Annotated in this window: 55 protein-coding genes and 1 pseudogene (2 of these 56 running past the window's edge); 46 read left to right on the top strand and 10 right to left on the bottom strand. The window is 70.3% G+C overall.

Annotation, left to right across the window (positions count from 1 at the left end; genetic code table 11):
• The 3 genes in view from FYX01_RS14730 to FYX01_RS14720 are tightly spaced (at most 35 nt apart) and all read left to right on the top strand, a layout consistent with a single transcriptional unit that may run on beyond the window.
• Positions 1–407, top strand: the 3' portion of a protein-coding gene (locus FYX01_RS14730; protein ID WP_150241651.1) for a branched-chain amino acid ABC transporter permease. Its footprint begins 445 nt before the window's first position; the window shows 407 of its 852 coding nt (coding positions 446–852); its start codon lies off the left edge, out of view; it ends in the stop codon at positions 405–407.
• Positions 408–410: 3 nt separating this feature from the next.
• Positions 411–1,493 (top strand): branched-chain amino acid ABC transporter permease, encoded by a 1,083-nt coding sequence (locus tag FYX01_RS14725; RefSeq protein WP_150241649.1) that lies wholly within the window; start codon positions 411–413, stop codon positions 1,491–1,493.
• Between the two features lie 35 nt (positions 1,494–1,528).
• Positions 1,529–2,854 carry an ABC transporter substrate-binding protein gene (locus tag FYX01_RS14720; RefSeq protein WP_150241646.1) on the top strand — a complete coding sequence of 442 codons (1,326 nt, stop codon included), beginning with the start codon at positions 1,529–1,531 and terminating at the stop codon, positions 2,852–2,854.
• Between the two features lie 480 nt (positions 2,855–3,334).
• On the opposite strand, the gene FYX01_RS14715 is transcribed toward FYX01_RS14720, so the two are convergent.
• Complete coding sequence (locus tag FYX01_RS14715; protein ID WP_150241644.1) at positions 3,335–4,267, bottom strand: alpha/beta hydrolase family protein; 933 nt, start codon at positions 4,265–4,267, stop codon at positions 3,335–3,337.
• 365 nt (positions 4,268–4,632) lie between these two features.
• Between FYX01_RS14715 and FYX01_RS14710 the strand changes: the two genes are divergently transcribed.
• A complete protein-coding gene (locus FYX01_RS14710) occupies positions 4,633–5,046 on the top strand; it encodes a ChaB family protein (RefSeq protein WP_150241642.1) in 414 nt (137 codons plus the stop codon).
• A 127-nt stretch (positions 5,047–5,173) separates the two neighbouring features.
• Here the strand turns inward: FYX01_RS14710 and FYX01_RS14705 are convergent, their stop codons facing one another.
• Positions 5,174–6,034, bottom strand: coding sequence for an SDR family oxidoreductase (locus tag FYX01_RS14705; RefSeq protein ID WP_150241640.1), 861 nt, complete (start codon positions 6,032–6,034; stop codon positions 5,174–5,176).
• Positions 6,035–6,268: 234 nt separating this feature from the next.
• On the opposite strand from FYX01_RS14705, the gene FYX01_RS14700 reads away from it, so the two are divergent.
• Together FYX01_RS14700 and FYX01_RS14695 are read left to right on the top strand one after the other, a co-directional pair.
• Positions 6,269–8,359 (top strand): catalase, encoded by a 2,091-nt coding sequence (locus FYX01_RS14700; protein ID WP_150241638.1) that lies wholly within the window; start codon positions 6,269–6,271, stop codon positions 8,357–8,359.
• Positions 8,360–8,378: 19 nt separating this feature from the next.
• Entirely contained in the window at positions 8,379–9,350 is a 972-nt protein-coding gene (locus FYX01_RS14695) for a TIGR03557 family F420-dependent LLM class oxidoreductase (RefSeq protein WP_150241635.1), read from the top strand.
• On the opposite strand, the gene FYX01_RS14690 is transcribed toward FYX01_RS14695, so the two are convergent.
• Positions 9,347–10,699: a cytochrome P450 family protein gene (locus tag FYX01_RS14690; protein WP_150241632.1), complete on the bottom strand. Its 1,353-nt coding sequence runs from the start codon at positions 10,697–10,699 to the stop codon at positions 9,347–9,349. The genes FYX01_RS14695 and FYX01_RS14690 overlap by 4 nt on opposite strands.
• A 522-nt stretch (positions 10,700–11,221) precedes the next feature.
• Here FYX01_RS14690 and FYX01_RS14685 point away from each other — a divergent pair.
• The 10 genes from FYX01_RS14685 to FYX01_RS14640 all read left to right on the top strand — a co-directional run bounded on the left by FYX01_RS14685 (position 11,222) and on the right by FYX01_RS14640 (position 24,120).
• Complete coding sequence (locus tag FYX01_RS14685; protein WP_150241910.1) at positions 11,222–12,466, top strand: SWIM zinc finger family protein; 1,245 nt, start codon at positions 11,222–11,224, stop codon at positions 12,464–12,466.
• Positions 12,463–14,007 carry a DUF5691 domain-containing protein gene (locus tag FYX01_RS14680; protein ID WP_150241629.1) on the top strand — a complete coding sequence of 515 codons (1,545 nt, stop codon included), beginning with the start codon at positions 12,463–12,465 and terminating at the stop codon, positions 14,005–14,007. The genes FYX01_RS14685 and FYX01_RS14680 overlap by 4 nt, the downstream gene beginning before the upstream one ends.
• A complete protein-coding gene (locus tag FYX01_RS14675; protein WP_150241627.1) occupies positions 14,004–15,119 on the top strand; it encodes an ATP-binding protein in 1,116 nt (371 codons plus the stop codon). The genes FYX01_RS14680 and FYX01_RS14675 overlap by 4 nt, the downstream gene beginning before the upstream one ends.
• Entirely contained in the window at positions 15,119–17,518 is a 2,400-nt protein-coding gene (locus FYX01_RS14670; protein WP_150241625.1) for a DUF5682 family protein, read from the top strand. The genes FYX01_RS14675 and FYX01_RS14670 overlap by 1 nt, the downstream gene beginning before the upstream one ends.
• On the top strand, positions 17,515–18,681 hold the full coding sequence (locus tag FYX01_RS14665; protein WP_150241623.1) for a VWA domain-containing protein: 1,167 nt from the start codon (positions 17,515–17,517) through the stop codon (positions 18,679–18,681). Before FYX01_RS14670 ends, FYX01_RS14665 begins: the two co-directional genes overlap by 4 nt.
• Positions 18,682–18,937: 256 nt before the next feature.
• Positions 18,938–20,353, top strand: a complete 1,416-nt coding sequence (locus tag FYX01_RS14660) for a DUF6177 family protein (protein ID WP_150241621.1) — start codon at positions 18,938–18,940, stop codon at positions 20,351–20,353.
• Positions 20,354–20,657: 304 nt separating this feature from the next.
• Positions 20,658–20,981, top strand: coding sequence for a cell envelope biogenesis protein TolA (locus tag FYX01_RS14655; RefSeq protein ID WP_150241619.1), 324 nt, complete (start codon positions 20,658–20,660; stop codon positions 20,979–20,981).
• Positions 20,978–21,313, top strand: coding sequence for a DUF6507 family protein (locus FYX01_RS14650; RefSeq protein ID WP_150241617.1), 336 nt, complete (start codon positions 20,978–20,980; stop codon positions 21,311–21,313). The genes FYX01_RS14655 and FYX01_RS14650 overlap by 4 nt, the downstream gene beginning before the upstream one ends.
• Before the next feature lie 49 nt (positions 21,314–21,362).
• Positions 21,363–23,777, top strand: a complete 2,415-nt coding sequence (locus FYX01_RS14645) for a CdiA C-terminal domain-containing protein (protein WP_150241615.1) — start codon at positions 21,363–21,365, stop codon at positions 23,775–23,777.
• Between the two features lie 13 nt (positions 23,778–23,790).
• On the top strand, positions 23,791–24,120 hold the full coding sequence (locus tag FYX01_RS14640; protein ID WP_150241613.1) for a hypothetical protein: 330 nt from the start codon (positions 23,791–23,793) through the stop codon (positions 24,118–24,120).
• A 574-nt stretch (positions 24,121–24,694) separates the two neighbouring features.
• On the opposite strand, the gene FYX01_RS14635 is transcribed toward FYX01_RS14640, so the two are convergent.
• Positions 24,695–25,057: a hypothetical protein gene (locus FYX01_RS14635; protein ID WP_150241611.1), complete on the bottom strand. Its 363-nt coding sequence runs from the start codon at positions 25,055–25,057 to the stop codon at positions 24,695–24,697.
• A 161-nt stretch (positions 25,058–25,218) separates the two neighbouring features.
• Here FYX01_RS14635 and FYX01_RS14630 point away from each other — a divergent pair, with 161 nt between their 5' ends.
• The 13 genes and pseudogenes from FYX01_RS14630 to FYX01_RS14580 all read left to right on the top strand — a co-directional run bounded on the left by FYX01_RS14630 (position 25,219) and on the right by FYX01_RS14580 (position 34,041).
• The gene (locus FYX01_RS14630) at positions 25,219–26,025 is read left to right on the top strand and encodes a transposase family protein (RefSeq protein WP_150241609.1); all 807 of its coding nucleotides are present in this window, start codon (positions 25,219–25,221) and stop codon (positions 26,023–26,025) included.
• A gap of 137 nt (positions 26,026–26,162) precedes the next feature.
• Positions 26,163–26,321 (top strand): annotated as a pseudogene (locus FYX01_RS27260) (pentapeptide repeat-containing protein); the annotation flags it as partial.
• Between the two features lie 60 nt (positions 26,322–26,381).
• Positions 26,382–26,630, top strand: a complete 249-nt coding sequence (locus FYX01_RS27175; protein WP_317846068.1) for a hypothetical protein — start codon at positions 26,382–26,384, stop codon at positions 26,628–26,630.
• Between the two features lie 142 nt (positions 26,631–26,772).
• Positions 26,773–27,411: a hypothetical protein gene (locus tag FYX01_RS14620; RefSeq protein WP_150241607.1), complete on the top strand. Its 639-nt coding sequence runs from the start codon at positions 26,773–26,775 to the stop codon at positions 27,409–27,411.
• Positions 27,412–27,658: 247 nt separating this feature from the next.
• The gene (locus FYX01_RS14615) at positions 27,659–28,324 is read left to right on the top strand and encodes a DUF433 domain-containing protein (RefSeq protein WP_150241605.1); all 666 of its coding nucleotides are present in this window, start codon (positions 27,659–27,661) and stop codon (positions 28,322–28,324) included.
• A 266-nt stretch (positions 28,325–28,590) separates the two neighbouring features.
• On the top strand, positions 28,591–28,791 hold the full coding sequence (locus tag FYX01_RS14610) for a hypothetical protein (RefSeq protein WP_150241603.1): 201 nt from the start codon (positions 28,591–28,593) through the stop codon (positions 28,789–28,791).
• Positions 28,775–29,320, top strand: coding sequence for a DUF6879 family protein (locus FYX01_RS14605; RefSeq protein ID WP_150241601.1), 546 nt, complete (start codon positions 28,775–28,777; stop codon positions 29,318–29,320). Before FYX01_RS14610 ends, FYX01_RS14605 begins: the two co-directional genes overlap by 17 nt.
• Entirely contained in the window at positions 29,320–30,159 is an 840-nt protein-coding gene (locus FYX01_RS14600; protein WP_150241599.1) for a helix-turn-helix domain-containing protein, read from the top strand. Before FYX01_RS14605 ends, FYX01_RS14600 begins: the two co-directional genes overlap by 1 nt.
• Before the next feature lie 147 nt (positions 30,160–30,306).
• Positions 30,307–30,423 (top strand): lasso RiPP family leader peptide-containing protein, encoded by a 117-nt coding sequence (locus FYX01_RS26180; RefSeq protein WP_190394331.1) that lies wholly within the window; start codon positions 30,307–30,309, stop codon positions 30,421–30,423.
• Between the two features lie 55 nt (positions 30,424–30,478).
• A complete protein-coding gene (locus FYX01_RS14595; protein WP_223830466.1) occupies positions 30,479–32,296 on the top strand; it encodes an albusnodin/ikarugamycin family macrolactam cyclase in 1,818 nt (605 codons plus the stop codon).
• The gene (locus FYX01_RS14590) at positions 32,293–32,568 is read left to right on the top strand and encodes a lasso peptide biosynthesis PqqD family chaperone (protein WP_150241595.1); all 276 of its coding nucleotides are present in this window, start codon (positions 32,293–32,295) and stop codon (positions 32,566–32,568) included. Before FYX01_RS14595 ends, FYX01_RS14590 begins: the two co-directional genes overlap by 4 nt.
• 8 nt (positions 32,569–32,576) lie before the next feature.
• Complete coding sequence (locus tag FYX01_RS14585) at positions 32,577–32,984, top strand: lasso peptide biosynthesis B2 protein (protein WP_223830465.1); 408 nt, start codon at positions 32,577–32,579, stop codon at positions 32,982–32,984.
• Between the two features lie 19 nt (positions 32,985–33,003).
• Positions 33,004–34,041, top strand: a complete 1,038-nt coding sequence (locus tag FYX01_RS14580) for a protein-L-isoaspartate O-methyltransferase family protein (protein WP_223830464.1) — start codon at positions 33,004–33,006, stop codon at positions 34,039–34,041.
• 214 nt (positions 34,042–34,255) lie between these two features.
• Here the strand turns inward: FYX01_RS14580 and FYX01_RS14575 are convergent, their stop codons facing one another.
• Both FYX01_RS14575 and FYX01_RS14570 read right to left on the bottom strand, forming a co-directional pair.
• A complete protein-coding gene (locus FYX01_RS14575; RefSeq protein WP_150241593.1) occupies positions 34,256–34,516 on the bottom strand; it encodes a DUF397 domain-containing protein in 261 nt (86 codons plus the stop codon).
• Between the two features lie 5 nt (positions 34,517–34,521).
• Positions 34,522–35,376 carry a helix-turn-helix domain-containing protein gene (locus FYX01_RS14570; protein WP_150241591.1) on the bottom strand — a complete coding sequence of 285 codons (855 nt, stop codon included), beginning with the start codon at positions 35,374–35,376 and terminating at the stop codon, positions 34,522–34,524.
• Positions 35,377–35,533: 157 nt separating this feature from the next.
• On the opposite strand from FYX01_RS14570, the gene FYX01_RS14565 reads away from it, so the two are divergent.
• The 9 genes from FYX01_RS14565 to FYX01_RS14525 all read left to right on the top strand — a co-directional run bounded on the left by FYX01_RS14565 (position 35,534) and on the right by FYX01_RS14525 (position 43,714).
• On the top strand, positions 35,534–35,836 hold the full coding sequence (locus tag FYX01_RS14565; RefSeq protein ID WP_150241589.1) for a hypothetical protein: 303 nt from the start codon (positions 35,534–35,536) through the stop codon (positions 35,834–35,836).
• Positions 35,837–36,177: 341 nt separating this feature from the next.
• Positions 36,178–36,762: an ATP-binding protein gene (locus tag FYX01_RS14560; RefSeq protein WP_150241587.1), complete on the top strand. Its 585-nt coding sequence runs from the start codon at positions 36,178–36,180 to the stop codon at positions 36,760–36,762.
• Positions 36,759–37,340 carry a hypothetical protein gene (locus FYX01_RS14555; protein WP_150241585.1) on the top strand — a complete coding sequence of 194 codons (582 nt, stop codon included), beginning with the start codon at positions 36,759–36,761 and terminating at the stop codon, positions 37,338–37,340. Before FYX01_RS14560 ends, FYX01_RS14555 begins: the two co-directional genes overlap by 4 nt.
• A gap of 476 nt (positions 37,341–37,816) precedes the next feature.
• Positions 37,817–39,214 (top strand): hypothetical protein, encoded by a 1,398-nt coding sequence (locus tag FYX01_RS14550; protein WP_150241583.1) that lies wholly within the window; start codon positions 37,817–37,819, stop codon positions 39,212–39,214.
• Positions 39,211–39,705, top strand: a complete 495-nt coding sequence (locus tag FYX01_RS14545) for a hypothetical protein (RefSeq protein WP_150241582.1) — start codon at positions 39,211–39,213, stop codon at positions 39,703–39,705. Before FYX01_RS14550 ends, FYX01_RS14545 begins: the two co-directional genes overlap by 4 nt.
• A 19-nt stretch (positions 39,706–39,724) precedes the next feature.
• The gene (locus tag FYX01_RS14540; protein WP_150241580.1) at positions 39,725–40,399 is read left to right on the top strand and encodes a vWA domain-containing protein; all 675 of its coding nucleotides are present in this window, start codon (positions 39,725–39,727) and stop codon (positions 40,397–40,399) included.
• 472 nt (positions 40,400–40,871) lie between these two features.
• Positions 40,872–41,876: a protein phosphatase 2C domain-containing protein gene (locus FYX01_RS14535; RefSeq protein WP_150241578.1), complete on the top strand. Its 1,005-nt coding sequence runs from the start codon at positions 40,872–40,874 to the stop codon at positions 41,874–41,876.
• 2 nt (positions 41,877–41,878) lie between these two features.
• A complete protein-coding gene (locus FYX01_RS14530; protein ID WP_150241576.1) occupies positions 41,879–42,862 on the top strand; it encodes a hypothetical protein in 984 nt (327 codons plus the stop codon).
• Positions 42,863–43,012: 150 nt separating this feature from the next.
• On the top strand, positions 43,013–43,714 hold the full coding sequence (locus FYX01_RS14525) for a Crp/Fnr family transcriptional regulator (protein ID WP_150241574.1): 702 nt from the start codon (positions 43,013–43,015) through the stop codon (positions 43,712–43,714).
• A gap of 6 nt (positions 43,715–43,720) precedes the next feature.
• On the opposite strand, the gene FYX01_RS14520 is transcribed toward FYX01_RS14525, so the two are convergent.
• The gene (locus FYX01_RS14520) at positions 43,721–44,182 is read right to left on the bottom strand and encodes a Pycsar system effector family protein (RefSeq protein WP_150241572.1); all 462 of its coding nucleotides are present in this window, start codon (positions 44,180–44,182) and stop codon (positions 43,721–43,723) included.
• Positions 44,183–44,382: 200 nt separating this feature from the next.
• Between FYX01_RS14520 and FYX01_RS14515 the strand changes: the two genes are divergently transcribed.
• The 4 genes from FYX01_RS14515 to FYX01_RS14500 are packed head-to-tail and all read left to right on the top strand — an operon-like array spanning position 44,383 to position 50,253.
• Complete coding sequence (locus tag FYX01_RS14515; RefSeq protein WP_150241570.1) at positions 44,383–45,171, top strand: hypothetical protein; 789 nt, start codon at positions 44,383–44,385, stop codon at positions 45,169–45,171.
• 9 nt (positions 45,172–45,180) lie between these two features.
• Positions 45,181–47,631: a hypothetical protein gene (locus tag FYX01_RS14510; protein ID WP_150241568.1), complete on the top strand. Its 2,451-nt coding sequence runs from the start codon at positions 45,181–45,183 to the stop codon at positions 47,629–47,631.
• The gene (locus FYX01_RS14505) at positions 47,628–48,881 is read left to right on the top strand and encodes a hypothetical protein (RefSeq protein WP_150241566.1); all 1,254 of its coding nucleotides are present in this window, start codon (positions 47,628–47,630) and stop codon (positions 48,879–48,881) included. Before FYX01_RS14510 ends, FYX01_RS14505 begins: the two co-directional genes overlap by 4 nt.
• Positions 48,871–50,253 (top strand): DUF4407 domain-containing protein, encoded by a 1,383-nt coding sequence (locus FYX01_RS14500; RefSeq protein WP_150241563.1) that lies wholly within the window; start codon positions 48,871–48,873, stop codon positions 50,251–50,253. The genes FYX01_RS14505 and FYX01_RS14500 overlap by 11 nt, the downstream gene beginning before the upstream one ends.
• A 194-nt stretch (positions 50,254–50,447) precedes the next feature.
• Here the strand turns inward: FYX01_RS14500 and FYX01_RS14495 are convergent, their stop codons facing one another.
• Together FYX01_RS14495 and FYX01_RS14490 are read right to left on the bottom strand one after the other, a co-directional pair.
• Entirely contained in the window at positions 50,448–50,816 is a 369-nt protein-coding gene (locus tag FYX01_RS14495) for a DUF3140 domain-containing protein (RefSeq protein ID WP_150241561.1), read from the bottom strand.
• A gap of 35 nt (positions 50,817–50,851) precedes the next feature.
• A complete protein-coding gene (locus FYX01_RS14490; protein ID WP_150241559.1) occupies positions 50,852–51,883 on the bottom strand; it encodes an SDR family oxidoreductase in 1,032 nt (343 codons plus the stop codon).
• Positions 51,884–52,062: 179 nt separating this feature from the next.
• Here FYX01_RS14490 and FYX01_RS14485 point away from each other — a divergent pair, with 179 nt between their 5' ends.
• Complete coding sequence (locus tag FYX01_RS14485) at positions 52,063–53,931, top strand: glycoside hydrolase family 15 protein (RefSeq protein ID WP_150241557.1); 1,869 nt, start codon at positions 52,063–52,065, stop codon at positions 53,929–53,931.
• The gene (locus tag FYX01_RS14480; RefSeq protein ID WP_150241555.1) at positions 53,924–54,451 is read left to right on the top strand and encodes a DUF1360 domain-containing protein; all 528 of its coding nucleotides are present in this window, start codon (positions 53,924–53,926) and stop codon (positions 54,449–54,451) included. The genes FYX01_RS14485 and FYX01_RS14480 overlap by 8 nt, the downstream gene beginning before the upstream one ends.
• Before the next feature lie 164 nt (positions 54,452–54,615).
• Here FYX01_RS14480 and FYX01_RS27255 read toward each other — a convergent pair whose 3' ends face one another.
• Positions 54,616–55,269 (bottom strand): hypothetical protein, encoded by a 654-nt coding sequence (locus FYX01_RS27255; RefSeq protein WP_394350468.1) that lies wholly within the window; start codon positions 55,267–55,269, stop codon positions 54,616–54,618.
• A gap of 100 nt (positions 55,270–55,369) precedes the next feature.
• Here FYX01_RS27255 and FYX01_RS14470 point away from each other — a divergent pair, with 100 nt between their 5' ends.
• Positions 55,370–56,173: an alpha/beta fold hydrolase gene (locus tag FYX01_RS14470; protein ID WP_317846067.1), complete on the top strand. Its 804-nt coding sequence runs from the start codon at positions 55,370–55,372 to the stop codon at positions 56,171–56,173.
• 99 nt (positions 56,174–56,272) lie between these two features.
• Positions 56,273–56,787, top strand: the start of a protein-coding gene (locus tag FYX01_RS14465) for an FUSC family protein (RefSeq protein ID WP_150241553.1). Its footprint extends 658 nt past the window's final position; 515 of the gene's 1,173 nt are visible here — the first part of the coding sequence; the start codon lies at positions 56,273–56,275; its stop codon lies off the right edge, out of view.

Raw genomic sequence — 56,787 nt, 5'->3', positions numbered from 1 at the left:
TCGCCCTGTACCGGTTCACCCCGCTGGGCCTGCGGATGCGCGCCGCCGCCTTCCACCCCGAGTCCGCCCGGCTCAGCGGTGTGAAGGTCGGCCTGATGCTCACCGCCGGGTGGGCGATCGCCTCCTTCATCGGCGCGCTGGCGGGCATGCTCGCCGGACCCCCGTTCATCTCCCCGAACGTCTTCGACGTCGTGTTCGTCTACGGCATCACCGCCGCGGTCATCGGTGGCCTGGACAACCCCTTCGGCGCCGTCCTCGGCGGGCTGTTCATCGGCCTCGGCATGTCCTACGTGTCCGGCTACGCCGGGCCCGAGCTGGCCACCCTCGCGGCCCTCGCCATCGTCGTCGTGGTCCTGAGCGTGCGCCCCGACGGCATCCTCTCCCGTCCGACCGCGCGAAAGGTGTAGCCGATGTCCTCACCCACCCGGCAGCGCGCGGAACGCGCCGCCACTCCCGCGAACCCGTCCGCCGCCCCCTCCGAGGGCCGCTGGCGCTCCCTGCCCTCACCGCTGCGCCACCTGCTGCTGGCAGCGCTCGGGCTCGCCGCCGTCACCGTCCTGCTGTTCGTCACCGGTGACCTCACCGCGCTGCGTGTGGCCGCCGTCGGCTACACCATGCTGGCCGTCGCCGGGTTGCAGCTGCTCGTCGGAGGCAGCGGCCAGGTCTCCCTCGGACACGGCGCGTTCATGATGATCGGCGCCTACACGATGGCGCTGCTCGTCCTGTACCAGCCCATGTTCCCCCTGTCCGTGAACATGCTGATCATCGTCGTGGTGGCCGTGGTCGCCGGGATCGCGGTCGGCGCCGCCACCGCGCGCCTGCACGGCCCCTACCTGGCGGGCGCCACCCTCATCCTCGCCGTCGGCCTGCCCGGGCTGACCCACCGCTACCACGACCTCCTCGGCGGCAGCAACGGCATCAACGTCCGCACCGCGGGTGCCCCGCCCCTCCTTCAGGGCCTGGTCACCGACAGCGAGTGGAAGGCCCTGGTCGTGTGGACCGTGGTGGTCGTCGGCCTCGCGGTGCTGGCCGTCGTCTCCACCGGACGCCTGGGCCGCCGCATGCGCGCCATCCGCGACGACGAGACCGCCGCCTCCATGGCCGGGATCCCCGTCGGCAAGACCAAGGTGGTCGCGTTCGTCATCGCCTCGGCGGCGGGCGGCCTCGCCGGCGGCCTCCAGGCCTACGTGCTCGGCACCGCCACCCCCAGCACCTTCACCCTCGCGCTGTCCCTGACCCTGCTCGCGGCCCTCGTCCTGGGCGGCATCGGCAGCCTGTGGGGCGCGCTGTGGGCCTCGATCGCCATCGTCTACCTGGAGATCTGGACCTCGGACCTGGCCGGTTCCCTGGGCCTGAGCCGCGACGCGGAGAACAACCTCCCCGTCGTGTTCTTCGGCGTGGTCCTCATCCTCGTCATGCGCTTCTGGCCACTGGGAATCCACGGTGCGCTACAGCGCCTGGCCCTCCGTATCAGACCCACCAAGTCCCGCTGAACCACTTCCGTCCCCTTAACAAGAGGAGAAACACCATGCGAAACCGCAGCGGCACCAAGACCGCCCTGGTGGCGGCCTTGGCCCTGACGATGCTCGCGACCGCGTGTGGCGGCGCGGGCGAGGTCACCGATGACGCCGAGGTCGACCTGAACGTCTCCACCGGCGTCACCGACGACTCCGTCATCATCGGCTCCCACCAGCCCCTGACGGGCCCGGCCGCCCCGGGATACATCGCGGTCTCCCAGGGGGCCCGCGCCGTGTTCGAGTACGTCAACGCCCAGGGCGGTGTGAACGGGCGCGAGATCGACTACCGGGTGGAGGACGACGCCTACGACCCCGCGCAGACGATCGACGTGACCCGGCAGCTCGTCCTGGAGGACGAGATCTTCGCGATGGTGGGCGGCCTGGGCACGCCCACCCACAGCGGTGTCCTGGACTACCTCAACGAACAGGGCGTGCCCGACGTCTTCCCGTCCTCGGGCGCGCTGGCGTGGAACGACCCCGAGGAGCACCCCCTCACCTACGGCTGGCAGACCGACTACACGAAGGAGGCGAAGATCCAGGGACAGTACATCTCCGAGAACCTCGCCGACCAGAATGTCGGTTACCTGTACCAGAACGACGACATCGGTGAGGACTCCCAGGCGGGGCTCGACCAGTACCTCGACGACGAGGTCGTGGCCCGAGAGCACTACGAGTCCGAGGCGCCCGACCTCAGCGCCCAGATCGCCGAGTTCGAGCGCTCCGACGCCGAGGTGATCGTGTGCTCCTGCATCCCGGCGTTCGTCGCGCTCGGCATGCTGGAGGCGGCACGCATCGGTTACGAGCCGCAGTGGGTGGTCTCCAGCATCGGCGGTGACACCGCGACGCTCCAGGGGCTGCTGTCCGAGTTCACGCAGGACACCGACGCCGAGGGCGTCCCCGCCGACGCCTTCCTCGACGGCATGCTCATCACGAGCTACATGCCGCGCGTGGAGGACCCGGACGACGAGTGGGCCCAGTTCTTCCTCGACGTGTACGAGGAGCACGGTGAGGGCGGAACGGTCACCAACACGCACGTCTTCGGCATGACCCAGGCCGTCATGTTCGCCCAGGCGCTCAAGTCGGCGGGCGAGGACCTCACCCGCCAGTCGCTGATCGACGCCCTGGAGTCCCAGGAGTGGCAGGGTCCCAGTCCCGTCCCCTTCTCCTCCAGCGACGGTGACCACGGCGGCCACCAGGGTGTGTACGTCGTCCAGTACCAGGAGGGCGGCAGCATCGAGATGATCCAGGACCCGCGTGTGACCGACCGCGAGGGCGGTGCCATCGAGGAGACCGACTTCCAGCCCCTCGGCCCCGACGAGCTGGACTTCCACGGCTGATCCGCGGCCGGCGCCTCCGCCACGGAGGCGCCGGCGCCGGACGGCTCGCCGTGATCCCCACGGCCGTTCCGGCGACTCCCGACCCTCGGCCCCGCGGGCTTCCCGCCCCGGGGCCGTTGGCGTGCCCGGGGTGTACCGGACCGGTGGCCGCCAGGGCTGTCAGGCTCACGACGGCGATGGTCCCGCCCCTGCCGGCACTGTCGGCGGTCGGGAGTGTCGGCAGGGGCGGGGACCATCCGGTGAAGGGCCCCGGCCGGCCCGCCAGCCCCTCCGCGAGCCCTGGCGTCCCTGGTGCCCTGGTGTCCTCCGGGAGGTGTCCGAAGGGGGCCGTGCGGTGCCCGCGCTCCACCGGTGCCCGGCCGGGGGCCCGGGGTCCCGGGCCCCCGGCGCACAGGGCGGCGGCCCGGAGGGGATCCCTCCGGGCCGCCGCGGTTCTCGGGTCCCGGTCCGCGCCGTCTCCGCGCGGACCGGGGCGCCGGATCAGGTGAGGTGCGGGCACGTGTCCCGGTAGTCGGAGAAGTCCGAGAGCCATCCGGTGCTGGGGGGCGGGCACAGGAACTGCTCGTAGCGCTCGTCCTCGTCGACGAAGCGCTTCAGCCAGGAGATGCTGTACTTGGCGATGGCCGTGTTGGACATGTTGGGCGCGAAGTGGCTCGCGCCGTCCAGCTCCATGTAGGCGCTCTCGAGGTTGCTGTCCAGGCTCTCGTAGAACGGGATGGAGTGCGAGCGCACCGAAGCGATGCTGTCGTTCTCGGCCCCGATGATCATCGTGGGGACCTCGACGTCGTCCCAGCTCTTCTGGGTGTGCCAGGGGGTCAGCGGGATCGCCGCGCGCAGCTCGGGCCGGTCCTCGGCGGCCGCGAGCGTACCTCCGCCGCCCATCGAGTGGCCCATCACGGCCATGCGGTCGCCGTCCACCCGGTTGGACACGTCGCTGTCGTCGGCCAGGTAGTCCAGGGCGGCCTCCAGCTGGCGGCCCCGGCTGTTGGGCTGGTCGTAGCGGGTATTGGTGTCGATGGTGAACACCACGAAGCCCTGCGAGGCGAGTCGGTGTCCCATCCACTCCATCGTGGACGAACTGGCGGTGTAGCCCGGCGCGATCACCACGCCGCCGAACGTCCCCTCACGGGTGGTGCTGGGGTAGAAGATCGTGCCACCGCCGAAGCCGCTCACCAGCGACGAGACGCTGTCGGTGTCGGTGTCGAAGTAGCCCCGGGTGGCGGTGACGCTCGACTCCGTCGGCGCGGGTCCGCGCTCGTAGGGGTTGGCGGCCTGGGCCGGAGCGACGACACCGCCGGTGACGCCCGCCACGAGCGTCAGGGTCAGTGCCGCCCGGGCGGCGATTCGGGACACGCGGGAACGAGGACTGCGGCGGATGCCGTCGGTCTCGGGGGAAAGGGGGTATGTTCGCACGCCTTTTTCCTTTTCTCGTGCAGCGGGAATCCGCGTACCTCGCGGTGGTCGCGGACCAGGGGGTTTCCCGTGGGGGGAAGCAGCCGGCCTACCTGGCATCGGGGGCCTCGGTACGTCGGCCGGCCTCAGGTGACCCGGACTCTCACTGGGAGAGGGAAAGGAACCGGGTACCGGAGATCAACCTCCCTTCGTTCGTGGTTTCACTATGGTGTCGCTTCGGTAAAAGTGCATCCGTGGAATCACCAGTAGTGACGGGTCGCAGCTTACGGTGATGATATGGGCCGGAACGGGGGTGATCCGGTGTTTTCGGTGACGTGTCCCCGGGCAGGCGGAGCATGTAGGCGCACGACGAGGGAGTGAGGACCATGCCCGGTGCCAGTGAACTTCCGTCGACCCTCCAGCGGTCTCCGGAGAAGGCCCAGCGCACCTGGATCAAGGCGCACGACTCGGCCGTGGAGGAGTACGGCGAGGGCGAGCGCGCACACCGCGTCGCCTTCGCGGCCGTCAAGCACGAGTTCGAGAAGCAGGGCGACCGCTGGGTGCCCAAACAGCGTTCGGGCCCCTCGGACGAGCAGGCGTCCAACCCCAAGGCGGGCCCCGGCCGGGGCAAGGACAAGGAGACCGCTGGGGGAGTGGACGCCAACGCCAGCAAGGAGCACCTCTACGAGCAGGCGAGGAAGCTCGGCGTCGAGGGGCGCTCGTCGATGAACAAGGGCCAGCTCGTGGAAGCGCTGCAGAAGGAGAACAACCGGCGCACCGCCAGGGCCCGTTCGTCCTGACCCACCGTTCCCGTCCGTCCTGTCCGGCCCCCTCCGCGCGCGTGGAGGGGGCCGGACCTCGTCCGGCGGAGCGGCGGGGGCGGAACGCACGGGTCCCGCCCCCACCGGATCCGGTTCCGTTCCGGGCTCAGCTCGACTGGATCTCCCCGCCGATCGGGGCCAGGGTCTCGCCGCTGTAGTACGACGACGTCCGGCCGCTGGCGAAGAACACGTACGAGGGCGCGATCTCGTCCGGGTCGGCGGCCCGGCCCATCGGCGCCTGCCCGCCGAACCCCTCGGTGCCCTTCTCCCCGAGTGTGGCGGGGATGAGCGGGGTCCACACCGGTCCGGGCGCCACACAGTTGACCCGGATGCCCCGGCCCATGAGCGTCTGCGCCAGTGAGGACGACAGGTTCATCACCGCGGCCTTGCTCGCCGCGTAGTCGATCAGCGACTTGTTGCCGCGCAGGCCGTTGACCGACCCGGTGATGACGATCGAGCCGCCCTCGGGGATGTGCTCCAGCGCCTCGCGGACGGTCCAGAACACTCCCATCACGTTGACGTCGAACGTGCGGCGCAGCTGTTCGGTGCTCAGCTCGGTGAAGTCGTTGACCGGCTTCTGGGTCCCGGCGTGCTCGACCAGGACGTCGATTCCGCCCAGCTCCTCGACCGCGCGCCGGACCAGGTGGGAGCAGAACGACTCGTCGGCCACGTCACCGCGCACGCTCACGGCCTTGCGTCCCTGCTCCCGGACCAGCTTCTCCGTGTGCCGGGCGTCGTCCTCCTCTTCCTCGCCGAGGTAGCCGAAGACCACGTCGGCCCCCTCCTTGGCGAAGGCCACGGAGACGGCACGGCCGATCCCGGAGTCTCCTCCCGTGATCAGCGCCCGCTTCCCCTTGAGCAGGCCGCGGCCCTCGTAGTCGCGCATCTCGTCCCTGGGCCGCGGTTCCATCGGCTCGGTCCGGCCCGGGTACGGCTGGCTCTGTGCCGGGAGTGGATTCTCGGGCATGGGCGTCTCCCCCTGTGTCTTCTCGGTCTCCTCGCGTGACCGCCCCTACCCGCTTCGCTTCCTCCGACTCGGGCCCGGCGCTATCGCGGAACCTTCCTTTGCCTGGTTCGGGAGGCGGTGAACGCCGCTCCAAAACGGGGTCAACCACGTTTGTCCGTGAACGGCGCCGGTCAGGGGGACGTGAGGTAGGGACCCCCCCGGAACGCAGAGCACGCCGAACCACGGAGGTTTGCCATGGCCGCGGAGGAACGCGACGCCAAGGACCGTCAGCTCGACGGGGACCGGGTCGACTCCGACCAGCCCCTGACCACCGACACCGGCGTCAAGGTGGGCCACACCGACAACTCGCTGCGCGCGGGCGCGCGGGGTCCCACACTGCTGGAGGACTTCCACGCCCGCGAGAAGATCACCCACTTCGACCACGAACGCATCCCCGAGCGGGTGGTGCACGCGCGCGGTGCGGGCGCCTACGGACGGTTCCGCCCCTACGAGGGACTCTCCGACCTGACCGCGGCGCACTTCCTGAGCAGCCCCGACGTCATCACACCGGTCTTCGTCCGCTTCTCCACGGTCGCCGGTTCGCGCGGCTCCGCCGACACGGTGCGCGACGTGCGCGGGTTCGCGACGAAGTTCTACACCGAGGAGGGCAACTACGACCTGGTCGGCAACAACATGCCCGTCTTCTTCATCCAGGACGGCATCAAGTTCCCCGACTTCGTGCACTCGGTCAAGCCCGAGCCCCACAACGAGATCCCGCAGGCCCAGTCCGCGCACGACACCCTGTGGGACTTCGTGGGCCTGCAGCCCGAGAGCACGCACATGATGATGTGGCTGATGTCGGACCGGGCGATCCCGCGCAGCTACCGGACCATGCAGGGCTTCGGCGTCCACACCTTCCGCTTCGTCAACGCCGAGGGGCACGGCACCTTCGTCAAGTTCCACTGGACGCCGCTCCTGGGCACGCACTCCCTGGTCTGGGACGAGGCGCAGCGCATCCAGGGCAAGGACCCCGACTACAACCGGCGCGACCTGTGGGACTCCATCGAGCGCGGCCAGTTCCCGGAGTGGGAGCTGGGCGTGCAGCTCGTACCGGAGGAGGACGAGCACAGGTTCGACTTCGACCTGCTGGACGCCACCAAGATCATCCCGGAGGAGGAGGTCCCGGTCCGTCCGGTCGGCAAGCTGACCCTGGACCGGAATCCGGACAACTTCTTCGCCGAGACCGAGCAGATCGCCTTCCACACCGCCAACGTGGTGCCGGGCATCGACTTCACCAACGACCCGCTGCTCCAGGCCCGCAACTTCTCCTACCTGGACACCCAGCTGCTGCGCCTCGGCGGCTCCAACTTCCAGCAGATCCCGGTCAACCGCCCGGTCGCGCCGGTGAGCAACAACCAGCGGGACGGCTTCGCCCAGCACCGCGTGCACCGGGGGACGACCTCCTACTTCCGCAACAGCCTGGGCGGCGGCTGCCCGGTCCTGGCCCACGGGGACGGCGTCCACCACCACTACACCGAGAAGGTGGAGGGCGACAAGATCCGGGTGCGCAGCGAGAGCTTCGCCGACCACTACTCGCAGGCCACGCTCTTCTACAACAGCCTCGCCGACTGGGAGCGCGAGCACCTGGTGGAGGCGTTCCGCTTCGAGCTGGGCAAGTGCGAGGAGCTGGAGGTGCGCCAGCGGGTGGTCGCCAACCTCAACCACGTGGACCACGGACTGTCCGTGCGGGTGGCGGAGGGGATCGGTGTCGAGCCCCCGGAGGAGGAGGCCGTACCCAACCACGGGCGCTCCTCGCCCGCCGTCAGCCAGCTCAGCACCACGTTCGGCTCCGTGGTCGGCCGCAAGGTGGCCGTCCTGGTCGCCGACGGGGTGGACGGGGCCGCCGTCGACGCGTTCCGTGAACCCCTGGTCGGGGCCGGAGCCGTGGTGGAACTCCTCGCGGCCACCGACGGCGCGGTCCGTACCGCCGAAGGGGGAGTGGTCACCGTGGACCGGGCCTACACCACCGTCTCCTCGGTGCTCTACGACGCGGTCGTGGTCCCCGGCGGACCGGACGCGGCCCGGACACTGGCCGGGGACGGGGTCGCGCGGCACTTCGTCCTGGAGGCGTACAAGCACCACAAGCCGGTGGCGGCTGTCGGCGCGGGAACCGAGCTGCTCGCGCCCCCGCTGCCGGACGAGGTCACCACGGCGGCGGGTACCGCCCGGACGGAGCTGGGCGTGGTCGTCTCGCCGGAGGCCGGAGAGGAGGGCGTCGCCGAGTTCACCCGGTTGCTCGGAGCACACCGCTACTGGGACCGGCCCACCGCGTCGGTGCCCGCGTGATGGAGGGGGGACGGACGTCATGAAGGTCGGTTTCAAGCTGTTCGCCGAGGGGTTCGGGCCCAGGGAGATCGTGGACCAGGCCGTCCGCGCCGAACAGGCTGGGTTCGACTTCGTGGAGATCAGCGACCACTTCCACCCGTGGCTGTTCAGCCACGGCCACTCCGGCTTCGTGTGGTCGATGCTCGCGGCCATCGCCGAGCGTACCGACCGGATCGAGCTGGCCACCGGGGTCACCTGTCCGATCCTGCGGGTGCACCCGGCGATCGTCGCGCAGGCCGCGGCCACCACCGCCATCCTCTCCGATGGGCGGTTCACCCTGGGGCTGGGCGCTGGTGAACGCCTCAACGAGCACGTGGTCGGCGAGGGGTGGCCCAACGCGACCAGGCGCCACGAGATGCTGCGTGAGGCGATCCAGATCATCCGCATGCTGTGGTCCGGCGGCTACCACTCCTACGACGGCAGGTACCTGACCCTGGAGGACGCCCAGGTGTTCGACCTGCCGGACGAACCGCCGCCGATCATCGTGGCAGCGGGCGGGGAGGAGGCCGCCCTGCTCGCCGCCGAGCTGGGCGACGGCATGTTCTGCACCGAGCCCAGCAAGGCGCTCGCCCGCGTCTACGGGGACACCGGGGGCACCGGTCCCCGCTACGCCGAGGTGCCCCTGGCCTGGGCGACCAACGAGGGCGACGCGCTGGACTCGGCGCGCGACATGTTCCGCTTCGCCCTGACCGGGTGGAAGGTGCAGTCCGAGCTGCCCAACCCGGTCAACTTCGAGGCGGCCAGCGCACTGATCAACAGGGACGCGATGCGCGACGTGTTCGGGTACGGGCCGGACCCGGACCGGCACCTGGAGGTGGTGCGCGAGTTCGCCTCCGCCGGGTTCGACCACCTGTGCCTGATCAACGCCGGACCCGACCCGGAGGGGTTCTTCGACTTCTTCGAGAGGGAGCTGTCCGGACCGATCCGGGACATGGGGGTGCCCGCGACCTAGGTACGCAGGCCGTGCCACCAGTTGAGGAGGCGTTCCAGCAGGTCGTCCTCGGGACCGTCGGCACCCTCGGGCCCCGGGGTTCCGTCGGCGCCCCCGGGCTCCGGGGCTTCCCCGGTCTCCGGGGCGGCGGGCCCGCCCGGAGCGAAGGTGATCGGCAGTTCGCGGAGCCCGCGCACGAACGGCGACGGCACCCAGCGCAGTTCCTCGGGCGCCACGGCCAGCCGCATCCCGACCAGCCGCTCCTGGAGCGCGGTGACGGCGATCGCGGCGATCATCCTGGACAGCTCGCGGGCCGGGCAGGCGTGCGGTCCGGCGCCGAACATCAGGTGGGCCCGGCGCCCGCTGGACACCCCGGTGTAGCCGTCGCGGTCGCACCGCACGGCCGGGTCGCGGTGGGCGGCGGCGAAGCCGATGAGCAGGGCGTCGCCCGCCCGGATCTCGGCGTTGCCGATGCGTGTGTCCTGCAGCGCGATCCTGGCGGGCAGGATCTGGCAGGGGGCGTCGGTCCACATCACGTGGTCGAGCAGTTCGTGGACCGGCAGGAGGGCGTCGGTGTGCGCCGTACGGATGTTGGCGTCGGTGAGCAGGGTGCGCATCGTGTTACCGATGAGGTGTGTGGTGGCCTGGTGGCTGGCGTTGTTGATGAGCGCGGCCTGGTGGGCGACCTCGTCGCCGCTCAGCCCGGCCGGGTGCTCCAGCATCCACGACACGAGGTCCGGCCCCGGGCGCTCGCGCTTGCGAGCGACCAGTTCGGAGAAGTACTGGTGGATGCGGCTGACGGCCTCCTCGCCGCGTCTGGCGTCCTCTCCCAGGACGGTGGCCGTGAGGTCGCCGAGCATGTACCCGTAGCTGTCGGGGAGCCCGTACAGGCTGTTGACCACGAGCACGGGCAACGGGTCGGCGTACTCGGAGACGAGGTCGGCGCTGCCGTCGGCGACGAAGGAGTCGACCAGTTCGTCGGCGATCCGGCGGACCGTGAGCGCGGTGGCGCTCATGTCCACCCTGGCCAGGCCGTCCACGATGGGCGAGCGCAGCCGGGCGTGCTCGGCGCCGTCGGCGTACAGGGCGTTGGGGCGCCAGGACAGGGTGGGCCGGGCGGAGGCGGGATCGACGCGGCTCGTGGCGACCTCGCTCCAGTGCCGGGTGTCGCGGGAGAACAGGTGCTGGTTCTGCAGGACGGCGAGGTTCTCGTGGTAGCCCAGCAGCAGCCAGGCCCGCACACCGGTCTCCAACTCCACCGGGGCGACGGGGCCGTGGTGTTCGCGCAGCGTGTCCCAGAGGCCGTCGCGGCCGGCGTCGGGGGTGGTGCCGTAGAGCCGGGTGATCTCGACGGGGCGGGCGTTCGTCATCGGGTGCGCGGTACCCGGGGGGCGGGAGCCGCTTCCCTCCCTTCGGGAAGATGTCGTGCTGGTGCGGCGGGAGGTGGGGAAGCGGGGCCGTGCTCGGAGGCGGGGCGGCGGACCGTCGGCGGTCCGGTGGGCGGACCGGCGTCCTGGTCGTGGCATTCTAGAAGTGCGGAAGCCATTTTTTCAACACGCCTGTGGAAATGTGCGCTTCTGGTGTTTCGATATCAGGATAAAACTTCCATAAAACGCAAAACGGTTTGTGGATGCGCGGGAGAACCGTGTGCGCAGGGCTTCCGTGCTCCACCGAGGCCGCTCCTCGGCCTGAGTATGGCACAGGGGTGAGACAGTCCCCCCGGGTCCGCGGAAGTCCGCGTGGCCGTTCGGAAAAGGTCGTCGGGGAGCGCTCCGGAGCCCTCCGTTTTGTCACCACCGGTCCGTAGTGTTCTTTGTGTGAGCGATCGATGGAGTACCGACGACGTATGGGCTCTGGCTCCGGACACCTCCTCCCGGAAAGCCGCCCTCAAGGTGGCCAAGGAGGGGTCCTGGCCCGAGCGCGGAGCGGTCGCCGCCCCGGAGGGCGGCACCTCCGCCATATGGGGTGAGTGCAGGGGCAGCGGGGCCAAGCCCTACCTGGCCGCCGTCCACCTGGACGGGGCCGGGGGAACCGCCTACAAGTGCAGCTGCCCCAGCCGCAAGATCCCCTGCAAGCACGCCCTGGCCCTGTTCGCCCTGTGGACCCAGGACCAGGTGGCCCTCCGCGAGGACAGGCCCGAGTGGGTCGCCACCTGGCTCTCCGGCCGGGCCTCCCGCCAGGTCCGGGCCCGCGCCAGCGCCCCCGCCGACCCGGAGAGGGCGGCCGCCACCCTCAGGGAGAGGGAGGAGTCGGTCGGGGCCGGGATGGACGAACTCCGCCTCTGGCTGCGCGACCAGATCGATGCCGGACTGGCGGAGGTGCCCAGGTACGGCTACGGCCACTGGGACCGCATGGCCAAGCGCCTGGTCGACGCCAAGGCGGGCGGCGCCTCCTCCCTCGTCGCCCGGCTCCCCGGCGCGGCCCGCGGGGACGGCTGGCCCGAGCGCCTGCTCGAACGGCTCGGCCTCCTCCACCTGCTGGCCGTCGCCCACCAGGCCGGAGACGCCCTCGGAGAGCGGACCCGCGCCGCCGCCCGAGCCCGCGTCGGCATCACCACCAGGGCCGAGGAAGTCCTCGCCGGCGGCGAGCGCGTCCACGACACCTGGCGGGTCCTGGGCCAGCGCCTCACCACCGCGCCAGAGGCCGACATGCGCTCCCGCCGCGTGTGGCTGCGCGGCTCCCGGACCGGGCGCACCGCCCTGTCCCTGTCCTTCTCCCGCACCGGGCAGGCCCCCGACACCCCCTTCCGGGTCGGCACCGACGTGACCGCCGAGTTCGCCTTCTACCCCGACGGCCACCGAATCGTCCCCGCAGGCGAGGGCGACACCGCCACCGCGGACCCGCCCGCGGGAGGCACGGTCACCGACGCCCTCGACGCCTTCGCCGAGGCCGCCGCCGAGGACCCCTGGCTCGACACCTGGCCGGTCGTGATCGACCAAGCCGCCCCCGCTCACGGGGACCGGTGGTACCTCGCCGACCCCGACGGCACCGCACTGCCCCTGAACACCGCCCAGCCCTGGCGGCTCCTCGCGGTCACCGGCGGCCACCCCGCCACCGTCGCCGCCGAGTGGTCCCCCGGAGAGGGCCTCGCCCCCATCGCCGTGTGGGACCGGAACGGAAAGGCTGTCTCCCTGTGACCGGCACCCGCGACTCCGAAGCCCCCGTCCCCCCGGCCCCCGCCGACTCCTGGGAGCGCCTGGTCTCGGCCGCCCTGGTCGGCACCTCCCGGCGCTCCGTCCCCGACACCCCCGACCTGCCCGAAACGCCCGAGACCGAAGGGGCCGCAGCCCTCCTGGACCGGGCCGCCCTGGCCGTCGTCCGACGCGCGGCCGGGTACACCCCCGCCACCGGGATCGCACCCCTCACGCCCGACACCGAGGACGAGCGCCCCGAAGCCGGAGCGGGCGCCACCCGGGTCCTGGAGCACATCCTCGCCGACCGGGCCGAACTCCTGCCCGAGTGGCTGGACCTGGTGTCCGCCTGCGGACGGCGCGCCGCGCACTCCAGCGTCCCCTCCCTCCTCGACCAGGGCGTGCGCGACAGCCGGCTGCGCCCCGCGCTCGCCGCCGCCGTCGGCACGCGCGGCCACTGGCTGGCCCGGTTCAACCCCTCCTGGTCCCACATGCTGGCCGAGTCCGCCCCCGGCGACCGGTTCAGCGAACGGGACTGGGACCACGGCACCCCCGGCGAGCGCCGCCGCGCCCTCGCGGCCCTGCGCGCCGAGGACCCCGACCGGGCCCGCGAACTCCTCACGGCCCTCTGGCCGGGCCTGGCCAGGGCCGAACTGCGCCGTCACCTGTTGGAGACGCTCGCCGTCGGCCTCGGCCCCGCGGACGAGGAGTTCGTCGAGAGGGCGCTGGACGACCGGAGCGCCAACGTGCGCGGGTGCGCGCTGTCCCTGCTCACCCGGCTGCCCGGCAGCGGCCACGCCGAACGGCTGCGCGGCTGCGTCCGCCAGAGCGCCTCGCTCGACGCGGGCGGGATCCTTCGGATGGAATCGACCGGCACCGACGACCCCGCCGTCCGCCGTGACCTCGCCCTGGCCGCGTCCGACGGCCGGAGCGAGAACGCGAACCAGCGGTACGAGCGGATGTGGGCGCTGGTCACCCACACACCTCTGGACGTGTGGCCCGGGCTGCTCGGCACCGATCCCGCCGGGGTCTTCACGGCGGCGGAGAGGAGGCCCGGCGGGTACGGCAGGAACAACTGGCTGTTCGGCGCCCTCGTCAACGCCGTGGCGGTCCAGCGGAACGCGGAGTGGGCCGGGGCCGTCCTCGGGACGGTCGGCGTCCAGACCATGCGCCACCCCAACACCGGCCAGTTGTTCCAGCTGGCGAAGCTGCTGGGGCTGCTGCCGCCGCGGGAGCGCTACGAGCTCGTGTCCGGCGTCCTCGACGACGCCGCCCCCCTCGTCCGCTGGGGCGAGCTGCTGCACGCCACACACGGTCCCTGGCCCCCGGAACTGAGCGAGCGGGTGGTCGGACGCCTGCTCACCAGGGGCCGCAAACACGACCACAACGGATACCGGGAGCTCTGCGAGGCCGCGGCCTCGCACCTGCCCCCGGAACACCTCGCCGAACTGCCCGGCGAACCCCCGATCGACGTCTCCGCCGACGCCTACCTCCAACTCCGGAACACCCTCCGGTTCCGGCTCGACATGCACAAGGAGCTCAGTTGACCACCTCCGCCCCCTCCCTCCGCACCGACGCCGCCCAGGCCCTGCGCCCGCACGCGGAGCAGACCTACGCCGCCGAGATCGAGGCGCTGGCCAAGGCCGACGACCGGCAGCGGCCCCCGGGCTGGAAGCTCTCCCCGTGGGCGGTCACCCGGTACCTGCTGGGCACCACGCTGGAGGACGGCACCGAGATCACCCCCAAGTACATCGGCGCGCGCCGCGTGGTCGAGGTCGCCGTGGCCACCCTGGCCACCGACCGGGCGCTGCTGCTCCTCGGCGTCCCCGGCACCGCCAAGACCTGGCTGTCCGAGCACCTGGCCGCCGCGGTCTCCGGTGACTCCACCCTCCTCGTCCAGGGCACCGCCGGGACATCCGAGGAAGCCGTCCGCTACGGCTGGAACTACGCGCGGCTGCTCGCCGAGGGCCCCTCCGAGGCGGCCATGGTGCCCAGCCCGGTCATGACCGCGATGGCGCGCGGCTCGATCGGCCGCATCGAGGAGCTCACCCGTATGCCCTCCGACGTGCAGGACGGGCTCATCACCGTGCTGTCGGAGAAGTCCCTGCCCGTGGCGGAACTGGGCATCGAGGTGCAGGCCCAGCGCGGGTTCAACATCATCGCCACCGCCAACGACCGCGACCGGGGCGTCAACGACCTGTCCAGCGCGCTGCGCCGCCGGTTCAACACCGTGGTGCTGCCCGTGCCCGACAGCGCCGAGGACGAGGTCCGCATCGTCACCCAGCGGGTGGAGCAGCTCGGCCGGTCCCTGGAACTGCCCGAGGTGCCCACCAGCCTCACCGAGATCAAGCGGGTGGTCACCGTCTTCCGCGAGCTGCGCTCGGGGATGACCGAGGACAACGGCACCAAGGTCAAGTCGCCCAGCGGAACGCTGAGCACGGCCGAGGCGATCTCCGTGATCACCAGCGGCATCGCACTGGCCGCCCACTTCGGCGACGGGCAACTGCGCCCGGCCGACGTGGCCGCCGGGATCCAGGGCGCCGTCGTCCAGGACCGGGTCTCCGACGGCGTGGTGTGGCGCGAGTACCTGGAGACCGTCGCGCGCGGGCGCGACGGCTGGGGCGAGTTCTACCGCGCCTGCCGTGAGGTGGGCGCCTGATGGGCCGTTCCCGGCTGGACACGAGCGGGCTGCACGTCCTGGGCGTGCGCCACCACGGCCCGGGGTCGGCCCGGGCCGTCCGGGCGGCCCTGGAGGAGATCAAGCCCGACGCCGTGCTGATCGAGGGGCCGCCGGAGGCGGACGCGCTCACCTCCCTGGTGGGCGAGCTGGAGCCGCCGGTGGCGCTGCTGGCCTACGCCGACACCCCGAAGGGGGACGCGGCGAAGGACGGGGACGGAGCGCGGACGGACGCGGGTTGGGGGTTCTGGCCGTTCGCCGGCTTCTCCCCGGAGTGGGAGGCGCTGCGCTACGCCGTCGGCAACGACGTGCCGGTGCGCTTCTGCGACCTTCCCGCCGCGCACACCCTCGCCGAGCGGATCGCCGAGGCCGAGGAGCGGCGCAAAGCCGAGGAGGAGCACGCGCGGGCCGAGCAGGAGGAGGACCGTCCGGGGACCGAACCCGGTGACGGGACCGGTGCGGCCGGAGAGCCGGACGGGCAGAGCGCGGACGGCGGGACCGGAGAGCCGGAACGGGTCCGGCTGGACCCGCTCGGGGTGCTCGCCGAGGCCGCAGGCTACGACGACGCCGAACGCTGGTGGGACGACGTCATCGAGCAGCGCGGCGCCGGGGAGCCCTCCCCCTTCCCCGCGATCGCCGACGCCATGGCCGCCGTCCGGGCCGAGTCCGCTCCCGAGAGCGGGCGGGACGCGCGCCGGGAGGCGTACATGCGCCAGACCCTGCGGGCCGTCCTCAGGGAGGGGCACGAGCGGGTCGCCGTGGTCTGCGGCGCCTGGCACGCCCCCGCCCTGCGCGACGTGGCCGACCACCCGGTCAGGGAGGACACCGCCCTGCTCAGGGGCCTGCCCAAGGTGAAGGTCACCGCCACCTGGGTGCCGTGGACCCACGGGCGCCTGGCCTCGGCCAGCGGCTACGGCGCCGGTGTCGCCGCCCCCGGCTGGTACCACCACCTGTTCACCGCGCCCGACCTGCCGGTGCACCGGTGGCTGACCGACGCCGCCCGCATGCTCCGCGAGGAGGGGCAGCCGGTGTCCTCCTCCCACGTCATCGAGGGCGTACGGCTCGCCGAGAGCCTCGCCGTGCTGCGCGGGCGTCCGCTCGCCGGGCTCGACGAGGTCTCCGAGGCGCTCACCGCGGTCCTGTGCGAGGGCGCTCCCGCCAAGGCGGCCCTGGTCCACCACCGGATGGCGGTCGGCGAGCGGATGGGCTCGGTGCCCCCGTCCACGCCCATGGTCCCCCTCCAGCGCGACCTCATCGCGGCGCAGAAACGGCTGCGGCTCAAGCCGGAGCCCTTCGACCGCGACATCGACCTGGACCTGCGCAAGGACAACCAGCGCGAACGCGGGGTGCTGCTGCACCGGCTGCGGCTGCTCGGCGTCGGGTGGGGCGTCCCGCGCACCCCCGAGGGCGGCCGGAAGGGCACCTTCCGGGAGTCGTGGCGGCTGCGCTGGGACCCCGACATGGACGTGGCGCTGATCGAGGCCAGCCGGTGGGGCACCACCGTGGCGTCGGCCGCCGAGGCCAGGGCCGCCGACCTCGCCGAGGGCGCCGACCTGCCCGCCCTGACCTCCCTCACCGAGCGGTGCCTGTTCGCGGACCTGGGCGGGGCCCTGCCCCGGGTGCTGTCCCTGCTCACCGACCGCGCGGCCACCGACAGCGACGTCACCCACCTGATGGAGGCGCTGCCCCCGCTGGCCCGCTCGGCCCGGTACGGGGACGTGCGCGGCACCGACGGCGCCCACCTGCGCACGGTCGCCGAGCAGATCCTGCGGCGCGTGTGCGTCGGACTCGCCCCGGCGGTGCACGGTCTGGACGACGACGCGGCGGCGGAGTTCGTCAGGCTCATCGACGCCACGCACACCGCCGCCACCCTCCTCGGCGGGGAGGGCGCGCGGGCCTGGACCGCGGCCCTGGTCGCCCTGACCGGACGGGACACCCTGCCAGGGCGGATCGCCGGACGGGTCAACCGGATGCTGTCGGACGCCGGGCTGCTGGAGGCCGAGGAGCTGCGCCGGCGCCTGGGCCTGGCGATGTCCCCGGGAGCCGAGCCCGCCGGGGCCGCGGCCTGGCTGGAGGGGTTCCTCCAGGGCAGCGGGCTGATCCTGGTGCACGACGAGCACCTGCTCGGGCTGATCGACGCCTGGCTGCTCGCCCTGCCCGAGGAGCGGTTCACCGCCGTGCTCCCGCTGCTGCGCCGTACCTTCGGGGCCTTCGAGGGCCCCGAGCGCCGGGAGATCGGCGCGTCCGCCCTGCGGCTCGGGTCGGGGCCCGCGGCAGACGGCGGCGGCTCCCCGGCTGCCGTGGCCGTGGACACCGAACGCGCGGCCCCGGCCCTGGCCACCGCGCTGGCCATCCTCACCGACGGAAGGAGCCTCGGTTGAACACCGTGGACGAACGGGAGCGCCGCTGGCGGCTGGTACTGGGCCGGGAGGCGCAGTGTCCCTCCGGGCTCGGCACCGCCGACCAGGGGATGGACGCGGCCCTGGAGGCCCTGTACAACCGGGGCGACGGCTCCGGGAGCGGGTCGTCCAGCGGCGAGCGCTCCGCCGGACTCGGCGGCTCGGCGCCCCGGGTGGCGCGCTGGCTGGGCGACATCCGGGAGTACTTCCCCTCCTCCGTGGTGCAGGTGATGCAGAAGGACGCCATGGACCGGCTCGGCCTGCACCAGCTCCTCCTGGAGCCGGAGATGATGGAGGCCGTCGAGCCGGACGTGCACCTCGTCGGCACCCTCCTCTCCCTCAACCGGGTGATGCCCGAGCAGGCCCGCGAGTCCGCCCGCGCGGTGGTGCGCCGGGTGGTCGACGACCTGGAGCGCCGCGTGGCGCAGAAGACGCGGTCCCTGGTGCAGGGGGCGATCGACCGGTCGGCCCGCACGCACCGGCCGCGCAGGGCGGCCGACATCGACTGGAACGCGACCATCCGCCGCAACCTGGCCCACTACCTGCCCGAGCACGGCACGATCGTGCCGCAGACCCTGGTGGGCTACGGGCGCCGCAGCCGCGGGGTGCAGAAGGACGTGGTGCTGGCGATCGACCAGAGCGGCTCGATGGCCTCCTCCGTGGTCTACGCGAGCGTGTTCGGCGCGGTGCTGGCCTCCATGAAGACCCTGCGCACGTCCCTGGTCGTGTTCGACACCGCGGTGGTGGACCTGACCGAGCAGCTCACCGACCCGGTCGAGGTGCTGTTCGGCACCCAGCTGGGCGGCGGTACGCACATCAACAAGGCCATCGCCTACTGCCAGGAGCTGATCACCAAGCCTGACGACTCGGTCTTCGTGCTGATCAGCGACCTGTACGAGGGCGGTGTCCGAGAGGAGATGCTCAGGAGGGTGGCCGCGATGCGGGCCGCCGGGGTCCAGGTGGTGGTGCTGCTGGCCCTCTCTGACGAGGGCTCGCCGTCCTACGACCGGCAGAACGCGTCCGCGCTCGCCGAGATGGGGGTGCCCGCGTTCGCCTGCACGCCGGACGCGTTCCCCGAGCTGATGGCGGCGGCCATCCAGGGGCAGTCCCTCACATCCTGGGTAGAGAGTCACCAGGACGCCTGATCCGGGCGGGCGGGGCCGTGGCGGTCCCCGCCCGTCCTCCGGCCGCCCCCGGAGGCGGCGAGTGCTTCCGGTTCCGCCTCCCACACCCCCCGGGCGGGAGGCGGAACGCTCAGGGCAACGGGCGAAGCGGGGCGAACCGGTTCCTCGGTGACGTTCTGGATATGCTCACCGGCGAACGGTGATCCGCTCCTCGGCCGGAGCGGCCGAGCGGCACCGGGTACCCCTCTCACCCCCAACCCTCCAACCGGGAGAACCGTTGAGCTACGACGTGGTGGCCCTGGTCGTCGGGAGGCCCGACGAGCGGGCGGTCGTCGAGGCCCTGCAGGACGTCGGTCCGGAACTGCGCCTGCACCAGCACGGGGAGACCGACGTCCTGCAGATCCGTGACGAGGACGGCCACCTCCTGGCCACGCTCGAACCCGGGCGGCGGGTGGAACACCCCGGCGATGTCGTGCGCCTGCTCGGGGCGGAGGTCGTGGCGGGCCTGCCGGACACGTTCTGGTGGGTGGAGGCACGGGCCCGTCCGGACGCGCGGGGCCGCGAGGTGGCGCACCGGTTCGCCGACGGGCTCGCGCTGCGTCTCGGAGGCGCGGTGTGGACCTCGGGCGAGGCCGACTTCGGCCTGTGGGAGGAGCCGGGGCACCCGGCCGTCGAGCGCACCGCGGCCAGGGCGCTCCTGGTCGCCCAGGACCGCGCGGTGGTGCCGTTCTCGTCCTGGCTCAGCGACGCGGTGGCCACCCATGCCGGTGAGAAGACGCTCCAGGTCCTCACCCCGCCCACCTCGCGGCTGACCTACGCGGCGCGCACCTTCGCGACCGGGCCGCTGGGGCGCTGGGTGGTGCGCGGCGGGGACGGTGACTGCTACGACGGCGTCACCGGTCTGCCGGTGCACTGGGACGGGACCTACGGTTTCCTCCCCGACAGGGAACCGGCCGGGCCGGACTGGGCCGCGAGGGAACCGGGCGTCAAGCCGGTCCCGGAGTTCCTCGCGGACTTCGCCGAGACCGCCGGGACACAGCTGGCGGTGGACGTGGCCGTGCGCCACCGGGAGGGGGCGGACCCGCTCCCGGGCCGTGCCGCGGAGGTCGTCGCCGAGCACCTGGCCGGGGCCGCGCCGTCGGCGTGGGGTCCGTACGAGCCCACGCTCATGGCCTGGGACCGGGAGCGCCTGGCGGGTTTCGTCCACGAGCGCGGGCCCGAGCCGTCCATCCTGTACCTGTCCGGGCCGCCGGGCCCGGAGCACCCGTTCTCCGGTCAGGTCCGCCTGGGCTGGCGCGGGGGCCGGGTGTCGGAGCGGGTGTCGGTGGTGGCCGGTTTCGAGGAGGAGGCCGCCGCACCGTTCGACGCGCTCCCGGCACTGGTGCAGGCGCTCGCGGAGGAGGGACTACTGGACGGGATGCGGGTGCGCCGCCTTCCCGGCCGGAGCGACGTCACCTACGTACCGGTGTGGGCGGGACCGGCCGTCCCGGTCGGGATGGCGATCGGCCCGGAGCGTCTGCGCCGGATCGGGGCCGGCCCCGCCCAGGCGGGACCCATCAGAGGCACGCTCCTCGGCGAGGGCGGAGCGCGGGCGGTGTGGTATCCCGTGCTGGCGGACGCGGCCGCGCCCCTGCGGGCGCTGGAACTCACGCGGAGGCAGGCCGCCTACCTGACCGCGGCTTCCCGAGGGTGACAGGGGGACGGGAGCGATCTCCGGGAAAGGGACGTACGTGGTCCTCGCGCACTGCCCGATTGCCCGGGACCTTTCTCCCGTGCGGTGAAAGTGGCGCGCGTCACGCCCACCGTTCTCATCTGCGCGTTCCTGCCCGGCGGCCGGGAATCCATCTCCTGACCATCGCGAATGCGACTTTTCCTCGAACCAAAACCGATCGTGAAGTGTCATCCCATATGCGCATACTGCTCTACGGCAGTGCGCTGAAAGCGTGTGGTGTCGACGAAAAGAACGCAGGAGAAACAAGCGCAGGAGGTGTCGCTGGATGAAGTTCGAGCTGGTCGAGCCGTCAGCCGGGAGTGTCTCCACCACCGGACCCCGGCACCCGGCACCCGCTGACGAGGACTCGGCGGGACAGGCACCGCCCACCGCCCCGGAGCCGGACGAAACCTCCGTCAAGCCCGTCGGGGAACGTATGGCCAGGACGGTCCGGGGTGTGCGCGCCTCGTTGAACCTGCTCCAGGCCCACGTCACCGAGCAGAGCACGGCGGAGGCCCACCGCTCGGCCGCCTCCGCTCCGGCGGCCGGTCCCGGGGCCGCGTTCCACCCGCACCGGTTCACCGCCTCCCCGAAGGGAGACGGCCGGTGAGTCAGTGGAACATCGACGTCTACGGGGTCGCGCTGGTCCTGACCGACCTCGGCGACCAGCTCGGCCTGGAGGGAGGCGGGTTCTCCTCCACCATCGACTCCACCGCCGACGGGATCGACATGGCGCTGAACAACGCCAAGAGCCCGCCCGTGGAGACCGCCCTGGCCGGGTTCCTCGACCACTTCACCGGCAAGACCGACGCCATGTTCACCCGCAGCCTCTCCTGCCTCCAGGGAGCCAACGACGCCGCCCTGGCCTACAGCGAGGGCCAGGAGGAGATGGCCGCCGAGGCCCAAGGGCAGGCGGGCACCGGCGACAACCTCGACCTCTGAGCCGACGCCCCGTCCCCCATCCCTCCCCGCCCCCACGGAAGGCCCCCTGGTGAGTTTCGAACCCACCCAGCCCCAGGACGGCGTGGACCCGAACATGTTCACGCTCATCGACCCCGAGGCCATCCCCTATCCGCTGACCGACGTGTGGTCCCTCAACTACGCGGCCGAGGCGCTGCGCACCGGCGGTGAGGACCTCTTCGGCGGGGCCGAGGACCTGCGTTCCACATGGCAGGGCCTCCAGGCCCACTACGAGGCCCCCGAGAGCGAGTCGCTCTTTTCCAAGATGGACCCGGTGGTGACCAAGGGCGAGGACATCTCCAGCGACCTGGCCACCGTCGCCGCAGCCCTGGAGGACCTGGCCGAGGCCGCCAAGACCGCGCGGAGATCGCTCAACACCCTGCGGATCGAGGCCCAGGGCTTCTGGAACCGGCACCACGACGAGAAGGTGTGGTGGCTGACCGAGGACGAGAAGACCGACGAGTGGGCGCTGACGGAGAACATCCGCCTCAAGGACGAGGTCAACGCCGCCTGGGCCACGTTCAACGAGGCCGAGAACGACTGCGCCTCCCGGATCTCGGCGGTCTTCGACGGTCCCGCCTACGCCTCGCCCGGCCAGGCGGGCGGGGACGGCGTGCTCGTCTACGGGCTGCCCACCGACGCCGGCGAGCGCGACCTCTCCCTGGAGACCGCGTTCAGTTTCGAGGGCGTGAACGGTTTCGCCGACGACGCCGCGGCGTGGGCGGGCAGCGAGTTCCACCCCTCCCAGATGGACTGGGGCAACGACAAGGGCCAGGCGCTCTGGGACACGGTGGTCACCGACGCGCTGTGGGGGTCGGCGGTGGGGCTGACGACCAAGCTCGGGTACTGGCACCCCGACAACGGATGGCGCTTCGATGCCTCGGGTCGCTGGGAGAACGCCAAGGCGGCCTGGGGCGACGCGGGGATGGACGCGGCCGCCCTGGTCGGTATCCACGACGACCAGGGGTGGCTGTGGGATCCGGGAGCGGGCGGCCGGGAGGGGTGGGGCGCGGGGTGGGACCGGTGGACCGACAACCTCGATGCCAGCAAGGACGAGTTGTGGGAGGGGCACACCGCCTGGTCCACGCGCGAGGACGGCACCGCCTACTCCAACACCACCATCGGCGCCAACGCGGCGATGATGACCGTCGGGCTTCCCCTCAAAGCTCTCAAGATCGTCGCCGGAGCAGGGGTGGGCGGCTCCGGCGGTATGCCCTCGGACGGCTCGGACGGTTCCGAGGGCTCTGGTGACTCTGGCGGTTCCGGCTCCGACGGCTCCGACAAGTCCACGTCGCAGGGAGGACCGGGGACGGGGGAGTGGCCCAGCAGCCCGCTGCCGAACGCCGGGGAGGGCAGCCGCCCCACCGGTGAGCGCTTCGAGAACCCGCTCACCGAACTGAACGAGTCGTTGCTGGACCCCAACCGGTACCGCCCGCTCTCCTCCACCCCGAACACCCCCGTGCCCGACGGCGGCGGGGACCGGCCATCCCAGAGCCCGCCCGCGCCGCAGCGCGGTGACACCCCGCAGCCCCAGGACAGCGGTAGACCACGTTCGGAGGGGGATGGTGCGGGCGCGCCGAGCGGACCCGAGGAGAAGTCCGGCGCTCCGTCTTCGGCCCCGCGTCCGGACAGCGAGTCCCAGCCGGGTGAGACCCACGCATCCCGCGACGAGGAACGTCCCCTGCGCCGCGATGAGGACGTCGAGGGCGATCAGGGTGACGACCCCATCCAGCGCCGCGACGACGATCAGGAGGGCACGGGCGGTCCACGTGAGGAACAGGAGCGCCCCGAACCCGCCACCGGCGGCGGCAGCGAGGGCGGCGGTGATGAGCCGCCCCGGGACCGCACCGGCACCGGAGACGATGACGAGGATAACAGCGACGGCGACAGTGGGCCTGATGATCAGACCGCGGGTCGGGATGAGCAAGACGAGGAAGGCGAAACGGGGATCGGCAACCAGGAGAGGTTGCTGGACGTCTTTCCTGACAAGGTGGAGCTCGATGATCGAATTCCCCGGCCTGAGGACGTCGACCCCGCGAGGTACAACCAGCCCACGGTGAATGAATTGCGCGACCGGGTTGGTAAGGGTTGGGAGTACTACGACGACAAGGAACAGGCCATCGCGGAATACCTGCATGAGTACGGGATCGAGGTAAAGTCGGTGGATGTCGCCCGGTCCGATGGCGTGAAGTCACCGGATTCCGTGGTTGTTGGAAGAGACGTGACTATCGAGTTCAAGACGCCGGAGAGGGCCTCAAAGAACTCGATCATCCAAAATCTTCGAAAGGGTCGCGAGCAGTCGAGTCGGCTTGTCATGGATGTCCGCTCCGTCAATACACCACAGGAAACGGCGATATCGGCACTCCGGGATTCGCTCCGCCGGTACGGGGGTGATCTCGACGAAGTTATCATCATTGGAAATGAATACGTCATTTCATGGCCATGAGAAAGTTGATGTAATGGCACACTCGGAAACAATTATGATTTCAGTGAAACCGGAAGATGTTGTTTCACTAATGCGGGACTTGGGAGCCTCGATTTCCCCTGGGCGCAGTGGCGGCGTCATGGAGATCCGGATCAGTGACTTGGTCTTGGATGTAGAGGAACTTGACATCTACGACGGCTTCACCACAGCAGTGGATGTATACGGAACCTCGCGAGAGAATGCCAAGGAAAACGCTCATTCATTCTTCGATCGACTTGCTGAGGCTACGCCATGGCGCCTGGCTCTGGGTTTCGACGACAACGACCTTCCCATCATTGAACGCCCACCCATATTTCCGGAGTAGAAAAATGGCGCAAGGTCTTTCGAGCGAAACATTAGAAGCGCGAGAGGGCAGTCGCGTCGGATGGTGTTTGACGTGAGGCACCTGGGAACTTCCCAAGAGTCCGCCGTGGAGAGGCTCGGGAAGGGGATGTTCAACTATGGTGGGAGACCTGAGCGAGGTAGTTGTAATCGGCGGCGGCTACACTATCGTTTGGCCTTAGGAGGAATGTTGTCGAGAGTTGAGTTTATTGAGGTTTCCGCTGACCCTGGCGAAGTCGCTTCTGTATTGCGCAGATTCCCTGAATTGGTGCAGGAGTGGACTAATGCCACCGAAACCTTCGAGTTTCGGATTGCATCCGGAGATGAACGCATAGGTGAAATCGATGTGCACGTCGAAGAAGTCTTGTCAGGGCCATGCAGTGCGGCCATAGATGTATTTTGGGCCACGTGGTCTGACAGTCCCGAGAAAATGCAGTTTATCTTCGATCTGATTTCCGAGAGAACAAGATGGGAGATTGCCTCTCGCTTTGACAGTGACGACCGACCCCTCGTTTACAGGCCCCGATTGGACTGATCCTTTGAATCCCTGAAGTCCTCTATCTGGGAGAGGAATCATCTCTCTCCCGAGTCCGGGGACCGAGTCCCAGCGGGGTGAGACCGATGCGCCCCGCGGCGAGGAGCGTCCCCCACGTCGCGATGAGGACGTCGAGGGCGATCAGGGTGACGACCTGACCCAGCGTCGCGACGACGATCAGGAGGGCACGGGCGGTCCGCGCGAGGAATCGGAGCGCCCCGAACCCACCACCGGCGGCGGCAGCGATAGCGGCGGCGACGATCCGCCCCAGGACCACACCGGCACCGGAGGCGACGATGACAAAGGAGAGTGAGCCTGAAGCGATGTACGAGGCCGCTACCCTGCCGGTCGATAATGATGCCGCATTGGACATCCAGTCATACATTGACTGACTGAGGTTTTCTCAGCGAAACACGAACCAGAAAACCGGATCAAGTGCACGAAAGAGACAGAAGCAGACATTGGGGAATCACCCCACGCAGACGTGAAGCCCCTGGTAGGACGGTTCTCTTCCACAAGATCGTCCACTGAACCAGAGGCCTCACGTTGGTTCCCTATTCTGCCATGCTCGACGTCCCCCGCCACGTAGTCGAGCTCCTCGCCCGGCACCTGGCCGCACACCGCCGCCTGATCGGCACCCCGCAAGGCTCCCGTGCTCTGGGCCCGTTCCGCCAAGCACTTCTCGCCCTGCGCTGGTTCCGCGAAGCAGGACCCGTGCACCCTCTGGCCCACAACGCGGGCATCTCCCAGGCCACCGGCTACCGCTACCTGCACGAGGCCATCGACGTCCTGGCCGACCAAGCCCCCGACCTGCACCACACCCTCCGGCAGTGCCGCGAACAGGGCATGGGCCACGTGATCCTGGACGGCACCCTCATCAACTGCGATCGCGTCGCCGGCACCAACGACAAGGGCAACGACGCCTGGTACTCGGGCAAGGCCAAGCGCTTCGCCGGAAACGTGCAGTTCCTGGCCGCTCCCGACGGCACCCCACTGTGGGTCTCCGACGTCGAGCCCGGATCGCACCATGATCTGACCTGCGCCCGCATCCACGCTCTGCCCGCGCTCTACCCCGCCGCGGCACAAGGACTGCCCACCCTGGCGGACGTGGGCTACCTCGGGGCCGGAATCGGTGTACACACCCCGCTACGCCCCCACCCCGACATTCCCAGCCCGATGACCAGCGACAACCGTGCTCACAACCGGCTCCTACGCTGTGTTCGGGCCCTGGGCGAACGAGCCGCCGCCGAGCTGAAGCAGCGCTGGCGGGCCCTGAAACACATCACGCTGAGCCCTGGCCGGATCGGAGCCATCGCCCAAGCCGCTCTGGTCCTCAACAACGCATGGAAATAGAACTCACTGAGAAAACCTCACTGAACACGCGCGGGGATCGAGGGGAGGAGCTTGGCGCGTCCACGATGGATCTGCGAGGGACCGACTTGTCGGGAACCCCCATGAGATACTTGTATTTCATTTAAACGGATCTCAGAGATTGCGTCTTCAATGGATGTGACTTCTCGAATTCGGAACTCATTGCGGCCATCCTTAATGGCTCAAAGTTCGTCGATGCGAACTTCCTCAAGGCTGACCTGTCGGAGTGCGAGGCGCGGGAAGCAGATTTCACCAGGGCATCGTTCGTTGGCGCCAAGTTCTACCGTGCTGAAACCGTCGGTTCATGCTTCAGAGATGCGCACTTCAACGCAGTATGGATGCACGAGACGGACCTGCGTGAATCAGATCTGTCAGGCGTGTGGTTCGGTCCTGGCGGGACTTCCGGAAGTACCGTCTTCAAGGAGGCCAAAGTCCTTGGATGTAGGATGGTTGGAGCCGGCGGTTGGGTCAAAGGGACCGTAGACGTCGGCACGGAAAGTGAGCCCCACGTCATCAGCGGGACGGAGCTCGCTGAGTGGTTCCAGGACAACGGGGCTCCAGGCGTGAAAATCTCGGATGAGGTTTGAATCAGGAGGTCGGTATCTCGATCGTGCCCTCCTTTGCGATTCTGTTGAGGTTGAGGGAAGCCTTCTTTTGTATCTATTCCAGTAAGGAACTCTCGACTTCCTCTCCGGTACCTCCATCTACCCGAATAGTTAGGGAGGACTGATGTCAACCCTCCTGCGAGCGCCCAGTGAAGTCGGTTCGTGGCTGTGGTATGTCGAGGCATTCAAGAAGCCCAACATCGTTGTTGTCGCCAGGGTGGCGAGTGTTCTGGAAAAGCACGAACTTCTCAAGTTACATGCCATAGAAATCTGCTGGAATGAATATGGAAAGGGTAAGATCGGGATCTGGACAAAGGTAGCTCCGGGTATTCCGTTCACCGATCCCCTGTATGCGAAGTTCGTGCATCAGAGTCGACCTTCTGGATTCCCCAATGCGCATGTCGCCCATATCGACACGGTCAGCACCGGGATATGGATCGACGCGAGCGGCAGAAGGCGCCAGGAACATCAACTCGTCAATCTGACGGTCTCTCCCGATCCTGATGAGATCCAGGTGCAGATCAGTGTTCACCACGACATCTGGTCCTGGTACGACTTCTCGGGTCACTCTCACCCCGAGGTCTATGGCCAGAACGCGCCGCGCTTGGCCGCAGCCCTCGAAGAGGTGGAGAAGGAGCTCCAGGCCGAGACTGAGAATGGGGAGAGTACGTACTTCGGTGTATCGGAGGGCTTCTGGATCAAGCGCCCGGACCCCGAAGACCTTGTGGATGGCTTGGCCATGAACTCCACTGACAGGTTGTGATTACCACAGAACCGTTGGTCTGACGAGGCGGTCATCATTCCTTGGAGCGCGCGAATCTACATGGAGGGGAACTGAGGGTGGACTTCTCAGGGCTCCCGAGGCTGTTGGTTCATGGGAGTGGTTCGTCGACACGGACGAGAAGGCAGGTGTCTTCGAATGCCTCTCCGCACTGGCGACCGTCGCCGGGGTCCTCCACCGCCACGGATTGCTGAAGGTCGAAGCCGTCGAGGTTTGTAAAGTGGGCGGTATGGACGACATCAGGTTCACGATGGGCGTGCTCAACGTTGCCGACACCGCCCGCTACCTGGGAAACAAGCGCACGACCCTCAGCGGATGGGCACATGGACACGACGACGCGCCCGCTCTGGTGCACGCGTTGCCAGGACGTCCTGACCAGCTGACGGCCACCATGCCGTTCATCGCCCTGGCCGAAGCGCACGTACTCCGTGCGCTACGGGTCGCGGGGGTACGTTCACGGCGCATCCGTCCCGCCCTGGACCGCCTCAGGCAGGAGTTCGGGCCGTACGCGCTGGTGGCGCACGAGTTGGCCACCGACGGCGTGGACGTCCTGGGGGACTTCTCCCGGACCGCTGGCGGCGAGGGCATCATCGAGGGCAAGACGGGTCAGCGCGTCATGCGCGAGATCATCCAGGACTACCTGGAATACATCACGTGGGCGGACGACGAGTACCCGGAGCAGCTGCGGTTGATGGTCTTCGATCCACACCGGGTCGTGATCGATCCACACCGGTTCTTCGGACAGCCCTACTTCGAGGACTCGGGAGTCCGGGTGGCCGACGTGGCAGACATGCTCAAGGCGGACGAGGACCCCGAGGTGGTCGCCGATGAGTTCGGAATCGACCTCGACACCGTCCGGACCGCCGCACGCCTCGCTCTGGGCCAGGCCGCCTGAGTTCTACATGGACGAGAACGTGGCGGGTCGTGCTGCCCGCCGCTGTCTGGTGGACCTCCGGTTACACCGTTCACACACCACCCGACCTGTACGGGAGTTGGGACGCTGCCTCGGGGCGTATGTCCGCCGATCTTCCCCTCTCCTGCTGAGGGACAGGACATGTAGGGGACCGTCCCTCTCGCAACCAGTATGAGATTATTCCTTAACATGTGGCATTTTGTGGAATAGCCTGTGGTGGCCAAAGTCCTTCGAGCGAGGAGACCCCCTTGAAGCTTACGAAGATCAGTGGCGGCTGTGAGGACGACAACTGCCCGGCTGTCTATGCGACGGGCCGGGAGACCTACATCGTGCAGGGATACGTGATCAACGACCCGGACGTACTCCAAGAACTCGGCCTGCCTGCCGGGGAGAGCGCGGTCGAGGTGCCCGTCGACCTGGTGAGGGGGCTCCGTGCCGCTGCTGAGTAACGAGGGCTTCGACGAACTGTTCGACGGTGCGGCCAAGAGCATCTTCCGCCTGGAGACCCTGCCTGTCTACAACCCGGTCTCCGAGGCGTCGGTGCTGGCCTCCTATTTGGCTGGAGGGCTTTGCCCGAAGGTGGGCGTCACCACCCCCTACATGCAGCGGGTAACGGAGCAGGCAGCGCGAGGGATCCGGCGCTTCCGTGTCCACGTCGTGCACAGCCCCCTGAACGACTATCTCCGCTACGAGATGGAGTGGGGTTACGCCTTCAACTCCCAAGCGGGCGAGGAGATCTTCATCCTCGACACCGCCGAGCGCGGGCGTCCTGACGGGCTCGTCAACGAGGACTTCTGGTTCTTCGACGAGACCCATGTGGTGCGTATGGACTACCGCGACGATGGCGAGTTCCTCGGTAAGGAGCTGTTGGAGGCCCCGGACCTGGCGCACTACCGCGCCCAGCGCGACCTCGTGATGGCACAGGCCGTACCCTTCAACGAGTATTGGAGAGCGCATCCGCAGTATCACCGGGGCTGATGGACACACCTGAATCCTTTGAACGCAACCGCGCGGAGCTGGCCGAGGAGATTCGGCGGCTCCGTGCCGCTTCCGGCATGTCCGGCGTGGCTGTGGCTGAACGGCTCGGGTGGAGCCAGTCCAAGGTCTCCAAGCTTGAGACCGGCAAAGCCACGCCGTCCTACGGGGACGTCCGGCTTCTCCTGGACCTTTACCAGGTACCCCGGGTCACACGGGAGGAGCTGGAGTCCCGTGCCAGAGCGCTCAACGATCGCTACAGGTCCTTGCGCATGCTGCGCAAGCGTGGACTCCATCGGGTCCAGGAAGAGGTGGGCCAGAAGGCTCGCCGCACAGTGCGGACAAGGGTGTTTCAGCCCACGATGGTTCCAGGACTGTTGCAGACGGCGGAGTACGCGCGTGCGGTGTTCAGCCAGCCCCTGTCGATGGCCGGGACCGACGTCGCCCAAGCGGTTCAGGCTCGCCTTGACCGTCAAGCCGTGCTTTTCGACGAAGACCGACACTTCCACCTCGTGGTCACGGAAGCAGCTCTGCGCTGGCGGATGGGCAGTAGGGCGGCGATGGCTGCTCAGGTGGATCGGATAGCGAACGTCTCGACGCTGGCGAACGTACGGCTTGGTGTCCTGCCATGGAACGTGCCCGTACCCCAGGTCCCGATCAACGCCTTCACCGTGCGAGATGAGCGCGAGGTGTCGGTGGAGAGCTTCACCACCCACAGGTCGATCGCGGAGCCGCGCGACATCAGCTTCTACCTGGAGATCTTTCAGCTTTTCGCGGACGCCGCCGTCTACGGCGACGAGGCCCGCGCCTTCCTCGCTGAGCTGACCCGAGAGCACGCCTGACCTCGCTCGCTCCCTCCCTCCGCGAGTCTGCATCGCGCTCCATGACAGGTGAGAACGCAGATATTCCTTGACCTTGCTAGTTTCTGGGAATATTCTTGCTCGTGCTTGAGGGAGAACGCCCCTCATGGATGCCCGTAAGGAGTGGACGTGCAGGAACAGGCATACGAGCCCCCGGTGCTGGTCGATCTCGGTGACGCTCGCGAGCTCACCCTCGGCAGTGCGTCCCAGGACACCGCCGACCTCAACACCGCCCGCTACTACTGACCGGATCCGTGCCGCCCCGCCCTCCGGGGCGGCACCTTCACGGAAAGGCGACACTGTGGCGGTGACGAGGTACTTCTCCGGCTCGGGCACCAGCCGACCCGGCTCAGGCCCGGAGCTTCGGATACGGCTGCTCGGGTCCTGGCCAAAGGACCGGGTCCGGCGAACGCGAGTACACGACCGCTCCGCCCTTCTCCTGGGCGAGTGCCTGGCGACCTCCGGCGAACTGCGGGAGGCCCTGTCCCACGGCGGACCACTGCACGAGACGGCGGCTCGGACGGCCGCTCTTCGCGGTTCCTACTGTGTGGTCGTCAGCCATGGCACGGAGACGGCGGTCGCCACGGACCTGGCAGGTCTGCACCGCGTGTGGTACCGCTCCGGTCCGGGAGGTGCCGAGTTCGCGTCCACACCGCTGGCGCTCATACGCGACCCCGTCCGCGACCTGGACGCGGACGCGCTGGCCGCCCGGCTCTTCTGCCCGGATTTTCACACAGGTCTTTTCGGAGGATCCCTCTACAAGGGTGTCACCGAAGTACCACCGGACCGGGTCCTCCTCCTGAACGACGGAAGAGCCGTCCTCGGCCCCCGGGCCGTACGGCGGGGGCGCGCGTCGTTCCGGGAGGGGGCCCATGCGCTCCGCGAGGCCCTGGACACCGGTGTCCGGGCACGGGTCGCCGACGCGCGTACGGTGACCGCCGACCTCTCCGGAGGGATGGACTCGTCCACGCTCGCGCTGCTGGCCGCACGGCACCGGGACGACCCGTTACCGGCTCTGACCTACACCGACCCGTTCGCGGCCAACGACGACGACGTCGGATACGCGGCCCTGCTCGCTGCCGGGAACTCAGGGCTGGACCAGGTCATCGTGGAGGGAGACGCGGCGTCGCTGCCGTTCACCGGCATGGACGGTGTCCCGATCACCGACCACCCCAGCCTGGACGCGGTGATCCTCGTGCGCGACCGCGTCCGCCTGCGGCCCGCCTCGGGAGTATCGGTCCACCTGGCCGGTGACGGGGGAGACGCCGTGCTCGGTGCCCCGCTGACCTATCTCGCAGCGCTGGCCGGACAGGTCGATCCACGGCCCTTCGCCCGGGAGGCCCGCGGTTGGGCGAGGCTCCGGCACCGGCCGACGCACCGGGTCGCGAAGGCGGCATGGGCAGCACGGCGGGTCACCTACGCGGACGCACTCAACGTCCAGGCCGCAGACCTGGAGGCGAGCCCCTCACCGCAGGGCCCGGAGAACTTCTCCAAGGTCGAGCACGCCATCGCCTGGACCCGTACGGCTCCGGCCGCCCGGTGGGGGACGGAGAGGGCCCGCGACGCCGTGGCGTCCCGGCTGCGGCGGGCAGCCGAGGACGCGCACGGGTCCGAGGGCGTGGACGCGCACGCGCTGCGCGTGATCCGTCGGCACGCGTCCGACACCCGCCTGTTCGTCGACATCGCCGCGCATCTGGGGGTGCGGATGGCCGTGCCGTTCTTCGACAACCAGGTGGTGGCGGCCTGTCTGGCGGTGCCCTCCGTCGAGCGGGTCTCGGTGCTCCGTGCCAAGCCTCTACTGAAAGCCGCGTTCTCAGGAGACCTGCCCGCCGAGTTGTACGCGCGCCGCACCAAGGGCGACTACGGCGCGTGCGAGTACCACGGGATCCGCCGCAACGCCGCACGGCTGCGACACCTGCTCGGAGAGTCGCGTCTGGCGGACCTCGGTGTTCTCCAGCCCCGCCTGGCCCTGGCCGAGTTGGATCGGGCGATCGGCGGCGGATACGCGGCGATGGCGGGAATCTGTGACGTCGTGGCGGCCGAGGTGTGGTTGCGCGGACTCGAACACGGCCCAGCCCTTCTCCCGGAGTCCACCCTCACCCCGCAAGGAGACCGATGACGAGCCTCAGCCCCGCTCCAGGGGTCCGGTACGCGGGTACGGAGGACGGCGCGGTGCTGTTGGACCTGTCCTCAGGCAGGTTCTTCGGCCTGAATCCCACCGCCGCGGCCATATGGCGGTCCCTGTGCCAGGGGAGGTCCCCAGAGGACACGGCGACGCGGTTGGCCGAAGACCTGGGGGTTCCGGCACGACGCCTCCTCCAGGACGTCCGCTCCCTCACGGAGGAACTGCGAGGTCGTGGCCTGCTCCGGGGAGAGGGGCCCACCCCTTGAGCTCGCACATGGCACTGCCTCCCTCGCCCGGGTCGCGCCCGCGTCGGCGCTACCGCTGCGCGGGGCTGCTCGGCTTCGTCCTGGCGGTGGTCCTGCTTCGCCTTCCCCTCAAACGCAGTGTGGACCTCGTGGGAAGGCTCAAGCGCGGTGTCGCGCGGTCCGCCACCGTCGAGGAGGCCGAGGCCGTCGTGGGCGCGGTCCGCCGGGCCGCGCACTGGTTCCCCGGCCGGGCCGCCTGTCTGGAGAACTCCCTCGCGGCAGCGCTCGCCTGCCTGTTCACGGGACGCTCCGTGGACTGGTGCATCGGTGCGCGCCTCATGCCGTACGCGGCGCACGCCTGGATCGAGGTCGGGGGCGTGCCCGTCGGTGAGCCCTCCGAGCCCGACCGCCCCTACCTCCTGCTGCAACGGACATAGACACCACTGTCGAAGGGACATGATGGGCGACCACTCGAACGTGACGGCGGCACTCGCGGCCGTCGACGAGGACTACTACACGCTCCGGCCCGACGGAAGCCTCGTCACGCAGAGCACGGCGGCCGGGGCGATCGTCGAGACGCTCGGCCGACTGGACGTGCGGACCGGTATGCGGGTGCTGGAGATCGGTACGGGGTCGGGTTTCTCCGGCGCCCTGTTGAGCGAACTGGTGGGGCCGCAGGGCTCGGTGGTGTCGGTGGACGTCGTTGCCGGACTCAGCGAGAGGGCGCGCGAGCTGCACGGGTCCCGGGGCCGGACCAACGTCGACCTGGTCACCGGTGACGGTGCGCTGGGGGCTCCCGGACACGGGGACTTCGACCGGATCGTGGCCTGGACGACGCCGCGCCTCCTTCCCGGGGTATGGGTGGAGCAGGTCGCACGGGGGGCCGTGATCGTCACCCCTGTGGAGCTGGCGCCGAGCGTGCGGACCGCCGCGATCCTGCGTGCCCGCGTGGACCCGGAGCGCGGCCCCGAGGGGGAGTACCTCTTCGCGGGGCGCTACGTCGAGATGCACGGCGAGGAGTTGGACCAGTGGCTGGTGCCCCCTCGCGGGGTGGACGCCCTGGTGTGCGCCAGGGACGGACGGGAGCTGTGGATCTCCGCGCCCTGGGCGACTGAGGACGGCGAAGCCGCGCGCCGCGCGCTCAAGGTGGTGGCCGACGGCGACACCGCGCGGGTCCGCGTCCTGGAACCCGGGGAGTCGGCCGTGGACCTGACCGCCTACCTCTACGCACGTCATCCCGAGGACATCAGTGTGGTGGGCCTGGGCGGCCCCGCCTGGGGTGTGGGCAGCGCGGACGCCGACGGCGCCGCGGTGTTCACGGCCGCCGACGCGGGAAGCGCCGTGCACGGCGGCGGACCGGCCCCGCTGGAGCGGGTCCATGCGTGGGTGGCCGAGTGGCGCGAGGCGGGCCGTCCTGGTTACGCCGACCTGTGGCCGGTGCTCACCCGCACTGACGGAGGGTGGCGCGTCCGCGCCGAGCTCGCGGGCGTCTGAGGACCGGGGACGCAAGAGCCGGGGGCTATCCGGTAGCAGCCTCGGGGACCGCGGTCGCCCGGATGCCGGAACCGCCGCCAAATAGAGATCAAGGTCCCCGCCGCATGCCCAGAAGGAGGCGCTGCCCGCCGGGGGATCACAGTGAGCGGGACAACGAGACTGAGCGTCCTGTGCCCACCCGTGGGGAGAGGGCACAGGGCGCCGGGTCTCTGACCTAGCTGAGGTCTTCCTTAGCGGTGCTGAGGAAGACGCGCCACTCGGCGGGGCCGAAGATAAGCGTGCCGTGGTCGCGGTGCTGGGTGTCACGGACGGCGGAGAAGCCGGGGGCGTCGGCCACCTCCACGCAGTTGCCGTTGTGACCGCTGTAGGACGACTTGCGGAACGACGTCGGTACGTGCGCTACCTCTACGCAGGCAGCCTCGCCCTGTGAGTAGCTGGACTTGAACCAGACCGTCGAGTGTTGGTCGACGAACATTGCGTTCATTCCTTCCTGCTCCTGTGTATGGCGGCCACGTGCTCCAAGAGCTTGTGTGCGGGTCGTCCTTCGTCGAGAGCAGAGGCTCGAAGCCGGTTGAAGAGGGTGGCGTACTCTTCCACGTCTTCTTGGTCCGTCAGAAAGAAGCTGGAAGTCTGCCCTTCCGTGTATACGGCTGTCAGGCCATGGTGGCTGACATGCAGCATGACGAACGACGAAAGCCGCATGGCCACGTGAGCGCCCGCACGGAACGGTAGCACCTGGAGGGTCACGCTCGGTTGGTGGGCCAGCTCGATGAGATGTTCCAGTTGTTGCGCCATAACTGCCGGGGAACCCACCTCTTGATGGAGAGCTCCCTCTGACACGACCAGCCAGAGTTCGGGGTCCTCTCGTTCCTCCAAGATGCGCTTTCGCTCCATGCGCACCTGAAGTTCACGATCCACATCGCTGCTCGGATGAAGGGTGGCCTTGATGATGGCGCGAGAGTAGCTCTCGGTCTGCGCTATGCCCGGGATGATCTGGGAGGCGTAGTACTCGATCGAGGTCGCCTGGGACTCGATATTGGCGTAGGTCCGGTAGCTGCGTTCCAGGTCGAAGGGTTGCCAGCGGTCCGGCTGTCGAGCTTCCTTGCGTAGCGCGAGGATGCGCTCCAGTTGGTCCTCCGCGTCGTAGATCTGGAGCAGGCGCTCGACGGCCGCAGGACCCGGGACGGAGCCCCGATCCCCAGGCGTCTCCCACCTTGCCAAGCTGCCGCCTGTTGTGCGCGCGGCCTTCACCACCTCGTTGAACTTACGGCCGCCTCGCATGCGCCGAAGTTCCTGAGCGAGCTGCCACTGAGCGAGCGTGGGATTGCGGTCCATTACTGGATCTTGCCTGTTCTTCGCAGTTGGGTACAACTTGGACGACTTGTAAATGAGACTTGTATTTACGAGTCCCATGGGCTTCACTGTAGTTGGAATCTAACCCTCTGTGGGGCGTTTTGCGTAGACCGCCCCTGTGTCTGCACTGGGAGTCGCCATGAAGCCGTCGAACCGTCAAAACCAGCAGAGTGCGGGTGCATATACCCCGGCCGCCGACCTGGTGGGTCTCCTGGAAACCAGACACGGGCTCAAGGTGGAGGAAGGTTCCGAGGCGGGTCGTGTTGTAACCCGTTGCGGGAACCAGTCGGTGACGGTCGCTCTCGTGGGTGGCCAGTGGTTCTGGGAGCACACGGAGTGCAACGGCCGCAGGGCTCTCTCGCCCCTGGCACCCGTGGAACGGGAGTGGTCAGTGGCCCGTGCGGTCGCGGTGGAGCTCATAGAGGCGAGGGCCGTCGAGTGAACGAACCTCCATGGCCTGTCACGCCGTGGACGTGTCCTGCCTGCTGTCGCACGGAGAGCAGCGGCCACAAGTCCCACACGCGATGCCCGCGCGGCAACTCCCAGGACGGCAGCGACGACCGTCCCGCTCTGATCCACAACCCACCCGAGGGCAGTACGCGCCTCATCCAGGGCCGAAGCGCGAAGCGACCCCCGTCCCCGCGCGCGGACCCCCGTGGCACTGCTGACGCCGTTCGCGAACCAGTGCCGTCTCCGGCCGGGCACACAAAGGCCCTGGCGGGTGACACAACACCCCCAGGGCACGGCCAGTCAATATCGGATCTCCCAAATGGAGCCTCTGGCATGTTCATTCTGCCGCGTAACCCCGACCTCGTGCGCACCGGTGTCCACAGTCTGTGGAAACCGCGCCTCTACCCGGGGACACCGGACACCACCGTGCGCGTGCGCGCCGACCTGCGCTGTGACCTGTCCCGGCTGCCCGGCCTGGCCCCCGACCTGATGGACTCCGTCGTCCTGTGTGCCAGCGAGATATTCGCCAACGCCTGCGACCACTCCCGGTCCGGCGAGGAGGAGGGCAGGGTCATCCGCACCTTGGCCACCCCCGACGAGCGCACGCTCCGGCTGTCGGTCATCGACGACGGGTACCGCGACACCGACATCGACACCCGTCCGCGCATCCCGCACCAGCGCACGGCGGAGGAGTGGGAGGACGCCGAACGCGGGCGGGGCCTGCTGATCGTCTCCCACCTCGCGACCCGCTGGGGCACCAGTCGGGTGGTCGACTTCCCGTTCTGCGAGGGGCTCGGCACCGTCATCTGGGCGGACTTCGCCCTGCCGGTCCCGGCTGCCGCCGATGCCCCCGCTTCCTCCGTCGTCTCCTCCGCCGCCGACGTCCCCACCGCTCCCGCGCCGGAGGCCGTCCGATGACCGTGACAGCCTCCGCACCCGCGCTGTCCCCGGACATGCGCCGGGTCCTGGACGCACCCCGGGGCCGGCGCTTCAGCCGCCCGGCGGCCCGTCCGCCCGTGCGCCCGGCGGCCCAGTTGGCGCTCACCCCGGCATCCCACCCCGCGGCCGCCACGGGGCCGCCCCCGCTGGTCTCGCTGGGCCGGACCCCGAGGGAACGCGAACTCCTCGCCCGGATGCGCGACACCCCGCGCCTGCGCTACCGGCTCATCCACGGGGACGTGCCCGAGTGGATGACCGAGCCCGAACCCCGGGACTCCCGCACGCGCAGGGTTCCCGACCCGGGCCCGGCCCCTGCCCCCAGGCCCGCCCCCGGCGATGACCCTGGCGACGGGCCTCGGCCCGGACCCCTGCCGATTCCCCGGCCCCGGCGCGAGCGCACGCCTCCGCAGCCGCTCCCGCGCAGGTCGGACCGGCCCCATCACCGTCCGCGCAGCCACCGCAAGCCCCGCCGCCGCGTCGGCTGGCCGGTGGCCTGCCACTTCCTCGCTGCCGCATCGGGAGCCCTCGCCCAGCACCTCACCGGGTTACTGGTCTGAGCCGTCGGACCAGACCGCCCAGACCATCCCGGCCACCGAGAAGGCCGCGCCGGTGCGAAAGGCCCGGCGCGGCCGTGGCTGATCTCCGACCTTCCGGGGGCACCTCGGACTCCCTTCCCCGCATTCCGTTGTCCGGGTGTCCTCTTTCGGTCAGGAAATCCGGTGGAAGAGAAACGCAGTGGAGAGAGAAGCAGGTATTTTGTCCTCTTGTGGGTGTTATGTAGAGGTCCTGTGAAGGGCGTGGCGCCACTCAGCCCCGACCCGGCACCCAATGCGTTCCCCAGGAAAGGGAGAAAACCCCATACCTGGATTCGGTTGCTCCGATACGGTTTCGGAAACGACGCCCATGGTGATCTCCCCTTCCCTTTCCCCGGTCTCCGTAGGAATACGGTGGTCCGGTTCCTGATGCGTGCCGTTCCGGCGGGCGGGGGGAGTGATCTGGGCCCGGTCGATTCAGGAAGCGGTACGGACAACAGGTGAAGACCGAGATCAGCCCCGGTGACAGGCCCGCCCTGGTGGAGGAACTCCGTTCGCTCGCCGAAGAGGGGAGGCTCGCCGGGCGCGCCGTCCAGCTCACCGCGCTCGCCGAAGCCCTGGACGACGGCGAGCGGTTGGAGACCTGGGCCGAGGTCGACCTCGGCACCGCCTTCCCCGCGGCGGAGACGATCGACCCCCCTACCAGGGGCGGTGCCGTCCGAGGCATCGTCGAGGCCGCGCCCACCGCGCTGGTCTTCCTTCCCATCCTGATCACCTGGACGGGGCTGGCACAGGCCGCAGAGGCGTACGGGCGCTCACAGGGTGACGCGTCCCTGGAGGGACTGTCCTTCCTGGAACGCTGGCAGGGCGCCTTCAACGGTGAGCTGCCCGCGTGGCTGGCCTTCGACCGGGTCGCCGTCTACACGCTGACCGGGATCCTCCTGCTGATCGCCGTGGTCCTGGCCCAGGCCCTCCACCGCCGCTGGTCCGACGGCCGTGACGAGGAGGAGCGGACACAACTGGCGCGCCGCCTCGCCTCCGCCATGACCGCGGCCCAGTTCGAACTGGGTGCCGTGCGGCTCGGCAGCCCGGCCAGGATCGCCAGTGAGCTGGGATCCAGCGTCCAGCAGCTGCGCGAGGTCGGTTCCATCGCCCAGCGCGCCCAGCAGGACGTGAGGACCACCCTTGAACAGGTGCAGGAGAACCTGCGCATGGCACAGAGCACCATCACCGTGCTCAAGGAGGGCAGTGACGGCGTCACCGGCGCGGTCCACGAGGGCCTCGACGTGGTGCGGGACCTGTACGTCCGCTTCGGCGAGGTGTCGGAGGCGATCGACCGGGTCGCCACCGCGTCGGAGGAGTTCTCCCGGACGGCGGAGGGGGAGCGCGTCCAGTTGCGCGAGGAGCTGGAGCAGGTGGTCACCGGCCTGGCCGAACAGGTGGACAGAACGGTGTCGGAGGGCCTGGAGGGGCTGAGCGGCGCTGTGACGGAGTCCTCCGGGGACATCGGCAGGGCTCTGGCGAGTGGCGAGGCGCAGATCCGCACCGCGCTGGGGGAGTGGCAGGAGACCGGTACCGGGTTCGCGCACCGTGTCGAGCTCGCCGCCGACCTGTCCGGCCGCGTGGCCGAGGTCATGCGGGAGCTGCCCGAGGCGGTGGAACGGCTCCACTCCGGCATCGACGCTCTGCACCGGGGCCTGGAGGAGACCGGGAAGCGGGGCAGCGGTCTGCCCGAGGCCGTCGGCCGGTTGCGCGAGGGCGTCGACGCCCTCCACGAGCTCCTGGCCGAGAACGCGGCGACCGGGGCGGCGGCGACCAAGGCCGGATCCGAGCACGGGCCCGAAACCGGGTCCGCACGGGCAGCGGGCGGAGCCGACGAGGACCTGGTGGTCACGTGAACGACCGGCGCCTGTCGACGCCCGCCGTGGCGATCGCCGGTTGGCTGTTCGCCGACCTGTTGCTCGCCTTCCTCATCATCACTTTGGGAATGGACTCGGAGCCGGAGGCCGAACCCGGGGCGGAGGCGGCGGAGGAGACCGCCGAACCCGTGCCGCACGGCCTGGACCTGGAGCCCGTCGTGGTCGAGATGGACGGGGTGTCACCGTCCGCGGTCGCCGACGGTGACGAGGAGGCCGTGCGGGAGTTGCGCGAGGCCCTCGACGAACACGGTGTGGCCGGACGTGAGGCAGGAATGGTCCTGACCTTCGGCGCCGACGGCGGGGCCGCGGAGGGGGAGCGGTTCGCCGAGGACGTCAACGCCCTGCTGCCCGAGGCCCACCCCGGAGTCTTCGACGGGGCGGTCACCCGCACCTTCCACAACCTCAGCGGCAGCCCCGGCTGGCTGCGGATCGAGATCTACCTGTTCGCCTCATCCGAACAGTCCGAATGAGCAGACAAGGAACCCGAGCATGACCCAGCAGATCCTGCCGTTCTACCTGGTGTGCGACGAGTCGGCCTCGATGGACGGCGTACCGGTCCAGGCCATCAACGACGCGCTGCCCGACCTGCACCGCACGATCGGTGCCAACCCGGTGGTGTCGGACAAGGCCCACTTCGCCATCATCGCCTTCAACCACGAGTCCAAGGTCCTGCTGCCCCTGTCCGACCTCAGCGACGTGGATTCCCTGCCCGCGCTGCAGGCGAGCGGAGGCACCTCCTACGGGGAGGCGTTCCGTCTGCTGAGGGAGACGATCACCCAGGACGTGGACCGGCTCAAGCAGGCGGGGCACAAGGTGTACCGCCCGGCCGTGTTCTTCCTGTCCGACGGCTATCCGGGCGACAGCGACTGGGACGTGGCGTACAAACAGGTCACCGACCTGTCGTGGGGGCCGCACCCGAACATCCTGGCGTTCGGCTTCGGGCAGGCCGACCCTCAGGTCATCCAACAGGTGGCCACGGTGCAGGCTTTCATGGCCGACGGCACGCTCAACCCCGCGCAGGCCCTCCAGGAGTTCGCCAGGTCGCTGACGAACTCGATCGTCAACTCCGGCAACCAGGCGGCGTCCTCTCCAGACGGCGCGGTGACCCTGTCGATGCCCGACCAGGTGCCCGGATACACCGCGCTGCCCGCGGACCAGCTCTGACCCGGACCAGGAGAGGAGCCGGACATGGACGGCAACCATGAGGGCCTGTGGAAAAGGTTTCCGCGCTATCTCGGGTTGATCGAGCCCGACGAGCCCGACGAGCCCGGAGCGGGCGGAGGGACACAGGACGGTCGAAGGGCGGAGCGCGCCTGGAAACCGCTGAACGACGAGGTCCTGCCCTCCCGGAGCGGGACCGGGGATCTGCTGGAGGACTCCCCGCCGGAGGCGGAACGGTCGGAGACCGCGGACAGCGGGGAGACCGCCTCCGCGGATCCGGGCTGCACCGACCTCCTGGACGCCGGGGGAGAGACCGTCGTCGGATCCGTACGTCCCCCCCGCCGGGCAGGCGCCGGACACCGGCGCCCCCGCGGAGGAGCCGGACGAACGGGAGGCACCGGAGGGCGGGGTCCCCGAGGCATCAGCCGCCTCACCGGACGCCACGGACACGGTGGCCATGGCGTGCCCCGGCCCTTTGACACCCGCTTCGGAGGAGAGCGGGGAGCGGACGGAGCCCGAGGCCGACCCGGGAGGTGCCCGCGACGAGCAGGCGGGGGAGGGGGAGGAGAACCCCCAGAAGGAGGACCCGGAGAAGGCGGACACGGTGGTCCCCCGATTCACGCCTCCGCCGGTTCTGACCCGGGCCGTGCACGCCGCCTACCACGCCAGGGGGCTGCCGACCCAGGAGTGGGCGGTCCCCGACACCGTCGTCGACGAGGCCGACTACGGCGGCCTGGCCCTGCGCGCGGCCTCGCTGCGCGGTGACGGGCACCGCTTCAAACGGGAGTCACGACAGGACGCCTTCGGGCTGTACGAGCTGGCGCACGGGGACGGGCGTTTCGCTCTGGCCTGCGTGGCCGACGGCGTGGGCTCCCGGAAGATGACGCACCGGGGAGCCGGATACGCCTGTCGACTGCTGTTCCAGGCGGTGAGCGCCCACCTGGAGGGACTGCTCGACTTCGGTGGGGACATCGCCCACTTCCAGGAGCTGGGCGAGCGGATCGTCGGCGGGGTGGCCGCCGGGATGTCCGCCCTCGCGCGGCGGGAGGGCGTGGAGCCGGTGGAGCTGTCCACCACGCTCACCGCCGCCCTGGTGCAGCTCACCCCCGAGGGGGAGCGCGCAGGGGTACTGCTCTTCGCGGTGGGGGACAGCCCCGCCTACCTCATGCGGGACGGGCGGACGCTGCCGCTGACGGACGGGGACGAGGACGGCGCGGTCGCCAGCACCAGGACCAACGCGCTGCCCACCGACATCGGCCGCGTGCACGTGAGCGGGCACTGGCTGGAACCGGGGGAGACGCTGCTGCTGTGCACGGACGGACTCTCCGGGCCCATGGCCAGTCCGGCGGTGGCCGACCGACTCGCCGCCTGGTGGGGTGGGGGCCGGGTGCCCCGGCGCACGGAGTTCGCCTGGCAGCTGGACTTCCAGGCCAAGTCCTACGACGACGACCGGACCGCGGTCTGCCTGTGGGGACGGTGAACATGGGACACCACTGGTTCGGCGGCACCGACGTGGAACGGGACGCCCTCACCCTGGGGGAGGAGCTCGGCAGAGGCGGACAGGGCACGGTCCACCGCGTGGCGGGAGGCCCCCACGCGGGGCTGGTCTACAAGCACTACACCCTTTCGGGAGCCGATCCGCGTGTGCTGGAGCGCCTGGTGATGCTGCCGCACGACCTCACCGACACCGAGCGCGCGCGGCTGTTCGCCCTGTCCTGCTGGCCGCTGGCCCGGGTGGTGTCCAAGGGCTTCCTGACCGGTTTCCTCATGCGGGAGATCCCGGAGGAGTTCGTGGGACGCACCAGGGGCGGCGGGTCCCGGCTCCAGGAGTTGCAGTACCTGATCTTCCAGTCCAAGCCGATGTGGGGGGACATCGTCCCGCCGGACGTACACGGACGTCTGGAACTGGTCCGGCAGTACGTGTCCCTCTTCCAGCTCCTGCACTCCCGGGGACTCGTGGTCGGTGACGTGTCCATGTCCAACCTGCTGTGGACCGCCGGCGGCGGATACGGGGTGTTCATGCTGGACTGCGACGGGGTCCGCAGGTCCGGTGACAGTCCGGTGCTGCCGCAGGCGGACACCGATTCCTGGGACGATCCGGAGCAGCCTCCCACCGGAGCCGACCTGGAGACGGACAGGTACAAGCTGTCCCTGTTGGTGGGCCGGGTGCTGAGCCGCCACAAGAACGTGCGGCCCGGAGAGCCCCTGGACCTGCTCCCGGGGCTGCCGTCAGCGGTGGTCGACGCGGTCACCCGGCGCTTCGAGGCGGCCGGGAAGGGCTACGGAACCCGGCCCGACGCCCACCAGTGGGGCGTCGCACTCGGCGGCAGGACGGAGATCCCCGTGCGCAGACCGAAGGCCGCCGCGCCGGTGGACCTGCCCCTGGCCCGGCTCCAGTCGTCCGGGGGAGCCGACCGACAGTGGATCCCCGTCCGGAAACCGGGAGAGGAGGACTCCCCGGTCTGACCGGCCGGCCCGTGCCGCACCGGGTCCGGCCGTTCGGGCGGCGGTCGCGGCCCTCGGACCCGAGGAGCAAGGCCGCAAGTCCGGCGGATCCGGCGGATTCGTCCCTCTTGCGGGGGGCGAACGGGCATCATGGATCGCGGGAGGAACGCGATGACAGGGAACCGCTGGCCCGCGCGCACGTTCATGGACAGGGTGGAGGCCGACACCGCGACCCGCCTGCTCGGGCTGGCCCCGCCCCGGCGCGTGCCGGCGGGGGAGGTGCTGATCGGGCAGGGCCGGATCGGGGCGGCGGTCCTGCTCCTGTGCCCGGCCGAGGACGGCGAGTCCGCCTGCGTGAAGGTCACCTCGGACCTGCGTAACGGCATCGAGGTGATGCTCGGGATCCGGGTCCACGGCGACGTCGTCGGAGAGATGGGCATGTTCCGCGGCAGCGGGGCCAGCGCCACGGTCACCGCCTGCACGCCGATGGCCGTGCGCGCCTACACCCACACGGTCTTTCGCGACTTCCTGGTGCGCCACCCCGACGCCTGGGACGCGGTCGGGGCGGTCATGGGCGACCGGTTGGCCTCGTCCGACCGCCACCGCGCCGAGTTCATGGCCTATGAGGTGGACGCCCGCCTGGCACGGGTCCTGGTGGAGCTGGCGGGGCGGCACGGCACCGCCGTTCCCGAGGGCGTCGAGCTCGGAGTTCGCCTGTCGCAGACCGACCTGGGCAAGCTCATCGGCGCACGTACGGACGCCGTGGGCAATGCCATGCGCCGTTTCCGCCAGGAGGGGCTCCTGCTTTCGCGGTACCGCCGTGTCGTCATCGTGGAAATGGACAAACTACACGCCGTGTACGAGAACGCGTGAGCGGTGTCAACCGAGCACCTCTGTCGCCATCTCATTTGCCACGATCACGATGAGCATCAGGGCCAGCCACGGGATGCAGCGACGGACGTGCCGGTTCTTGTCCCTCACGATTTCGGAAAGGATTTCCGCCATCCGCCACACCTCGTCGGGGGTCAGCGGTTGCTGCGGGCGCGGCCGGGGAAACCCCGTCACCCTCCTTCCCTCGCTGTGGAAGCGCATCCTGGGGCGCAGCGCCTGGACCAGGTGGTAGCCCGCGGCGAAAAAGGCGAAAGCGCAGACCAGGAGGGGCAGGTTCGTCGGAACCGGTTCTGCGCCGACGGTTCCGTTGCCGTTCACGAGTGCCATGGCGAAACCGACCTGCGCGACGCACAGGAAACCGATCTTCGTGTCGGCCTGGGCGACGTTGTTCTGGAAAAACGCCACCACGGACAGAGCCGAGTCGATACCGTCTCCCTTGTGGGATTCCACCGTTCCCCTCTCTTCGGAAAATGAATTCCCCCTATTGCACTCCCCTCTGGAAGACCGGATTCCGGACTGGTCCGTGTTCGGCCGTGTGCGGCTCCTCACGTGGGGCCGGACGGGAATTGCCGACTGGTCAGGGGTTCGTGTGCGCGTTCCGGTCCACACTGTCAGCGTTCCGCGATTCCATGTCAGGAAGTAGTGAGGAAATGTCCCAGACTCCCGAGTTCGGGCGGCGTGTCATCGTCACGTGCGACGCCAAGGGGTACGGCAGCTCGGACGAGCTGACCCAGCACCAGATCCAGGAGGCCATCCCGGCCATCCTCCACATCGCCGCCGAGCACAGCGGGCTCGACCGCGGGGAGTGGCACATCGCTCCCGGCGGCGACGGGGAGATGGCGGTGCTCCCGGTCACCGTGAGGGAGCCCCGGCTCCTCGACCGCTACGTGCCCGAGATCGAGTACGCGCTGCGTCGACACAACCACAACCGGACCGAGGCCGGGCGACTGCGCCTGCGCCTGGTCGTTCACCACGGGTCCGCTGTGTCCTCCCAGGCCGGTTACTCCGGGAACGGCATCGTCACCGCGGCCCGCGTGGTGGACAGCGACACCCTGCGCGAGGCGCTCAAGGACTCCGGTACCGACCTGGTCGTGGCGGTGACCGCCCCCGTCTACCAGGACGTGGTCGCGCAGGGGCACACGCGCCTGCGTCCCGAGGACTTCACCCTCACCACCGTCCGCAACAAGGAGTACGAGGAACCGGTCTGGGTCCATGTACCCGGCCGTCGCTCGGGCAGCGGCCACGGGCAGTCCACGGACGGCACCGCCGGGGCGCCCGACGGGAACGGGGCGTCTCCGGCCGACCCCGCCCCGGGCGCGCCCTCCGCCGCACCGGGAGAACACGGATCCGGACCGGAGCGGCGAGACTCCCCGGCGATCACCAACGTCATGCACGGCGACGTCGACGCCTCCAACGCCGTCTTCGGCGTGCGCTACTAGGAGGCACACGTGAGCCACCACCCCGACAGCGCACCGGGGGTCGGAGAAGGCGCCGGAGCGGCCCCGCCCCAGGAGCAGAACCCGCAGGGAGCCGAGGCGTTCCTCCCCCAGGAGAAATCCCTGTTCCCGGACTCCACGGCACCGGACATGGAAGGCCAGGACCCCGGAGAGCACGCGGACGGCCCCTCCCCCCACCGCCCCGACCCGTGGGGAGAGGAGGGGAGAAGCAGGGTCACCAACGTGTTCTACGGAATGGTCAACGCCCAGAACGGCGTTTTCGGCCCCTCGGGAACACAGGAAGCCGCAGACGCTCCGCGCCCCTCGGCCACCGGTCGCCTGAGGGAGCGCGAAGTCCGCGGAACCGTCGACTCCTTCGTCCCGCCCGACTGTTTCGACGAAGCCCACCGCCTCCTGGAGAAGCAGCGTGTCCTCGTCCTCACCGGCGTGGCGGGGAACGGACGGCGGTCAGGCGCGATCTCCCTGCTGGACGCGGTCGGCGCGGATCCCATCGTGGTGTTCACCCCGAGCCAGACCCTGGAGTCGCTGTCCAGGCGCGAACTGAAGCCCGGAAGCGGCTACATCGTCCTGGACTGGTTCGGTGCGGGCCGGGGCGAGTCCCCGGCCGAGCACGAGTATCTCTGGTCGGTTCTGCGGCGACACGTTGAGGCCTCGGACGCCTACCTCGTCCTGACATGCGACCGGACAGCACATGTGGGGGCGACCGCGCCCGGCTTCGGGTGGGAACGTCCTCGCACCGCCGACGTGCTCCGCAGGCATCTGGCCGAGGAGTTCTTCCACGCGCGCCCCGAGGCGGTGGACCTGGTGGTGCGCTGCCTCCCGGACGACCACTCGGTCGCCGACATCGTCGCGGTCGCCGAACGCATGGGCGCCGGGGAGGACCCGGAGAGCGCGGTCGGCCACGTCGTGCGCTCCTCGTCCCGTGACCGCGTCGAGAGGTGGTTCGAGTCCGGCCCGGACCGGAGAGAGGTCGCTGACGCCGCTGCTCTGGGACTGCTGCCCGGAGTGCGCGAACGAGACTACGAGATCCTCGCCAACCACCTGCACACCTGTTTGAACAGGGCTTTTCCCCCGGAAGGCGAGGCGGCTGCGGAAGAGGAGAAGGCCACGGTCCCTCAGCCCGACCCGCTCCCCGCCCACCGGGGCCGGAGGGGTAGGGACGGGCACGGCCTCTTCCGCGTCGAGTACCGGGACGACGGGTGGATGGTTCGGCGCTTTCCCGGTTTCGCCGAGAACGGTGACCGGACGGAGGTACTGCGCCAGCTGTGGGAGCGCTACGACGTGGCCTTCTGGGATGCCGTCCGCAGCTGGGCCGGGTACGCGACAGGCCACCGCACCAGGCGTGTGCACCTGGCCGAGGGCCTGGCTGCTCTGGCCGTGACCGCCTTCGACGAAGTCCACGACCTGTACCTGGACCGGTGGTCGCGGGGACGGGGGTTGGCGGGGCGCGAGACCTGTGTGTTCGCACTGTGGTTCATGTGCATGGAGGCGGAACACGACCTGGCACCCACCGTCCTGCGTACCGTCGACCGCTGGCTGACCCGTGGCACACCGCTCCAGGCGAAGGCCGCGGTCCAGGTGTGGAGCGGCGAGCTGGGGGTGAGCTACCCGACCGAGGCGGCCAACCGGCTGCTGGACCTGGTCCTGGACTCCGACTCGGACCACCGGTTCGAAGCGTCCTTCGCCGTCGGCGCCCTCTTCGGCAGCCTCATCGACCGGGGGGTCAGCGGCCGGGCCCTGGTCGGCGTCGTCGGAGACGAACTGGCCCACGCCTATCGCTTCAGCCCCAGGAGGGACGACCGGGAGTACCTACTCGCCGCCGCCTTCTCCATACTCACGGTCCCCACGAGCGAACCCCTCGTCCCCGGACCAGCCGGAGCCGGGGACCCGGCACCGGACCCGTCGGAGGAGACCTCCGAACGGGACGGCCACCAGACCCCGGACCGCTCTGAAGACGGCGGCCGAGAGGACGGGTACGACGGGCACGGTGGTCCGGGCTCCAACGGCTCGGGCGGCGGTAGCGGGGATCCGGACGGGGAACCCGTCGGCGGTGACCCGGCGGTCGCCCGCCACATCATGCTGGTTCCCGACCAGGTCCTCAGCGTCGCCGCCCTGTGGGCGGAGACCATCCGGGACCGGCGGACACGCCGTCCCGCGATCCACTCCCTGTGGAGCACACTGCGAGCGCTCCAGCGCAACGGCGCCGACGCCCAGGACAACGCGCGAAGCCTGCTCACCGACCTGTCACGGCTCATCCCGGAGGAGGAGCATCCGGGCTTCCGGGTCAGCTTCACCAGCGCGGTCCGGCAGCAGGGCGACGAGGACCCCTTCACCGACGCCGTCCTGGACGTCCTCACCAGGGTGTTCGGCGGCTACGGCACCGCTTCCGGAACAGGACACGGGTCGGACCCCGGCCTCACGAAGAAAGTGACACCAGTATGAGAGCCCCCACGTATCCGGTTGTGGACGAGCGCGCCCTCAGCGCGCCGAGCCGCCAGGGCTTCCTCGGGCTGCGCGGCCGCCGCCGTGATCCGTCCGAACTGCCCCGGGCATCCGCCCACCAGGTCCTCGTCTACCGCGGCGGCGGCGCCTTCCACGTGGACAAGGGCGGTACCGCCCTCGACGACAGCCGCGTGGTGGACGCCGACCACGTGAGCCTCGTCGACGTCAGCCACGACGTCTCCGTCGTCGTCACCCTCGCGGTCCCCTCCATGGAGGACGACGACTTCGAGGTGCGCACGGCCTTCTCCTGCACGGTCCTGGACCCGGTCACGGTGGTCAGCGAGGGCCGCGGGGACGCGCACCGCTTCCTGAGCGGCTACATGCGTCGCTACGACAAGCTGCCCCAGGTGGCCCAGCACCTGAGACTGGAGGACATCAACAAGGTCCGCGAGCTGGTGTGGAGTCACATCAAGGCGTTCATCGACCTGTCGCCGCCGGAGGTCCGGGGGATGCGGATCGAGTACGTCGGCACCGAGGTGCTCACACCGCACAGCCTTCGCCAGGTGCGGAGTACCTGGCGGACCACCCGCCACGAGCAGGAGGTGGAGGTCGCGCGCACCGACCACGACCACCTGATGAAGGAGAAGGTCACCGAGCACACGCGCAGGATCATGGACGGTCTCAGCGAGGCCGTCCAGGACGACACCATCAACGCGGTCATGCTGGCGCTGGCCGAGGGCCGCATCGACCCCACCGAGGTCGCCCACCGCATCACCGTCGAGCGGGAGCGCGCGCTCGATCGGGAGGCGGAGAGGGAAACCGCGGAGAAGGAGGAGCGGCTGCGTCGGGAGGAACAGCAGAGGGCCGACGCCCTGCGCCGTGAGACATGGGACAGGGAGGACGAGCGCGAGCGTCTGCGGGTCAGGTCGGAGCTGGCCCAGGCGGCGTTCAAGGAACACTACGTCGACGGTGCCATGACCACGGCGGAGGTGGTGGACTTCATCAACCCGGAACTCCTTCCCCTCCGGACGGGGGCGACCGACGGTGAAGAGGGTTCCGCGGGCTCGGGGCGGGCCGCGGACGCCGAGCTCGAAACCGGTTCCGGGCCCGAGGCGTCCGCGGACGGGCAAGCCGTGCGGCCCCGGGGCGGTCCGGGCGCCCGCACGCGCGCCGACGCCTCCGCCGGGCCGGTCTCGAAAGGACACCGCCGTTACGCGGAGGGACTGAGCGAGGACGATCATGACGCCTAGCTCCCTCTCCCCTCCCCCCGCGCGGGACAGGACGCCGGTCCAGGACGTGCCCGCAAGCCGCACGGCCGCGGAGCGGACCACCGTCCGAGGCCGTGCGGGCCGCATGCTGCGCCGCATGACCGGGGTGGACGAGGACCTCCTCTCCCTGATCCCGGAGGAGCGCCCCCGCTACACCCTCCAAGGACTGGTCGTCCTCGCCACGTCCTCCATGGCCGGGATCGCGGTGTTCGTCGCCCTCCAGAGGTTCACCTCCACACCGTGGCCGCTGCTGGTGCCGGCGGCCCTGTTCTGGTCCGGCCTCATCCTGGTCTTCGACTGCTGGATGCTCTCGACCATGCACGGGGTGAAGAAGGGCGGACGCGCCCTCGGCTTCACCGGGCGGATCCTCCTGGCCCTCCTGGTCAGCGTGGTCATCGCCGAACCGATCCTCCTCTACGCCTTCCGCCCGTCCATCGAGCACCAGGTCAGGACCGAGCGGGGGCAGGAGTCCGACGCGTTCCGGTCAGCCCTGGAGCGCTGCAATCCCGTCTCGGGGGAGCAGAGCACCGACCCCGGCTGCACGGAGGAGTTCCTGCTGACCGTCGGCGGCAGCACGCTCACCGCCGACCAGACCGCGCTGGCCTCGACCACCGCGGAGCGCGACCGGCTACAGGAGCGTGTGGACGCCCTTCAGGAGCAGTTGGAGGAGAAACAGGAGCTTGCCCGGCAGGAGTGCAACGGCACCTCCGGCGACGGGCTGACCGGTCGGGCGGGTGAGGGGTTCAACTGTGAGCAGCTGCGCGCCGAGGCCGACGCCTTCGAGGGGGACAGCCAGCTCGCGGCCTACCGGACCAGCCTGTTGGAACTGAACTCCGAGGTGGAGGAGCTCACGTCCGCGTCGGGCGCCTCCACCGCCGACTTCGCCACCGAGCGGGCCGCGCTGATCGAGGAGAAGGTCGCCGCCCGGGCCGCCGAGGAGGGGGAGCACGGCGTCATCGAGGAGATGGAGGCACTGGGCGCCCTGGCCAAGGGCAGCTTCTACGTGATGGCCGCGGTGTTCCTGCTGCGGGCGCTGCTGGCCGCGGTGGACCTGTTCCCGGTCCTGACCAAGCTGCTCGGCGGTACCAACAAGTACGACGAGCTGTACACGGCCCGGGTCGACTTCCACCGCGAGTGCCACGACCAGGAGATCCGGGTCGCCCTCAAAAGGCTCCAGGTGGAGACCGACCGGGAGATCGGCGGCCTGGAGGCCCGGCAGCAGGCCGACCGTAACGAGAACGCGAGGCGGATGCGTGCCGACAAGGTCAGGCAGCAAGCCGACCTCGAGGACGAGATCGCCCGCCAGGCGGAGCAGTACCGCCGGGGGCGTGGGGAGACCGCTGACCAGACCTGACAGGAACCGGCCGGGAGGGAACGCGGGGCGGCGCACCGGGACGGCGGTGCGCCGCCCCGCACCCTTTTCCAGGGCGACTCCGGCGGACCGGTCGCCCTGGTGACGCTCCTCCGCTGACACACGGGTCGGGGCGGGCACCGCGCCCGCCCCGACACCGCGTCGTCCCCGTTGTGCTGTCCCTGTTGCCTCTCCCGCTACCTTTCGAGGTCCTCCTCCTCGTCGGGCCGCGCCGAGTCCGGGCTGAGCGGGTCGTGTCCCACCGACATCAGCCGGTGCCGCCACTCCGCGTCCTCGCGGCGGGGGTCCGCCAACTGGTCGCGGACGAACTCCGACACTTCGCGCATCAGCTCGACGTCATCCTTGGTCACGTCCACCTGGCGTTTGTTCAGCAGGTTCACGATCGCCTCGCCCTTCCTCCACACGGGGTGGGCGGGGTCGTTGCTGAAGGCGTTCTCACCGGAGGCGTTCGTGAGCAGCCACTCACGCAACTCCTGGCCGGTCATGTTCACCACCGAGTGAAAGTCGTTCCACACCTCGTCGACGACGGGATCGTGCTCAGCCATCTCTTCCCCCTTCGTTTCGGCTTCGTTCCACGCGGTCAGGCCCGTCGGCGCACACTCCGGGTGACCGCGAAGCCCGCTGCCCCGGCCGCGAAACCCGCGGCGCCCACCAGGGCCGCGGTGCGGCGCCGCTGGTTCATCTCCTGGAGAGGACTGGACTCGCGCGCCTCGCCGTCGAACTCGCCGTGCGCGCCGTAGTCGCGCTCGTCGTCCAGGGGGTGGAACAGGTTGTCGCGCTCGGGCGGCGGGAGCTCCCGGACCTGGCTCTGGAACCCGCTGCGCCCCTGCTGCCAGCTGACCAGGCGCGGTGCGAGCCGCTGTCCCAGGACGGTGGCCACCGTCGAGATCCCCACCCAGTACCGGCGCCGCCGCGGGTGCTCGGCGCCCCAGACGATCGCCTCGGCCACCACCTCCGGCTGGTACACCGGCGGCACCGGGCGCGGACGGCCTTCCACGCGCGAGCGCACCCACGTGAACTGCGGGGTGTTGACGGCGGGCAGGTGCACCTCCGTCACCTTGATGTGCGAGCCCTCGTGGATCAGCTCGGAGCGCACCGAGTCGGTGAACCCGCGTATCGCGTGCTTGGCCCCGCAGTACGCCGCCTGCAGGGGGATGCCCCGGTAGGCCAGGGCCGAGCCGACCTGCACGATCACGCCCCGGTCCCGGGGCAGCATGCGTTCCAGAGCGACCCTGGTGCCGTGTACGTAGCCGTGGTAGCAGACGTCGGTGACCCGGTGGTACTCCTCCGGCTCGATCTCCATGAACGGCGCGATGACCGTGGCGAACGCGCAGTTGACCCAGACGTCCACCGGACCCAGTTCGGACTCGACCTGCGCCAGGGCCTCGCGCAGCGCGTCGGCGTCGGCCACGTCCACCCGCATCGACATCGCCGGCACCCCCTCGGCGCGGGCCTCCTCCACCGCGGCGTCCAGCCCCGCCTGCCCCCGTGCGAGGAGGGCCAGGGCGTACCCCTTCCGGGCGAACTCCCGGGCGGTCGCCCGGCCGACTCCGGCGCTGGCCCCGCTGACCACCACGACCTGGCCATTGCGCTCTCCGGCCACCTCGGCCACCTCCCCACAAGGTCGACACGGCCTCTCGGCTGCTTCCTGCCCGCTACCCGGGAGCACCACCTGTTATGTACATGTCACGGCAAGCTTCTGAACCGCCGTTCTCCCTGGTTTCCCGAGTGCGCCCCTGGGCAGTCGCCAGCAGGAGGGAACCCCGGCAGCACACGGACCCGGAGGGGCGGATGGGCCAGGACGCGGCACGCATCGGGGAGCACGGCTTCCTCTCGGACTGCCACACCGCCGCGCTCACCACACCGGACGGCACGGTCGACTGGATGTGCGTGCCCGGATTCGACGGAGCCGCGCTCGTCTCGGGGATCCTGGACCCGCAAGGCGGCGGGTGGACGCTGGAGGTGGAGGGGGCGCGCCCGGCCGGGCGCGCCTACGTGGACGACACCCTCGTCCTGGAGACCCTCTGGCGGGGAACGGACGTGGAGGTGGCCGTACGCGACCTGCTCGCCGTTCGCAGACGCGGGCGGTCGGGCCTGTACCGCGAGGGCCTCCTCCTGCGGGTGGTCGAGTGCCGCTCCGGCAGCACGGCCGTGCGCTCACGGTTCGACGCCAGACCCGACTTCGGGCGCGCGGCCCCCGCGTGGGAGCGCCTCGACGGAGCCCTGCGGGAGGCCTCGGGGCCGCTGCTCTCGGGCTCACCCGCCCCCCGGATCGCCGAGGACGGCGTACCGGAGTACCGCGTGGAGCTCGCCGAGGGCGACACGGCCGTGTTCGCCCTGGACTACCTGCGCGGTGAGCGCCGCGTGGGGTTGGGGGAGGCGTCGAGACTGCTCCGGGAGACCTTGGAGGCCTGGCGGGACTGGGCCGGGCGGATCGACTACCAGGGGGTCGGCGCCGAACACGTGCGACGCAGCGCCCTCACCCTGCGCGGCCTGCTCTACGAGGAGACCGGAGCCCTGGTCGCCGCGCCCACCACGTCCCTGCCCGAGGCGCCGGGCGGCCCCAGGAACTGGGACTACCGCTACGTGTGGCACCGCGACGCCGCGCTCGTGGTCCTGGCCTTCCTCCGGCTCGGCCACTCCGAGGAGGCCGGACGCTACCTGCGCTTCCTGCTGAGCATGTGCGAGAGTCCGATCGACTGGATCTCCCCGGTGCACGCGGTCGACAAGGGGCCCCTTCCCGGGGAGGAGGCCCTCGACCACCTGGCCGGGTACGAGGACTCACGTCCGGTCCGCGTCGGCAACCGCGCCCACTCGCAGCACCAGCTGGACGTGTACGGGCACATCCTCGACGCGGCGCTGTCCTATGAGGCGGCCACCGGGCGGCTCCGGCGGGAGGACCTCGAACAGCTCGTCTCGGTGGTCGAGTCGGTGCGCAAGCTCTGGAGGGAACCGGACGAGGGCATATGGGAGGTGCGGTCGGGGCCCCGGCACTGGACCCACTCCAAGGTCTACGCCTGGGTGTGCCTGGACCGCGGGATCCAGCTCCTCACCGAGTCCGGCAAGGGGGTCGACGCACCTCTGGACGAGTGGCGCGGGGAACGGGAGGCCGTCCGCGAGGAGGTCCTCGACCGCGGCTACGACCCCGGGACCGGATCCTTCACGCAGTCCTACGGCTCCGCCAACGTGGACGGTTCACTGCTGCGGATCCCCCTCCTGGGCTTCCTCGACGGAACCGATCCGCGCGTGCTCAGGACCCTGGAGCGCGTGGACGAACGGCTGGGCGGGGACGGCTGCCTCATTCGCAGATACGACCCCGAACGGACCGACGACGGTATCAGCGGCCCTCCGGAGGGCGCCTTCCTCCTCTGCTCCTTCGACATGGTCTCCGCCCTGGTGCTCGCCGGGCGGACCGACGAGGCGCGGGAGCGGTTCGAGAAGTTGTGCGGGCGCGCCGGGGAGCTCGGCCTGCAGGCGGAGGAGATGGCCGCCGACGGCACCATGCTGGGCAACTTCCCCCAGGCCTTCACCCATCTTGCGCTGATCGAGGCGGCCGTCAACCTCGACAGCGCGACGGACCGGGAGGCACTGCACGACTGGGTACGCGGCAGATCGGGTAGGCGGGCAGGACGACGAAGGAGGAACGAGGACGATGGCTGAAGACACCACCGGCGAGATCAAGGAGACGCTCCACCAGGAGGCGGAGGCCTACCGGGGCGACAGCGACCAGCCCCTCGTCGGGTACGCCGCCACGGTCTCGGTCTACCTGGCCCTGGTGGGGGCGGGGCTGCTCGCGGCGCGCAAGTCCCACCGGAACGGCAGGGACGCGAGCGTGGGCCCGTGGGACCTGGTGCTGATGGGGCTGACCACGCACAAGCTGTCCCGCCTGGTGGCCAAGGATCCGGTCACCAGCCCCCTCCGGGCGTTCTTCACCCGGTTCAGGGGGGTCTCGGCGCCGTCCGAGCTGGCCGAGGACGTGCGCGGCCAGGGCGGGCGCCGTGCCTTCGGCGAACTGATCACCTGCCCGTTCTGCACCGCGCAGTGGGTCGCCACCGCGTACGCCTTCGGCCTGGTGTTCGCACCGGGTACCACCAGGGGCGCCGGGGCGGTGTTCAGCGCCGTGGCCGTGTCCGACTGGCTCCAGCTGGCGTACGTGCGCATGCAGAAGGCCCAGGAGTAGCGCGCCGGGCGCCCTCCTCCCGTTGATCTTGCTCCCAGCGTCACTCTCGACGCCCGACGGTGACGCCAAGAGCAAGACCAACGGGAGGAGAATGCGGGCGGCCAGTGCGGCCGCCCGCCCCGGCCCGGGCCCTCGGCATCTTCGCCGCCAGGCCCGTCAGGCCGTCAGGACCGGCGGCGTTCCCCGTGCTTGCGGCGCTCCCCGCGCTCCCCGTGCTCGCGGCGCTCTCCGCGTTCCCCGTGCTTGCGGCGCTCCCCGCGCCGACGGCGGTCCCCGCCTCCGCGGCGTTCCCTGTGCTTGCGGCGCTCCCGCTTCCCGACGCCCCGGTCGGCCCCGCCGCTCTCGGAGCCCTCCGTCCCGGCCACCTCGGCCTCGGGCGGCTCCCCGATGACGAACCCGAAGACCACGTGGTCGAGAAGGAGCGCCGCTCTCTCCTGGGGCCGGGACCTGCGGGCGTGGGCGAGGCCGAGAGCGGGGGCGATGGCCAGCTCGAACGCTCCCCAGGCCATCACCCCGTAGACCGGCCCGGCGAGCCGTGAACTCCGCAGCCTCCTCGGCAGGAAGGCGAACAGGGCACCAGCCGTGGCCCCGTATCCCCAGTGCGCCAGTTCGATGGCGGCCTTCCTCCGGTCCTCGGGCACGCTCTCCAGGACGGCGGGCACGCCCTCCCTCAGGATGGCGTCGGGAGGTGTGCGCTGGACGAACCCCAGACCGACCTCGGCCTGCCGCATACCGGTCATGGCCATCGCGCCCGTGGCCCCCCGCACGACACCCCTGAACCAGGGGCGCTTCGGCGGGGAATCCGACTTCCGGGTCATCTCTCGGCTCCCTTCACACAAGCACCTGTCGTGTACCTCCTCTGACCGGTGCGCGCGTTTCCACACGCTCCGGAACGGGGGTGGGTTGAGGGAGGGGGCCATGGGTAGTCGTGACCACCACATCGACGGGAGAGACGCGGAACAGACCGGAGGACGAATGGAGCCGCGGCGGGGAACGGACGAGCTCGCGCACGGAACCATGGCCTCGTGGTGTGTGCCGGGTCAGGGGCCGCCGGTGATCTGCGTGCACGGTGCGGGCGTCTCCTCCAAGCACACCCTTCCCCTGGTCGAAGCCCTCTCCGGGCGGCTGGAGGCCTGGGCCGTCGACCTTCCGGGGTTCGGCGCGAGCACCGCCCGGGACCACGCGCCCACGGTCGCCGGTCTTGCCGAGGCCCTCCTGGAGTGGCTCCGCGCCCGGGGGATCGCACGGCCCTGCCTGCTGGGACTGTCACTGGGCGCTCAGGTGGTGGCTGAGGCGGCGGTGCGCGCGCCCGACAAGGTGGGCTCGGTGGTGCTGGCGGGGCCGATGGTGGACCCGCAGGCGCGTTCGCTACCCGTCCTGGCCGCGCGCCTGCTGCTCGACGGCCTCCGCGAGGGCCCCTCCGTGGTGGTCTCCGGCATAGCTGACTACCGCAGGGCGGGAGCGCTACGGGTTTTCCGCAGCTGGCTGGCCAGCCGCGACCACCGGATCGAGCAGGTTCTGCCGGAGATCGGGCAGCCCGCCCTGGTCCTGCGCGGGAGCAGGGACCCCCTCTGTCCCGGGCACTGGGCCGAGGAGGTCGCCCGCCTGCTGCCCCGGGGACGTCTGGTGACCGTCCCCGGGCGGCCCCACGTGCTCACCGCCACCGCACCCGAGCGGGTCGCCGACCTGGTCCACGACTTCGCCCGGGAGGTGGTCCGATGAGATGGCGCGGGCAGATGACACCGGAGCGAACCGTGGCTGCGCCGACGGAGCCGAACTGTTGAAGGAAGGGGACCAGAGCTTGTGGGGAGGCGGGGGCCGATGAGCGATCGGCTGAGGGAGGCCGTGGTCGGCAGCCGGTGGTTCAGAGGGCTGCGCCGGGCCGTCGCGTACCGGGGGTACGAGCGCGAGACCGCCGTCATCATCCTCAAGAGCGTCATCGCCTCGACGGTCGCCTGGGTGGTGGGCTCGCTCGCGGGGGGTTCCTCCCAGATCGGGTTCGCGCCCTTCTCGGCCCTCCTGGTCGTGACGCCCAGCGTGTACGGATCGGTGCTGCAGTCCGGCCGCTACGTGGCCGCGGTCTTCCTCGGCGCGCTGATCGCCGGCGCGGGCGGGATCACCGTCGGCGCGAACATCTGGTTGTTCGCACTGGTCGTGCTGGTCGCGCTGCTGGTGGGGCAGTTCTCGCTCTTCGGAGAGCAGGGCAAGCAGATTGCCGTGGTCGCGGCGTTCGCACTCGCCGGAGGCACCGCGGGCAGTCTCGTGAACCTGGGGACGCTGTTGCTCATGGTCCTGGTGGGGACGGGGACCGCCGTCGTGACGAACACGGTCTTCGC

The organism is Nocardiopsis quinghaiensis, from assembly GCF_008638365.1.
GTDB lineage: Bacteria > Actinomycetota > Actinomycetes > Streptosporangiales > Streptosporangiaceae > Nocardiopsis > Nocardiopsis quinghaiensis.
Note: the sequence above shows the minus strand (reverse complement) of the source record. Positions and strands in the feature narration are given on the sequence as shown.

Excerpts from the sequence above, each read along its gene's own strand:
- FYX01_RS14555 (WP_150241585.1), top strand. The coding sequence starts at position 36,759 with ATGACCGTGACAGCCTCCGCACCCGCGCTGTCCCCGGACATGCGCCGG.
- FYX01_RS14635 (WP_150241611.1), bottom strand. The coding sequence starts at position 25,057 with ATGTATGACTGGATGTCCAATGCGGCATCATTATCGACCGGCAGGGTA.
- FYX01_RS27175 (WP_317846068.1), top strand. The coding sequence starts at position 26,382 with ATGCACGAGACGGACCTGCGTGAATCAGATCTGTCAGGCGTGTGGTTC.
- FYX01_RS14615 (WP_150241605.1), top strand. The coding sequence starts at position 27,659 with ATGGACGACATCAGGTTCACGATGGGCGTGCTCAACGTTGCCGACACC.
- FYX01_RS27255 (WP_394350468.1), bottom strand. The coding sequence starts at position 55,269 with ATGACCCGGAAGTCGGATTCCCCGCCGAAGCGCCCCTGGTTCAGGGGT.
- FYX01_RS14495 (WP_150241561.1), bottom strand. The coding sequence starts at position 50,816 with ATGGCTGAGCACGATCCCGTCGTCGACGAGGTGTGGAACGACTTTCAC.
- FYX01_RS14570 (WP_150241591.1), bottom strand. The coding sequence starts at position 35,376 with ATGGACCGCAATCCCACGCTCGCTCAGTGGCAGCTCGCTCAGGAACTT.
- FYX01_RS14470 (WP_317846067.1), top strand. The coding sequence starts at position 55,370 with ATGGGTAGTCGTGACCACCACATCGACGGGAGAGACGCGGAACAGACC.
- FYX01_RS14700 (WP_150241638.1), top strand. The coding sequence starts at position 6,269 with ATGGCCGCGGAGGAACGCGACGCCAAGGACCGTCAGCTCGACGGGGAC.
- FYX01_RS14485 (WP_150241557.1), top strand. The coding sequence starts at position 52,063 with ATGGGCCAGGACGCGGCACGCATCGGGGAGCACGGCTTCCTCTCGGAC.
- FYX01_RS14530 (WP_150241576.1), top strand. The coding sequence starts at position 41,879 with ATGGGACACCACTGGTTCGGCGGCACCGACGTGGAACGGGACGCCCTC.
- FYX01_RS14620 (WP_150241607.1), top strand. The coding sequence starts at position 26,773 with ATGTCAACCCTCCTGCGAGCGCCCAGTGAAGTCGGTTCGTGGCTGTGG.
- FYX01_RS14670 (WP_150241625.1), top strand. The coding sequence starts at position 15,119 with ATGGGCCGTTCCCGGCTGGACACGAGCGGGCTGCACGTCCTGGGCGTG.
- FYX01_RS14560 (WP_150241587.1), top strand. The coding sequence starts at position 36,178 with ATGTTCATTCTGCCGCGTAACCCCGACCTCGTGCGCACCGGTGTCCAC.
- FYX01_RS14655 (WP_150241619.1), top strand. The coding sequence starts at position 20,658 with ATGAAGTTCGAGCTGGTCGAGCCGTCAGCCGGGAGTGTCTCCACCACC.
- FYX01_RS14540 (WP_150241580.1), top strand. The coding sequence starts at position 39,725 with ATGACCCAGCAGATCCTGCCGTTCTACCTGGTGTGCGACGAGTCGGCC.
- FYX01_RS14640 (WP_150241613.1), top strand. The coding sequence starts at position 23,791 with ATGGCACACTCGGAAACAATTATGATTTCAGTGAAACCGGAAGATGTT.
- FYX01_RS14590 (WP_150241595.1), top strand. The coding sequence starts at position 32,293 with ATGACGAGCCTCAGCCCCGCTCCAGGGGTCCGGTACGCGGGTACGGAG.
- FYX01_RS14720 (WP_150241646.1), top strand. The coding sequence starts at position 1,529 with ATGCGAAACCGCAGCGGCACCAAGACCGCCCTGGTGGCGGCCTTGGCC.
- FYX01_RS14705 (WP_150241640.1), bottom strand. The coding sequence starts at position 6,034 with ATGCCCGAGAATCCACTCCCGGCACAGAGCCAGCCGTACCCGGGCCGG.
- FYX01_RS14565 (WP_150241589.1), top strand. The coding sequence starts at position 35,534 with ATGAAGCCGTCGAACCGTCAAAACCAGCAGAGTGCGGGTGCATATACC.
- FYX01_RS14505 (WP_150241566.1), top strand. The coding sequence starts at position 47,628 with ATGAGAGCCCCCACGTATCCGGTTGTGGACGAGCGCGCCCTCAGCGCG.
- FYX01_RS14690 (WP_150241632.1), bottom strand. The coding sequence starts at position 10,699 with ATGACGAACGCCCGCCCCGTCGAGATCACCCGGCTCTACGGCACCACC.
- FYX01_RS14725 (WP_150241649.1), top strand. The coding sequence starts at position 411 with ATGTCCTCACCCACCCGGCAGCGCGCGGAACGCGCCGCCACTCCCGCG.
- FYX01_RS14480 (WP_150241555.1), top strand. The coding sequence starts at position 53,924 with ATGGCTGAAGACACCACCGGCGAGATCAAGGAGACGCTCCACCAGGAG.
- FYX01_RS14575 (WP_150241593.1), bottom strand. The coding sequence starts at position 34,516 with ATGTTCGTCGACCAACACTCGACGGTCTGGTTCAAGTCCAGCTACTCA.
- FYX01_RS14695 (WP_150241635.1), top strand. The coding sequence starts at position 8,379 with ATGAAGGTCGGTTTCAAGCTGTTCGCCGAGGGGTTCGGGCCCAGGGAG.
- FYX01_RS14525 (WP_150241574.1), top strand. The coding sequence starts at position 43,013 with ATGACAGGGAACCGCTGGCCCGCGCGCACGTTCATGGACAGGGTGGAG.
- FYX01_RS14710 (WP_150241642.1), top strand. The coding sequence starts at position 4,633 with ATGCCCGGTGCCAGTGAACTTCCGTCGACCCTCCAGCGGTCTCCGGAG.
- FYX01_RS14600 (WP_150241599.1), top strand. The coding sequence starts at position 29,320 with ATGGACACACCTGAATCCTTTGAACGCAACCGCGCGGAGCTGGCCGAG.
- FYX01_RS14580 (WP_223830464.1), top strand. The coding sequence starts at position 33,004 with ATGATGGGCGACCACTCGAACGTGACGGCGGCACTCGCGGCCGTCGAC.
- FYX01_RS14515 (WP_150241570.1), top strand. The coding sequence starts at position 44,383 with ATGTCCCAGACTCCCGAGTTCGGGCGGCGTGTCATCGTCACGTGCGAC.
- FYX01_RS14585 (WP_223830465.1), top strand. The coding sequence starts at position 32,577 with ATGGCACTGCCTCCCTCGCCCGGGTCGCGCCCGCGTCGGCGCTACCGC.
- FYX01_RS14500 (WP_150241563.1), top strand. The coding sequence starts at position 48,871 with ATGACGCCTAGCTCCCTCTCCCCTCCCCCCGCGCGGGACAGGACGCCG.